The sequence below is a fragment of the Alteromonas sp. Cnat3-28 genome (assembly GCF_022348265.1).
In the GTDB taxonomy this organism is placed as follows: Bacteria; Pseudomonadota; Gammaproteobacteria; order Enterobacterales; family Alteromonadaceae; genus Alteromonas; species Alteromonas macleodii.
Window position 1 is genome coordinate 1 of sequence record NZ_JAKREY010000021.1, and the last position, 57671, is coordinate 57671.

At 43.9% G+C, this 57671-nt stretch carries 52 protein-coding genes (1 of these 52 running past the window's edge); 24 read left to right on the top strand and 28 right to left on the bottom strand.

Features of this window, described 5'->3' with window-relative positions:
* The first annotated feature begins 512 nt into the window (after positions 1 to 512).
* Positions 513 to 977, top strand: a complete 465-nt coding sequence (locus MHM87_RS16930; protein WP_014950707.1) for an RNA-binding protein — start codon at positions 513 to 515, stop codon at positions 975 to 977.
* 79 nt (positions 978 to 1056) lie between these two features.
* Here MHM87_RS16930 and MHM87_RS16935 read toward each other — a convergent pair whose 3' ends face one another.
* Positions 1057 to 2370: a DUF5610 domain-containing protein gene (locus MHM87_RS16935; RefSeq protein WP_239260308.1), complete on the bottom strand. Its 1314-nt coding sequence runs from the start codon at positions 2368 to 2370 to the stop codon at positions 1057 to 1059.
* A gap of 176 nt (positions 2371 to 2546) precedes the next feature.
* Here MHM87_RS16935 and trmA point away from each other — a divergent pair, with 176 nt between their 5' ends.
* Positions 2547 to 3644, top strand: coding sequence for a tRNA (uridine(54)-C5)-methyltransferase TrmA (gene trmA, locus MHM87_RS16940; protein WP_239260310.1), 1098 nt, complete (start codon positions 2547 to 2549; stop codon positions 3642 to 3644).
* Positions 3645 to 3754: 110 nt separating this feature from the next.
* Here trmA and fabR read toward each other — a convergent pair whose 3' ends face one another.
* Positions 3755 to 4351 carry an HTH-type transcriptional repressor FabR gene (fabR, locus tag MHM87_RS16945; protein WP_014977408.1) on the bottom strand — a complete coding sequence of 199 codons (597 nt, stop codon included), beginning with the start codon at positions 4349 to 4351 and terminating at the stop codon, positions 3755 to 3757.
* Positions 4352 to 4692: 341 nt separating this feature from the next.
* On the opposite strand from fabR, the gene MHM87_RS16950 reads away from it, so the two are divergent.
* Together MHM87_RS16950 and sthA are read left to right on the top strand one after the other, a co-directional pair.
* Positions 4693 to 5820 carry a fatty acid desaturase gene (locus MHM87_RS16950; RefSeq protein ID WP_014950711.1) on the top strand — a complete coding sequence of 376 codons (1128 nt, stop codon included), beginning with the start codon at positions 4693 to 4695 and terminating at the stop codon, positions 5818 to 5820.
* Between the two features lie 179 nt (positions 5821 to 5999).
* Complete coding sequence (sthA, locus tag MHM87_RS16955; RefSeq protein ID WP_110289557.1) at positions 6000 to 7421, top strand: Si-specific NAD(P)(+) transhydrogenase; 1422 nt, start codon at positions 6000 to 6002, stop codon at positions 7419 to 7421.
* Between the two features lie 56 nt (positions 7422 to 7477).
* Here the strand turns inward: sthA and MHM87_RS16960 are convergent, their stop codons facing one another.
* Positions 7478 to 7783, bottom strand: coding sequence for a hypothetical protein (locus MHM87_RS16960; protein ID WP_014950713.1), 306 nt, complete (start codon positions 7781 to 7783; stop codon positions 7478 to 7480).
* A 114-nt stretch (positions 7784 to 7897) separates the two neighbouring features.
* Here MHM87_RS16960 and MHM87_RS16965 point away from each other — a divergent pair, with 114 nt between their 5' ends.
* Positions 7898 to 8476: a uracil-DNA glycosylase family protein gene (locus MHM87_RS16965; RefSeq protein ID WP_239260312.1), complete on the top strand. Its 579-nt coding sequence runs from the start codon at positions 7898 to 7900 to the stop codon at positions 8474 to 8476.
* On the opposite strand, the gene MHM87_RS16970 is transcribed toward MHM87_RS16965, so the two are convergent.
* Entirely contained in the window at positions 8473 to 10698 is a 2226-nt protein-coding gene (locus MHM87_RS16970) for an EAL domain-containing protein (RefSeq protein ID WP_239260314.1), read from the bottom strand. The two genes, MHM87_RS16965 and MHM87_RS16970, sit on opposite strands and share 4 nt — an antisense overlap.
* Before the next feature lie 214 nt (positions 10699 to 10912).
* On the opposite strand from MHM87_RS16970, the gene MHM87_RS16975 reads away from it, so the two are divergent.
* Complete coding sequence (locus MHM87_RS16975; RefSeq protein ID WP_239260316.1) at positions 10913 to 11749, top strand: TIGR03899 family protein; 837 nt, start codon at positions 10913 to 10915, stop codon at positions 11747 to 11749.
* On the opposite strand, the gene MHM87_RS16980 is transcribed toward MHM87_RS16975, so the two are convergent.
* From MHM87_RS16980 to dusA, 10 genes are all read right to left on the bottom strand, one after another.
* Positions 11746 to 12492: a phosphoadenylyl-sulfate reductase gene (locus MHM87_RS16980; RefSeq protein WP_014950717.1), complete on the bottom strand. Its 747-nt coding sequence runs from the start codon at positions 12490 to 12492 to the stop codon at positions 11746 to 11748. The genes MHM87_RS16975 and MHM87_RS16980 overlap by 4 nt on opposite strands.
* Positions 12482 to 14203: an assimilatory sulfite reductase (NADPH) hemoprotein subunit gene (cysI, locus tag MHM87_RS16985; protein ID WP_239260318.1), complete on the bottom strand. Its 1722-nt coding sequence runs from the start codon at positions 14201 to 14203 to the stop codon at positions 12482 to 12484. Before cysI ends, MHM87_RS16980 begins: the two co-directional genes overlap by 11 nt.
* Entirely contained in the window at positions 14203 to 16026 is a 1824-nt protein-coding gene (locus MHM87_RS16990; protein WP_014950719.1) for an assimilatory sulfite reductase (NADPH) flavoprotein subunit, read from the bottom strand. The genes cysI and MHM87_RS16990 overlap by 1 nt, the downstream gene beginning before the upstream one ends.
* Before the next feature lie 199 nt (positions 16027 to 16225).
* Positions 16226 to 16981, bottom strand: coding sequence for a TIGR04219 family outer membrane beta-barrel protein (locus MHM87_RS16995; protein WP_014950720.1), 756 nt, complete (start codon positions 16979 to 16981; stop codon positions 16226 to 16228).
* A 3-nt stretch (positions 16982 to 16984) separates the two neighbouring features.
* The gene (locus tag MHM87_RS17000) at positions 16985 to 17977 is read right to left on the bottom strand and encodes a DUF2333 family protein (RefSeq protein ID WP_014950721.1); all 993 of its coding nucleotides are present in this window, start codon (positions 17975 to 17977) and stop codon (positions 16985 to 16987) included.
* A 154-nt stretch (positions 17978 to 18131) separates the two neighbouring features.
* Positions 18132 to 18494: a hypothetical protein gene (locus MHM87_RS17005; RefSeq protein ID WP_014977415.1), complete on the bottom strand. Its 363-nt coding sequence runs from the start codon at positions 18492 to 18494 to the stop codon at positions 18132 to 18134.
* A complete protein-coding gene (locus MHM87_RS17010) occupies positions 18494 to 18694 on the bottom strand; it encodes a PspC domain-containing protein (RefSeq protein ID WP_014950723.1) in 201 nt (66 codons plus the stop codon). Before MHM87_RS17010 ends, MHM87_RS17005 begins: the two co-directional genes overlap by 1 nt.
* A gap of 61 nt (positions 18695 to 18755) precedes the next feature.
* Positions 18756 to 19424, bottom strand: a complete 669-nt coding sequence (pspA, locus tag MHM87_RS17015) for a phage shock protein PspA (RefSeq protein ID WP_239260320.1) — start codon at positions 19422 to 19424, stop codon at positions 18756 to 18758.
* A 321-nt stretch (positions 19425 to 19745) separates the two neighbouring features.
* Positions 19746 to 20033 (bottom strand): hypothetical protein, encoded by a 288-nt coding sequence (locus MHM87_RS17020; RefSeq protein ID WP_014999569.1) that lies wholly within the window; start codon positions 20031 to 20033, stop codon positions 19746 to 19748.
* Positions 20034 to 20225: 192 nt separating this feature from the next.
* On the bottom strand, positions 20226 to 21242 hold the full coding sequence (gene dusA, locus MHM87_RS17025; protein WP_239260322.1) for a tRNA dihydrouridine(20/20a) synthase DusA: 1017 nt from the start codon (positions 21240 to 21242) through the stop codon (positions 20226 to 20228).
* A 399-nt stretch (positions 21243 to 21641) separates the two neighbouring features.
* Between dusA and MHM87_RS17030 the strand changes: the two genes are divergently transcribed.
* From MHM87_RS17030 to MHM87_RS17055, 6 genes are all read left to right on the top strand, one after another.
* The gene (locus MHM87_RS17030; RefSeq protein WP_061095875.1) at positions 21642 to 22673 is read left to right on the top strand and encodes a type IV toxin-antitoxin system AbiEi family antitoxin; all 1032 of its coding nucleotides are present in this window, start codon (positions 21642 to 21644) and stop codon (positions 22671 to 22673) included.
* A complete protein-coding gene (locus MHM87_RS17035) occupies positions 22657 to 23511 on the top strand; it encodes a nucleotidyl transferase AbiEii/AbiGii toxin family protein (protein ID WP_239260324.1) in 855 nt (284 codons plus the stop codon). The genes MHM87_RS17030 and MHM87_RS17035 overlap by 17 nt, the downstream gene beginning before the upstream one ends.
* A gap of 240 nt (positions 23512 to 23751) precedes the next feature.
* Positions 23752 to 24303 (top strand): hypothetical protein, encoded by a 552-nt coding sequence (locus tag MHM87_RS17040; RefSeq protein WP_239260326.1) that lies wholly within the window; start codon positions 23752 to 23754, stop codon positions 24301 to 24303.
* A 3-nt stretch (positions 24304 to 24306) separates the two neighbouring features.
* Positions 24307 to 26073 (top strand): OmpA family protein, encoded by a 1767-nt coding sequence (locus MHM87_RS17045; RefSeq protein ID WP_239260328.1) that lies wholly within the window; start codon positions 24307 to 24309, stop codon positions 26071 to 26073.
* A gap of 12 nt (positions 26074 to 26085) precedes the next feature.
* Positions 26086 to 26571 carry a Rab family GTPase gene (locus MHM87_RS17050; RefSeq protein WP_076011044.1) on the top strand — a complete coding sequence of 162 codons (486 nt, stop codon included), beginning with the start codon at positions 26086 to 26088 and terminating at the stop codon, positions 26569 to 26571.
* Between the two features lie 9 nt (positions 26572 to 26580).
* Entirely contained in the window at positions 26581 to 28701 is a 2121-nt protein-coding gene (locus tag MHM87_RS17055; RefSeq protein WP_239260330.1) for an EAL domain-containing protein, read from the top strand.
* Between the two features lie 72 nt (positions 28702 to 28773).
* Here MHM87_RS17055 and fghA read toward each other — a convergent pair whose 3' ends face one another.
* Entirely contained in the window at positions 28774 to 29616 is an 843-nt protein-coding gene (fghA, locus tag MHM87_RS17060) for an S-formylglutathione hydrolase (RefSeq protein WP_014950731.1), read from the bottom strand.
* A 113-nt stretch (positions 29617 to 29729) separates the two neighbouring features.
* On the opposite strand from fghA, the gene MHM87_RS17065 reads away from it, so the two are divergent.
* Genes MHM87_RS17065 through MHM87_RS17075 form a run of 3 tightly spaced genes read left to right on the top strand, consistent with a single transcriptional unit; the run spans position 29730 to position 32875 of the window.
* On the top strand, positions 29730 to 30644 hold the full coding sequence (locus MHM87_RS17065; protein ID WP_014977421.1) for an acyltransferase: 915 nt from the start codon (positions 29730 to 29732) through the stop codon (positions 30642 to 30644).
* A complete protein-coding gene (locus MHM87_RS17070) occupies positions 30641 to 31534 on the top strand; it encodes an acyltransferase (RefSeq protein ID WP_014950733.1) in 894 nt (297 codons plus the stop codon). Before MHM87_RS17065 ends, MHM87_RS17070 begins: the two co-directional genes overlap by 4 nt.
* A 3-nt stretch (positions 31535 to 31537) precedes the next feature.
* The gene (locus MHM87_RS17075) at positions 31538 to 32875 is read left to right on the top strand and encodes a mechanosensitive ion channel domain-containing protein (protein WP_239260332.1); all 1338 of its coding nucleotides are present in this window, start codon (positions 31538 to 31540) and stop codon (positions 32873 to 32875) included.
* A 75-nt stretch (positions 32876 to 32950) separates the two neighbouring features.
* On the opposite strand, the gene MHM87_RS17080 is transcribed toward MHM87_RS17075, so the two are convergent.
* The gene (locus tag MHM87_RS17080) at positions 32951 to 33142 is read right to left on the bottom strand and encodes a hypothetical protein (protein WP_014950735.1); all 192 of its coding nucleotides are present in this window, start codon (positions 33140 to 33142) and stop codon (positions 32951 to 32953) included.
* Positions 33143 to 33488: 346 nt separating this feature from the next.
* Between MHM87_RS17080 and MHM87_RS17085 the strand changes: the two genes are divergently transcribed.
* Together MHM87_RS17085 and MHM87_RS17090 are read left to right on the top strand one after the other, a co-directional pair.
* Positions 33489 to 34319 carry a DUF2884 family protein gene (locus tag MHM87_RS17085; RefSeq protein WP_239260334.1) on the top strand — a complete coding sequence of 277 codons (831 nt, stop codon included), beginning with the start codon at positions 33489 to 33491 and terminating at the stop codon, positions 34317 to 34319.
* A gap of 166 nt (positions 34320 to 34485) precedes the next feature.
* On the top strand, positions 34486 to 35298 hold the full coding sequence (locus tag MHM87_RS17090) for an NAD-dependent epimerase/dehydratase family protein (protein WP_239260336.1): 813 nt from the start codon (positions 34486 to 34488) through the stop codon (positions 35296 to 35298).
* Positions 35299 to 35413: 115 nt separating this feature from the next.
* Here MHM87_RS17090 and MHM87_RS17095 read toward each other — a convergent pair whose 3' ends face one another.
* The 3 genes from MHM87_RS17095 to MHM87_RS17105 all read right to left on the bottom strand — a co-directional run bounded on the left by MHM87_RS17095 (position 35414) and on the right by MHM87_RS17105 (position 38257).
* On the bottom strand, positions 35414 to 36835 hold the full coding sequence (locus tag MHM87_RS17095) for a sodium-dependent transporter (protein ID WP_014950738.1): 1422 nt from the start codon (positions 36833 to 36835) through the stop codon (positions 35414 to 35416).
* Positions 36836 to 37146: 311 nt separating this feature from the next.
* Positions 37147 to 37872, bottom strand: coding sequence for an SDR family NAD(P)-dependent oxidoreductase (locus tag MHM87_RS17100; RefSeq protein WP_239260338.1), 726 nt, complete (start codon positions 37870 to 37872; stop codon positions 37147 to 37149).
* Positions 37862 to 38257 carry a DUF393 domain-containing protein gene (locus tag MHM87_RS17105; RefSeq protein WP_239260340.1) on the bottom strand — a complete coding sequence of 132 codons (396 nt, stop codon included), beginning with the start codon at positions 38255 to 38257 and terminating at the stop codon, positions 37862 to 37864. The genes MHM87_RS17100 and MHM87_RS17105 overlap by 11 nt, the downstream gene beginning before the upstream one ends.
* A 224-nt stretch (positions 38258 to 38481) precedes the next feature.
* Here MHM87_RS17105 and msrA point away from each other — a divergent pair, with 224 nt between their 5' ends.
* Complete coding sequence (msrA, locus tag MHM87_RS17110) at positions 38482 to 39027, top strand: peptide-methionine (S)-S-oxide reductase MsrA (RefSeq protein ID WP_239260342.1); 546 nt, start codon at positions 38482 to 38484, stop codon at positions 39025 to 39027.
* 89 nt (positions 39028 to 39116) lie between these two features.
* On the opposite strand, the gene MHM87_RS17115 is transcribed toward msrA, so the two are convergent.
* Positions 39117 to 40238 (bottom strand): hypothetical protein, encoded by a 1122-nt coding sequence (locus MHM87_RS17115; RefSeq protein WP_239260344.1) that lies wholly within the window; start codon positions 40236 to 40238, stop codon positions 39117 to 39119.
* A gap of 271 nt (positions 40239 to 40509) precedes the next feature.
* Here MHM87_RS17115 and MHM87_RS17120 point away from each other — a divergent pair, with 271 nt between their 5' ends.
* The 5 genes from MHM87_RS17120 (at position 40510) to MHM87_RS17140 (ending at position 45890) form a co-directional block, all read left to right on the top strand.
* Positions 40510 to 42375 (top strand): alkaline phosphatase family protein, encoded by a 1866-nt coding sequence (locus MHM87_RS17120; protein WP_239260346.1) that lies wholly within the window; start codon positions 40510 to 40512, stop codon positions 42373 to 42375.
* Between the two features lie 17 nt (positions 42376 to 42392).
* Complete coding sequence (gene fldB / locus MHM87_RS17125; protein WP_239260348.1) at positions 42393 to 42929, top strand: flavodoxin FldB; 537 nt, start codon at positions 42393 to 42395, stop codon at positions 42927 to 42929.
* A gap of 25 nt (positions 42930 to 42954) precedes the next feature.
* A complete protein-coding gene (locus MHM87_RS17130) occupies positions 42955 to 43743 on the top strand; it encodes a CLCA_X family protein (protein WP_239260379.1) in 789 nt (262 codons plus the stop codon).
* Between the two features lie 142 nt (positions 43744 to 43885).
* A complete protein-coding gene (locus tag MHM87_RS17135) occupies positions 43886 to 44296 on the top strand; it encodes a biopolymer transporter ExbD (RefSeq protein WP_014950746.1) in 411 nt (136 codons plus the stop codon).
* 181 nt (positions 44297 to 44477) lie between these two features.
* The gene (locus MHM87_RS17140; RefSeq protein WP_239260349.1) at positions 44478 to 45890 is read left to right on the top strand and encodes a collagen-binding domain-containing protein; all 1413 of its coding nucleotides are present in this window, start codon (positions 44478 to 44480) and stop codon (positions 45888 to 45890) included.
* 39 nt (positions 45891 to 45929) lie between these two features.
* Here MHM87_RS17140 and MHM87_RS17145 read toward each other — a convergent pair whose 3' ends face one another.
* From MHM87_RS17145 to MHM87_RS17180, 8 genes are all read right to left on the bottom strand, one after another.
* The gene (locus MHM87_RS17145) at positions 45930 to 48353 is read right to left on the bottom strand and encodes a cellulose synthase subunit BcsC-related outer membrane protein (RefSeq protein ID WP_239260351.1); all 2424 of its coding nucleotides are present in this window, start codon (positions 48351 to 48353) and stop codon (positions 45930 to 45932) included.
* Positions 48350 to 49456, bottom strand: a complete 1107-nt coding sequence (locus tag MHM87_RS17150) for a glycosyl hydrolase family 8 (RefSeq protein ID WP_239260353.1) — start codon at positions 49454 to 49456, stop codon at positions 48350 to 48352. Before MHM87_RS17150 ends, MHM87_RS17145 begins: the two co-directional genes overlap by 4 nt.
* The gene (locus MHM87_RS17155) at positions 49450 to 51726 is read right to left on the bottom strand and encodes a cellulose biosynthesis cyclic di-GMP-binding regulatory protein BcsB (RefSeq protein WP_239260355.1); all 2277 of its coding nucleotides are present in this window, start codon (positions 51724 to 51726) and stop codon (positions 49450 to 49452) included. The genes MHM87_RS17150 and MHM87_RS17155 overlap by 7 nt, the downstream gene beginning before the upstream one ends.
* On the bottom strand, positions 51723 to 53948 hold the full coding sequence (gene bcsA / locus MHM87_RS17160) for a UDP-forming cellulose synthase catalytic subunit (protein ID WP_239260357.1): 2226 nt from the start codon (positions 53946 to 53948) through the stop codon (positions 51723 to 51725). Before bcsA ends, MHM87_RS17155 begins: the two co-directional genes overlap by 4 nt.
* Complete coding sequence (locus MHM87_RS17165) at positions 53926 to 54498, bottom strand: hypothetical protein (RefSeq protein WP_049588722.1); 573 nt, start codon at positions 54496 to 54498, stop codon at positions 53926 to 53928. The genes bcsA and MHM87_RS17165 overlap by 23 nt, the downstream gene beginning before the upstream one ends.
* A 294-nt stretch (positions 54499 to 54792) precedes the next feature.
* Positions 54793 to 55281 carry a YgjV family protein gene (locus tag MHM87_RS17170; RefSeq protein ID WP_049588721.1) on the bottom strand — a complete coding sequence of 163 codons (489 nt, stop codon included), beginning with the start codon at positions 55279 to 55281 and terminating at the stop codon, positions 54793 to 54795.
* 13 nt (positions 55282 to 55294) lie between these two features.
* Positions 55295 to 56113, bottom strand: coding sequence for a methyltransferase (locus tag MHM87_RS17175; protein ID WP_049588720.1), 819 nt, complete (start codon positions 56111 to 56113; stop codon positions 55295 to 55297).
* 140 nt (positions 56114 to 56253) lie between these two features.
* The gene (locus MHM87_RS17180; RefSeq protein WP_014950755.1) at positions 56254 to 56877 is read right to left on the bottom strand and encodes an NAD(P)H-binding protein; all 624 of its coding nucleotides are present in this window, start codon (positions 56875 to 56877) and stop codon (positions 56254 to 56256) included.
* 70 nt (positions 56878 to 56947) lie between these two features.
* Between MHM87_RS17180 and MHM87_RS17185 the strand changes: the two genes are divergently transcribed.
* Positions 56948 to 57671, top strand: the 5' end (the start) of a protein-coding gene (locus MHM87_RS17185; protein WP_239260359.1) for a S9 family peptidase. Its footprint extends 1490 nt past the window's final position; 724 of the gene's 2214 nt are visible here — the first part of the coding sequence; its start codon is at positions 56948 to 56950; its stop codon lies beyond the right edge, outside the window.

Consider the following 57671-nt stretch of genomic DNA (forward strand, 5'->3'; position numbering starts at 1 on the left):
CCAGCGTTCAATCTGAGCCATGATCAAACTCTTCAATTAAATATATCGAAATATGAATCGTCGTTGTGACACTCTTAACGAGTGCCCACACAGATTGTCTTGTCTAAATTTTTAAAGAACATTCACTAAAAGCCGTTGCTTCTTAGTGACTCACCCTGCTCGAGTGAGGTGCGCATTTTACATCGTTTATTTTCGATGTCAACCATGTTTTTAAACTTTTCATTTGTTTGAAAACTTGGTTTCGCACTTGTTGCTGAGTTGGCTTTGTTTTTCTCGAAGCCCCCTCAGAACGTGGAGCGCATTATAGATACCTCTTGTGAAAGATCAACACTTAAATTGGATTTTTTTGCTTTTTAAGCCACTTTTGGTGTTAACCGCTCATTTCTGCATCATTTCTAGCGACTCAATCCATCTTTAGACTAGTTTTTTCACATTTTATTGTTCAATTTGTTACAAATGAGTAAACTATATACAGCCTCCAACACCATAATAAACAATAGAAAGGTAGGTATATGAAAGTAGGCTTTATTCAATGCGCTGTTATTAGCGCTATTTTTGCAATTGCAGGTTACTTGTTATTTTCTTCTGCTAGTTTAAACGTCCATGTTCCACTGACCGTCTCAGCAGCTCTGCTGATCAGCGGTATCGTTACTCCTTGGCTAGCGTCTCTTATTCAAAGTCCATCTTCCTCAGATGCCAGAGCACATTCTAATGACGGATCAGTAGAAACTTTATATGTGGGTAATTTGCCTTATAGAGCAAACGAGAACGCAGTAAAGGAATACTTCAGTAGCTTTATTGAAGTACAGTCGGTTCGCTTAATGAAGGATCGTAAAACTGGAAAAAGAAAAGGATACGGTTTTATCGAAGTTGTAACTGACGACTTAAACAGCGTTATCGATAAAACTAACGACTCAATCTTTCAGGAGCGAACCCTAAAAGTTCGTCCTGCAAAGGACAAAGTCGAACACGCATAATTTTGTGAGTACGGTTTATAGGCTATAAAAAAGCCCGGTTAGCTTTCGCTACCGGGCTTTTATATTAGCAAATAGTTAGTTATTCACTTGTCTCAGCAGATTGAGGAAGCCCATTAAGTAACGTTTGATTGAAAGCATGAAACCTATTTATAGCAGATACAAGATCTGGCACCTGCACGTCTTTCATCTCATTAATCAACCCACCTATTAAGGTATTATAGTCTTCGTTACTTCCTAACGTACTTTCGGCATTAGCAAAAGTATCCATCATCTTTTCTAGATATTGCGCTATAGGGCTAACCACATTTCCAAACTTCGAATTATCGCTTTTGTCTTCATTGTAATGTTGGATGTTCTCATACGTCTTTAGCACTTCGGTCTGTGTTGTTCTATTTAACTGTAACGCGTAGCCAACTAACTCTTTATCGTCAAAGCCTAAACTTAACGCTTCTTCAAATGCTTTGTCGATGTCACCACTGTAAAAGGTGTCGGCGAGATCCTGAACTTGACCAACCAAATCAGCTATCGACTCTAACTCATCTTCATCAAGCTCGCCTTTTAATGAAAAGCTAATACCGCTTCGCTCATAGTATTGGTACGAAGTTTGTTGTTGGTATGACGCTGAAAAATTGTTTTCACCTTGCTCGCCACTACCGCCTGATTGCTCCTGAGATGCCTGTGCTTGGAAATTAAGTTGTTGAGATGCTTGGAACGAGCGAAGACTCTCAAAACTAAAACTCACTTCGTCGCCATCTTTAGTTCGAATCAGCAAGCTTCCGCTTTTCTCATCCGATGCAGCTACCGCGTTTAAGGACGAAAGCGTTAAAGCGTTCGGCTGCTGGCGACCAAATATGTCAGTTTCCAGATCGTTTATTCCTGTATCGATGAGATCGCGGCTTTTTGTCATTCCTTGCTCAATCTCTTCATTCATAAAACCAGCGAGGTCTTTTTCAGCCATAGCGAATCCACGGCTTACGCCTTCTCTCGCTTGGCTAAATAAGCCATTAAGCTTTTCTTCGCTGGCACCACCGTTTGCCGCACCTCTAATGACGCCACCTACGAACTTAAGTACGTTTCTGGCAACTTTTTCAAAGTCGAACAAACTGTTCGACTTATCTTCAATGCTTTTCTCTTTGGCTTCTTGTGGCTTTTGGCCATCTATAACTAACGCTTGGTTAAGGCTGCTACTCACCACACGTAAGCCGATGCTAGTTTGGCTACTGGAAACAGATACTGATGCCGCTTGTTGTTTAGAAAACTCAGCCGCTTGCTGCAATCCGTCTTGCTGTAACTGCTTTTTCAACATTTCGTTCGGGTGAACTGATGCCTTTTGATCTGCTTTTTGATCGACCTTCTGGTCGCCCATAAAAGCCTTAATTTGACCCACGTTCATAATTTGATCCTCACTATCCTCAATCTTATTATCGGCAAAGAATCAGTATTGTTTAATTTTAATACAGCTTTTTTTACTGGGTCGTTCCTAATAATAATGTAGAAGTAGATAGCGCTTGTTGCAGTTATTTTATAAGGGACTACAATTCGCGACCTCAACATTGAATGGAGAATTTTATGACCGCGACCGAACAACAACGCTATCAAGCTCAGTTGGACGAAAAAGTAGAACGTCTTACTGCGTTACTTTCTCCGTTCAATGCGCCTAACTTAACCGTATTTCCATCGCAACCAACGCACTACCGTATGCGCGCCGAATTTAGAGTATGGCATGAGGGCGATGATTTGTTTCACATCATGTTCAACCAGGAAACAAAAGAAAAGTATCGCGTAGATAGCTTTCCTCCTGCTTGTAAAGCAATAAACGATGCTATGGCGCTGTTGTTAAAAGAAGTAAGACCAAATGAAGCGCTAAGAAAGAAGCTTTTTCAAATCGATTATCTTTCTGCACTATCTGGCGAGCTTGTTATCAGTCTTTTATACCATCGTCAACTAGATGAGAAGTGGCAAGAGGCTGCAAAAGAATTAAAGGCGAAACTCGAGGCTCACTTTCCGAAAGTAAACATCATCGGCCGTGCGAGAAAACAAAAGCTTATAATCGACAACGATTTTGTTATTGAGCGCTTACCCGTTAATGGCAAAGAGTTCATATTTAAGCATATCGAAAATAGCTTCACTCAGCCCAATGCCGAAGTGAACTGTAGCATGATTGAATGGGCACTAGATTGCGTAAAGCCGCTCTCTGGCGATTTACTGGAGATGTATTGCGGTGCAGGTAACTTCTCACTGCCGCTAGCGCTTCACTTCGATAATGTTGTGGGGACCGAAATAGCCAAGCCCTCTGTACAAGCTGCGCAGTTTAATATTGAACAAAATCAGCTTAATAATGTGAAGATCGTAAGACTCGCCGCTGAAGAATTCACTCAGGCTATGAAAGGTGAACGTACGTTTAGTCGCTTAGAAGGCATTGATCTAAGTACATATAATTTCACAACTGTATTGGTTGACCCACCAAGAGCTGGGTTAGATGAAGACTCGCTTAGAATGATTCAGGATTACGATAATATCGTGTATATCTCGTGTAACCCTGAAACGCTGGCGCAAAATCTTGAGCTTTTAAGTGAAACTCACGACGTTGCTCAATCGGCACTATTCGATCAATTCCCGTTTACTCATCACATTGAGGCGGGCGTTTTACTTACACGCAAAAGCTAGTTTTGGTACAAATTGACAAGGCCTTTGGAGTCACAAAGGCCTATGAAGACGTATTAAAATAAGGTGGCTTTGATTAGAGCAAACGATGTGGACTTAAACCACTAATTCAATTATACGCTTTTTTGCGTTGCACCTACTTGAACGAAGCGAAGCTGCGCTTTCACTCTCTCACCGATTTCTCGGCGAAGTTTATCGTCTGCTTCTAATGCCTCTGCCCCAGCACTGAATACGAGCCTTACCATAGCATCAGCTTGAAGCTGCGCGCATGCGTATTCTACGCCCTGCTGTTCAATAATGTAGTCGGTCAACTCGTCGATGAAGTGTTGAATCTCTCTAAATACTGCCAACCGATAAGCCGACGACGTACCAGTATGCTCGCGTAGTAATAAACGAAATACGTTTGTATTTGCCGCAATAAATTCCATGAAGGTTTCAACAGAAGTATGTATTACGCCGCCTCCAGAGGCTATCCGCCGCCTTGCCTGACGCATAAGCTGCCGCAATGCTAAACCGGCTTCATCCACCAGCGTTAAACCCAATTCGTCCATATCTTTAAAGTGTCGGTAAAAAGACGTAGGTGCTATACCTGCCTCTCGGGCAACTTCACGCAAGCTGATTGCCGATAAGCTGCGGTTTTCATCGAGCAAAGAAAACGCAGCATGAATGATATTTTGGCGGGTTTTTAATTTCTGTTCTTGTCGACTCACATTCGCACCATAGGTTGATTAGCTCTGAACGGCTTGATGATTTTTAGCACTTAGGGTTGAAGCCCTTACGTCATCTGTATAGCCATTAACGCAATCAAACTTCGTACATCAAAGACTAGCATGTGTAGTTTATCGCAACACACACCAGTGGGGAAAGAGAAACAGAATCATCTCTTTTATAAACAAGCATTAAGCAGAAAAAGCCACAATTAACGAGCGCTTCAGCGTAGCTTTACTATAATTAAACTTTACACATGTAAGCAGAACTAATCTGGGTTTTGCTTGCCTGAAGCCTCGTAAAACGATAAATTAGCGAACAGTTGTAAGCCAAGTTGTATAAAATGAAAAAACCTCCTCTTATCCTTACTAATGTGCTGGTATTTATTATATCTGGCGCAATTGCGTTTATTGGTGTGCCGCTATGGGTGGCGTATCAAGGCATCGATTGGGCAGAAATCGGTGCGGCTATATTCCTATTTTACTTTACCGGTATGTCTATAACTGCCGGCTACCACCGCTTATGGTCGCATAAAACTTACGACGCCAATGTGGTTGTTCGTGTGATCCTTGCGATTGGTGGCGCTATGGCGCTGCAAAATAGTATTTTGCACTGGTCGTCAGATCATCGCGTTCATCATCGTCATGTTGATGATAACGACAAAGACCCCTACTCTGCCAAGAAAGGGCTATGGTTTGCGCATATCGGCTGGATGTTGCGTGAGTATCAGGCCAAACGTTACGATGACTACAGTAACTGTAAAGATCTTCAAAAAGATAAAGTGGTGATGTGGCAGCATAACTACTATTTGCCCATCGTGCTGGCGGCCAACTTTGGTATCACAGGTCTTCTGGGCTATTTAAATGGTGACGTATTAGGCATGATCTTGGTAGCCGGTGTACTTCGCCTGGTGCTAGTGCATCACGTAACCTTCTTTATCAATTCTCTTGCTCATTTTTGGGGTAGCCAGCCTTACACCGATAAGAACACAGCACGAGATAACGGTATTCTTGCGTTTTTTACCTTTGGTGAAGGTTATCACAATTACCATCACATCTTTGAGTACGACTATCGTAATGGCATTCGCTGGTATCAGTTTGATCCTACAAAATGGCTTATTAAGGGATTATCACTGGTAGGACTGACATCCAACCTTCGCAAAGTGCCAGAAGAGCGCATCGAGAAAGCGTTAGCAGCAATGCAGCTGCAAAGAGCAAGTGAAAAAGTATCGCTACTGCCTAATGCTGAAGAAATGATGCATACCATTCAAGAAGAATACGACTTGTTAATGCAGCGCATGAGTGAATACTACGCCACGAAAAAACGTGTTATGCGCGTTAAACAACGCACCCTAAAGCGCAGTATCGAAGGGCTTGAGCTTGCATACAAGTACAAAGAGCTGAAACACGCATTTGCTGTACAGAAAGAGAAATGGACACAGTTACATAGTTTGTCATTGCAAATGGCGTAAATTAACGCCCTCTTTTATACGTTTGAACGCTAAGAACCACATAAGTGTCTGCTTATGTGGTTTTTTTTTATTCTATAGTTGGATAAGGTCGTTATACTAAAACCAGAATCATTCATTTTGTATTGCGGCTAATCTAGTGGTGACATCGCATTACAAAAGTAACAACATGGGAAAGTAAGATGGCAACGAAGCAAAAAACCAAAGCCCCGTCGTATCATTACGACGCTATCGTTATTGGCACAGGTCCTGGTGGTGAAGGCGTTGCAATGCAGCTTGCCAAAGCCGGAAAAAAAGTGGCGGTTGTTGAGCGCTACGAGGCAGTGGGAGGGGGTTGTACCCATTGGGGAACCATTCCATCGAAAGCGCTTCGTCACTCAGTAAGTCGTCTTATTGAATATAACTCTTCTCCCTTGTTTGCCGACAACCACTTAAGTAAGAGTCTTACGTTTTCTGACATCATGCGCCATGCTAGCGGTGTGGTAAAAAGCCAAACTCGACTTCGCTCTTCTTTCTACGACAGAAATCGTGTGACGCTATTTCACGGCGAAGCCAGTTTCGTAGATGCGCATACGTTAGAGATAACCCGTAAAGATGGCTCTAAAGATACTGTCACTGCAGGCCAAATTGCTATTGCCACAGGGTCGCGTCCTTATTGTCCTAAAGACATCGACTTTAATCACCCGCGTATTTATAACTCAGACACTATCCTATCTTTAGATCACGATCCCAAATCAATAATTATCTATGGCGCTGGGGTCATTGGCTCTGAATATGCCAGTATTTTCAGAGGACTAGGCGTAAAAGTTGACCTCGTTAACATGCGCGATCGCTTACTGTCATTTCTTGATGACGAGATATCAGACGCACTCAGTTATCACCTGTGGAACAATGGCGTACTCATCCGGCACAATGAAGCCTATTCTTCGGTTGAAGCTACCGATGACTCGGTTATTTTAAACTTAGAGTCGGGCAAGCGTATGCGCGCAGATTGTCTCTTGTTTGCTAACGGAAGAACGGGTAATACAGATACACTTAGACTCGAGAATATTGGTTTAAAAGCCGATGGCAGAGGCCAACTCAAGGTTAATGAAAATTATCAAACTGACGTAGACAATGTATTTGCAGTCGGCGATGTCATTGGCTATCCAAGTTTAGCATCTGCGGCTTATAACCAAGGTCGCTTTGCCGCTGAAGCTATGCTTGGCATAAAAACACATTCGGCATTGGTAGAAGATATTCCGTCAGGCATATACACAATCCCAGAAATAAGTTCTGTTGGTAAAACAGAGCAAGAGCTTACTGCAGCGAAAGTGCCTTATGAAGTGGGAAGAGCTCAGTTCAAACATTTGGCCAGAGCCCAAATCGCGTCAACGCAGACAGGAAGTCTGAAAATCTTGTTTCATCGCGAAACTAAAGAAATCTTGGGCATTCATTGTTTCGGTGAACGTGCCTCCGAGATTGTTCACATCGGCCAAGCGATCATGCAGCAAAAGGGCGAAGGCAATACCATAGATTACTTCGTTAACACTACGTTTAACTATCCAACCATGGCAGAAGCTTATCGAGTTGCTGCTATTAATGGACTTAATAGAATTTTCTAACGGACACAAAAAAGCCGGCGAGATTGTCGCCGGCTTAATATGCGTTAACTAAGAATTTAGTTACGGTTCGCAGCAAGCGCGTTAAGCGAATCTTTATGTGCTACGATGTCGATGTGCATATTTTCTTGATCGAACGTCATTGTTGCAATGGCGTAGTCACCCTGACTATCGCTTGCAATGTCGATCAACTTTGCTTGTGCATCACGGAAACGAATGTTATTGCCGATTTTGTCAGACATACATTGGTTATTCATTTCGAATGTTTTCGCATCCATGCAATCGAAAAGCTGGTTATCACCAGATTCCGCATGCGCAATACCAAAGGCCGCTGATAGAGCTAGGGTTAGTACTACTTTACGCATGTTTCTTCTCCTGTGTTACAGTCTACTACTGTCACTATTAAACATACTGTATATACATAAGATAGTCAAACTGAGATCATAGTTTTGTGACAAAAGTATGACAAAGAGAAATATTTGGAGAAAAATGTGAAAGGCCACGATGCACTGGTGGTTAAAGCGAGAAATTGTAGACTGTGTGCCCCTCACCTACCGCATCAACCCAACCCCATATTTAGCACTGCACCTTCAACTAAAGTGCTTATTATTGGGCAAGCACCGGGGTTGAAAGCTCATGAACGCAACATTGCGTTTGATGATCCCAGCGGAGATCGGTTACGCGATTGGTTGTCTGTCTCGAGGGAGACCTTTTATAACCCACGCTTAATTTCGGTGCTGCCAATGGGCTTCTGCTTTCCAGGTTATAAAAATGGAGCCGATGCCCCGCCAAGAAAAGAATGTGCTCCCGCTTGGCATAATGACTTTCTTCTTTATTTAAAACCTGAAGTAACGCTTTACGTGGGACGTTACTCGCAACAGTATTATTTACCGCAACACAAAACGTTAACTGAAGCTGTACGCAGTCCGACTGAAACACATTTCGTACTGCCCCACCCGTCAGGAAGAAACAACAGGTGGCTCGCTAAAAACCCTTGGTTTGAATTAGATATCCTTCCCAAGTTGCGAGACACTGTCGAATCTGTATTAAAAGTTTAGTCGTGCTCTTCCAGAAACGCTAAAAGCGCATCGAACGGCATAGGCTTCGCGTACAAGTAGCCCTGTGCTTCGTCACATCCAAGCTTTATCATGTAACTCGCCTGCTCTCTTTTTTCTACGCCTTCGGCAATAGTCAATAAGCCTAGCTTGTTACCCAAAGTCACAATGGTCTCAGCAAGCACTGCGCTTGCACCCGGTTTAATGTCTTTGACAAAAGAACGATCGACCTTCAATCGATCTAACGGGAGCTGCTGTATATAACTCATGGAGGAAAAGCCTGTTCCAAAGTCATCAATGGCTATTTTCACCCCAAATTCTTTTAACGAACGCAATGCATCTATTACAATTTGCGGCTCATCCATCACCACGCTTTCTGTTATTTCTAGCTCTAAAAGGCTTGGGTCGCAGTTGGCGTTAGATAGTGCCTGCTTAACTTTTTCTACAAATAACCTGTCGCGGAACTGCGGAATAGAGATGTTAACGGCAACTCTTAGATGGCCGTAGCCTTTTTCTTTCAATTCCTGAAGACGACGGCATGATTCTTCTAATACCCATTCACCGATATCAACGATAAGACCTGAATACTCAGCAAGTGGCACAAATACGGCGGGAGAAATGTATCCCCCTTCCCCGTTGGGCCAGCGTAGTAAGCCTTCCATGCCAACCACTTTTTCATTCAGCAAGTCCACTTGCGGCTGAAACCACAATTCCAGCTTTCTTGCTGCAAAGTCGCTTCTGAGTTGGCGAATCATATCTAGACGCCAAGTCGTCTGATCTTCGATGTCTTTGGCGTAATATTCAAAGTTATCGGTGAGGTTTTTCTTTGCTCGGTTTAGCGCAATATTGGTACGCTTTAAAATCTCAATGCCGATGTGGCGCTTATTGTCTAATTTGCACAATCCCAGGGTGATGTTTACCGGAAGGGTGTGATCACCGACCTGAAACGAAGATTGGAAAATGTTGTTGATGGTTTTAGGGCATACCAGATCGTCGGGACCAATAAGTCCAAATACATCAGCACCTATGCGGCCTTTTTTCACTATGCTATCGAAAGAAGATTGAAAGCGATCGCTTATAGCTCGCAACAATTCATTGCCGACTTCTTGCCCTAAACCATCATTTATATCGGAAAAGTGATTTACATCGATAAGGGCTACGCTATAGTTTTCTCCGGCAAACAAATGAGGTTTATCGAGCATATTGATAAACTCATTGCGGTTTGGCAGACGGGTTAACCAGTCTCTGAACGCCGCATTTCTCAATTCATGGAAAAGATTAACGTTTTCGTATCCCACTGAAATACTGGATAGAAAAACCTCAAGCAAGTGCTTGTCTAGCTCACTAATCTCGTGGGTTTGTCGAACAAATACGGCAGCTTCAAAACCAGCGCGGCTGATATACAGCACAGAGCAACTAGGCTCAAAAATGTGCTTTTTAAGACGTAGGCACCGACTAATATTTTCTTCAATTTCAAGGTTTTTAAGCGTGAACACAGGCTGGTTTATAAATTTCGCATACTCACCCGCAGCGCCAAGCACGTAAACCTCTTCGTCCTCTCGGTCTAGCAAAGAACCCGCTCTTGCGCACAATAAACCTTCGGAGTCTAAACCAATAAGCGAACTAATCTGGGTAACTACACCTTCGCAGAACTCTTTCACCGAATGTTCTTCAAACAAGTTGGCTGAAGAGGTGATTATTTTCTCTAAACCAGCACGGCTTTGACTAATCGTTACAATTTGCTGATAAGAGCGTAGTGAGGAAATGATAGTAGTTAGTAATTTGGCGCGAGTAAGTTCTGTTTTGGTTTTGTAGTCATTGATATCGTAAACTTTAATGACTTGCTCTTCAGGAGCGTAGCCGGGCTGGCCCGTACGTAAGATAATTCGAGGTTCAACTAACTTCATGCCTTCGCGGATGTATTTAACAACATCAAAACCCGCGTCATCAGTCTCCATAACGACATCAAGTAAAATTATGGCAATGCTGTTGCCATATTCGTGCAGCATTTCTTTGGCTTGTTTTGCTGAATAAGCGTGGATGAAGTTTAATTTGCGATCGTTTACGATGAGATCAGATAGCGCGAGACGCGTTACGGTGTGAATCTCTTCATCGTCATCGACAATAAGAATGTTCCAGTCTTTGCCCAATAAGGTTTGCTCTTCAACTGAACCATCATCATCTAAAAAAATTAATTCGTCGTTATCGTAATCCATTGCCGACATTACCGCTCATTTCCTCGATACAAACAAAACAAGAATGCGCTACTCATTGTATTAAGGCAACGATTACATTGATAAATGGGTTACGCAATGCAATAGTGCTCTCATGTTACATGCCATTTTACATTCGATCATTTAAGCATTTATGAAGATTACATCCCAGCACTTTTCCCCTGAGGTAAAAAAACCACAGGAAACGGAAGAGAAGACTGTAAAGGTGACAGCCGAATCGCCCGCGGCTGAAAAAGCGGCCAGCAACGCAGTGAAAACCGATGCTAGTCGCCAACGCATGCTTTCCTGGTTTGCCAGAGTGGGTATAAGCCCCTCTATGATGTCCCCTGATCCTAAAAAGCAAAAGCATGCACTAGAAAGAAGAAAACAAATATTAGAAACCCAAAAAGCGAGCAATCTTCAAGCTGTATTAAATATAGCATTAAATGTGACGATCAACGAACAAACTAGCGATAATCTTGATCCCGACTGGTTTTTCGCATTTAGTACCATGGCTGAGGAAATTTACAGCCCGCCCATGCAGGAATTATGGGGAAAGATTTTTGCCGTTGAGGTGGCTCGCCCGGGCAGTTTTTCCCTTCGTACATTGCAGCTATTAAAGACGCTAACGCATAGGGATGCACAAGTATTCAATAAGGCTGTGAATGTTGCGAGTAGAAGAAATAACGATGCGGTCCCGCGTATTCTTGTGGGGTATCACAAACGCAAAGGCTTGCTTTCACTATTGAGACGCCCTGTTCCTGAGCAAATTAACTTAGCCAACGTAGGGTTGAGTTACCCTGATCTGTTGTCTTTGCAAGAGATGAAGTTGATTTATACCAGCGAAATTGAAAGCGCCGAATACGATGAAGGTCAGCAAGTAACCTGGCGATGCGTAAATGAAAATATTTCATTAACCAGTAAAACGTCGGGGGTTGCTTTGGTGTATTACAAGTTCACTTCGATTGGCAGTGAGCTGTATAAATTAGTGACTAAATCGCCTAATGAAGCGTATTTAACCAGCATTAAGTCGGTGTTAGGCGAGGTATTTAACGTGAGTTAAATACCATCACCAAATTCGTGTAATCCACACTCGCGTTTCAAACCGAAGAAGCGCGTGTCTTGCTCACTCATTCCTTCTTGGAGCGACTGCGTGGTATGCCAATCACCGATGGATACATACCCTTGCTCCCAAAGCGGATGATAAGACAAGTCGTTATCTTTCAGGTAGTAATGTAAGTCTTTGTTGCTCCAATCAATGATCGGGTAAAGTTTAAACTGCTGCCCTACTTTTTGTAGAACTGGAAGCTTTCCCCTGGTATCTGATTGGCTTCTACGCAAACCTGCAAACCACGTACCTGCTTTCAGGTCACGTAAGGCGCGCTGCATTGGCTCAACTTTGTTCATCTTATTGTATTTCTCAATACCTTCGATGCCTTGTTCCCAAAGTCTGCCAAAGCGCGCTTCCTGCCACGCAGAAGACATCTCTGCGCTGTACACATGCAAATTTAAATTGAGCTTTTCTACAAGTTCATCAATGAACTTATACGTCTCAGGAAAAAGATAACCTGTGTCGGTAAGCACAACAGGAATATCCGGTTGTGCTTGGGTAAGCATATGCAGCATAACCGCCGATTGTGCTCCAAAGCTTGAAGACACAATATGAGTATCAGGCAAGTTGTCCAGCGCCCAAGCTACTCGCTCCTGCGCTGTCATTTTCTCTAACGTTTCATTGATATCAGCAAGGGCTTCCTTACTGATATCAAGCGTTAGTGGTTGCTGCTTAATCGCTGTATTATTCGTCATAGAAATCCCGTGCGGAGTCTACTACTGGTTTTACAACACCAGCGCGAACAACGTAATCACCAAAGGCTTCACCCGCTTCACGATCTTTGGCCCACTGGCCAAACAGTGAATCTAGTTCTACCATGATTTCCTGTTCGCTTATGTTTTCTCGATACATACGTGGAATACGTGTACCTTCTCGGTTTCCACCCAAATGCAAATTGTATTTGCCTGGGCCCTTACCTACTAAGCCAACCTCAGACAACATCGCGCGACCACAGCCATTCGGGCAGCCTGTTACACGGAAGATTACGCTGTCTTCTTCCAATCCGTGTTTGGCAAGCAAACCTTCTAATTCCGTAACGGCATCTGGCAAGTAGCGCTCAGCTTCTGCCATGGCTAACGGACAGGTTGGCAATGCAACACAGGCCATTGAGTCAAGTCGCTGGTTAGAAATCGATGGCGCTATTAAGCCATGTTCGCGGGCTAATGCTTCAATTTTGTCTTTGTCTTGCGGCGCTACACCGGCAATAATCAAATTCTGGTTTGCCGTTAAGCGGAAATCACCTTTGTGGATCTTCGCAATTTCGGCACAGCCTGTTTTTAGCGTTTTACCTGGGTAATCTAAAATACGGCCGTTCTCAATAAATACGGTCAGGTGATATTTACCGTCAATACCTTCAACCCAGCCAAAGCGATCGCCACGGCCCGTAAATTCATACGAACGGCTGTCTTGGAAAGTCACGCCTGCGCGTTTTTCAACTTCAGCCTTAAAGTTGTCTACCCCAACACGCTCTAACGTATATTTGGTTTTCGCGTTCTTACGATTAACACGGTTCCCCCAATCACGCTGAGTTGTTACAACCGCTGCGGCAACGTCTAGCGTGTTTTCAAGCGGAATAAATCCGAAATCAGACGCTTTTCGTGGATACGTACTCTTGTCGCCGTGAGTCATCGCAAGACCACCACCGACAAGTACGTTAAAGCCAACTAGCTGTCCATTTTCAGCAATCGCAACAAAGTTAAGATCATTCGCGTGAACATCTACATCGTTTTGCGGAGGAATCACCACCGTCGTTTTAAACTTACGCGGTAAATAGTTATCACCCAAAATAGGCTCTACAGGCTTTTCAGTCGTTTCGACTTTTTCACCGTCTAACCAAATTTCAGCATACGCGCGGGTTTTAGGTAGTAAGTGTTCACTTATCTTCTTCGCCCATTCAAATGCCTGAAGGTGAAGCTCAGATTCAACCGGATTTGACGTACATAGTACGTTTCGGTTTACGTCGCCTGCCGTAGCAATAGAGTCGATGCCTACCTTGTTTAGCATTTGGTGCATGGACTTAATCTTAGGCTTTAACACACCGTGAAACTGGAAAGTTTGACGGGTTGTTAAACGAATGCTGCCGTACATGGTGTGATCGGCTGCAAACTTATCAATCGCTAACCATTGGTCAGGCGTAATAACACCACCAGGTAAACGGGCACGCAACATCACATTGTGAAGCGGCTCAAGTTTCTGCTTTGCACGCTCAGCGCGAATATCACGATCGTCTTGTTGGTACATACCGTGAAAGCGAATAAGCTGGAAGTTATCAGCGGTGAAACCACCAGTAAGATCATCTTTAAGATCGGTAGTGATGGTGCCACGCAAATTATTACTTTCACGCTTTAAACGCTCGTTGTCAGCCAGTTTGCCCTCAACGATAAATGGTGATTTTTCGTTACTCATTAATAGACATCCTTCTGATAACGTTTCGCTTTACGTAACTCTACAACATAGGCTTTTGCATCGGCTTCAGATTTACCGCCGTGCTCTTGCACAATACTAATTAGGGCGTTCTCTACATCTTTCGCCATGTGCATTGCATCGCCACACACATAGAAGTGTGCGCCCTGCTCTAGCCATTCATACACCTCTTTACCGTTTTCTAGTAAACGGTGCTGAACATATACTTTTTCCTCTTGGTCACGAGAAAATGCCAGCGTAATTTTGTCTAGCAGGCCTTCTTTAACGTAGCCTTGCCATTCCACTTGATATAGAAAATCTTGCGTGAAATGTGGGTTGCCAAAGAACAACCAGTTTTTGCCTTCTGCGCCTTGTACGTCACGCTCTTGCATGAACGATCTAAACGGTGCAATACCCGTACCCGGGCCGACCATGATCACTGGCGTATTTGGATCAGCGGGCAAACGGAAGTTATCGTTACTTTCTACGAACACTTCTACGTCGCCATTTTCTTCTAGATATTCACACAAAAAGCCAGATGCGCCGCCTTGATGACGATGTCCAAACGCTTCATAGTCAACGTGAGCTACGGTTAAATGTACTTCCTCTTCCACTTCGGCTTGGCTTGATGCTATCGAGTACAAGCGAGGCGTTAGCGGTCGCAAAGCATCTACAAGCTGTTGTTCAGACAACTTACCCGGATGGTCGCGCACAATATCAATAATTTGACGTTCGGCCATGTAGGTACGCAGCTGCGCTTTATCTTCCATCAATGTAGCCAATGATTCAGAGCCTGTCGCCTCTTGATATGACTTAATGAAATTAGGGTAACTTAAGGTTAATTCAAGCTTCGACGTTAATGCTTCGGTGAGTGACATGGTCGCGTCAGCCACAGACACTTCTGTATTGCCGTTTAGTGACAAGATACTAATAAGCTCCGACACTAGAGATGCTGCATTTTTAAACCATACACCAAGCGCATCACCTGGCTTGTAGGTGATTCCGCTATCTTCAAGGCTTATTTCAATATGGCGTATATCTTTAACAGAATCACGACCTGTGATTTTTTGTGCGTCAATTAAGGTCGCTTTAAACGGCGCTTTTTTGGTGTAAGTTTGCGCTGCTACACCCTGCACCGCCGCGCCAGTTTGCGCCGCTACCGCTGCTTGCGGAGCTGCACTAAAATCGTCTTTTAGCGAGTCGATGAGCTTGCTCAGCCATGCTTCGGCTTCCGCTTCATAATCAACGTCGCAGTCCAGACGCTCTACAATAGCTTTACCGCCAAGCTTACCTAAGCGTTCATCAAAGTCTTTACCCGTTTGGCAGAAAAACTCGTAACTACTGTCACCTAAACCCAAAACTGCATATTTGGTATCAGCAAGCTTCGGGGCTTTTTTGCCAGCCAAGAATTCATGTAGCTCAATAGCATCGTCTGGTGCATCACCTTCACCATGGGTACTAACAAATACCGCAACGTGAGTTTCTGCTTTCAAGTTACGTGGCTTGTAATCTGCCATGCTAACCAGCTTGCTATTAAAGCCCGCTTCTTCTGCTTTCGCTTGACACTGCGCTGCAACACCTTTCGCATTACCGGTTTGTGAACCGTACAAAATAGTAAGCGTTGGCGCGTCACCCGCTACTGCAGGAGTGCCTTGCATCATTGGTGCAACCGAACCACCTTGTGCAGCAGCCATGCCCGCAGCATAACCACTTACCCAAGTAAGTTGATCACGATTTAAGCCTGCAATGGCTTGCGTTATTGCATTCCACTGCTGTTCGTTTAATACCGCGCCTGGCGCTGAGTTCGAATTAGAATCTTGTGACATAGTCTTTTAGCCTTTTATCAATGGCGCTAAGGCTAACGGCTTTCTTCAAGAAGAGAAAAGAATAAATGAAACTTTTTTATTACTGAAAGTGCTAATGACTGTGCGAATAGGTAATAACACAATTGAATTTGGGCGAGAAGCAACAAAAAAGGGCGAGGCTGCAATCGCAGCCTCGCCCTTTAAAATCCGTAGTTGAGGCTTAGAAGTGAAGTTCTAGCCCTGCGAATACACCATCAAATTCCATGTCAGCGTACACATCATCAAGGTCTTCAATATCTACCGTTACATTTCTGTAACCCACCTGAAGCGTCATATCAACCGCTAAACTTTCAATAAACGAGTACTGAATTGCAGCTTGATAATCACTGAGCTCATGGTCGTCGAACGACAAATAGCTTCCTTCAAAGTATGCTGATAAACCTGTAAACGGTAAACCTAGCTGAACCTTTGAGTAAGCCATTGGAACAATACCAGAGAACTCTGCAGATCCGCTTGTGTCACTCGCTCTATCCACAACGAACAGTGCGCCGTCGATGTACTTTGCATTAACACCTAAGTCAAAGCTCACTAGATCGTTATCGAATAACTCGTAGTACAAAATGAAATCTGTAGCATCAAGCTCTACATCTGTATTAACCGTGGTGCTTTCAGTAAATAATTCACCGTCGAAAGTGAATTCAGACTGAAGCGTTGTGGTGCCCGAGTTATCTAATGTCGTGTGATTTACTTTTACATTAGGTAAAAACGGTACAGGATGCTCAAAGGCAATGTATAGCGCCGTATTGGTCTCATCATCAAAGTTAAAGTCAGCGGTGTTGTTGCTATCAGCAAAACCGCCCTGCGTGTCGGTTTGCCATACTTGGGCTCCAACATATACGCCTGCGATAGTGTCTGCATGAGATGAAACTGAAACTAATGCGCATCCCAATGCGGCAGCTATAAGACCCTTTTTCATTAATTATCCTTGATTAAGAAGTTCTGAAAGTTCAATTAAAGCAGCGTTTGCACGAGAAATATAGTTTGCCATTACCAAAGAATGGTTCGCTAACATGCCAAATCCACTACCATTTAAAATCATTGGACTGAATACCGACTGCTGTGTCGCTTCCAGTTCACGAATAATTTGCTGAAGACTAACCAATGCATTCTTATCTTCCAATACGTCGTAAAATTCAATTTCCACGGCTTTTAGAAAATGAAGTAAAGCCCACGTAGCACCGCGTGCCTCATAGAAATTATCGTCTAGTTTCCACCAACTCGTTTTAACTACACGCTGGCTGGCTACAGGAGAAGACTGCTTTGCATTCGAGTCACCCGCCAGGTCAGTGTTCAATCTAGCCGATCCTACGCTGGCACTAAGTCTTTGTGAATAACTACCCAACCGTTTTTCTACCTGTTTCAACCATTCGCGCAAGTTGTCTGCGCGAGTATAAAACTGGCTGTCAGTGTTTCGGGTATTCGCTAGCTCGTCACGGTATTTTTTTAGAAGCTCTATACCGTCAGAGTAACTCGATTCAGAAGAAGGCAACGCCCAGCTTTTGTGATCCATATTAAACTTAGGGTGAGCTTTTGTAAGGTATGGATTTTCAATAGATTGGGATTGAGAGCGGCTGAAGTCTTTACGCATAGAGAGTGCAAGGTCTCGCACCATTTCCAGCGCACCGAATTCCCATGCGGGCATGTTATCTAAAAAGATGCCAGGAGGCGTAATGTCGTTAGAAAGATATCCACCAGGCTTATCAAGTAAGGTTTCCGACACATCAATCATGGTTGTTGTTAATGTGTAACCCGCAATATTAGTTGGATTCTCAACAGGCGAGTTTTGCTTTAAACGTTGTCTAACATCAAACGTGTCTGGGGATAGGCTCCAATACCATCCTATTAGCCAGAAAAGTAAAACTATCACTACAGCGACAATCGCTATCCGTTTTGAGTTAATAGATTGTCTCATATAACACCAACCTTCCTTTTAAATAACAAATAGCCGACGGAGGTCAGCTATTTGTAGTCTTAATACTATGTGAAAAATGCGAAACCTTTGTGACGGTCGTCTTTATATCACCATCTTTTACTACGTTAACACAACTTAAATAAAATTATGATGATTATACATTATGGTGCATATTTCGGTCATTTTGCTGCTTATAAGCGGCAGAGTTTCGATTTTTCAAAGCATATAGCGCTATCGCGATAAGTATAATTGGCCAAAATGCACTTACTCCCACCACTAATAATGCTAAAAATCCTGCGCCTAGCGCTAAAAGAATTGTGCCCATAACGCTTACAGCAACAACGAAACCAACGATAGCGAGGACTACGCCGACTAACGATAACACTGCTACGTTTTCCCAAGGACTTAGCAATTCATCTGACATGATTAAGTGCATACCCAACCAGCTATCTACTAAGCTGCCTAAACAATTCACCAAAATAATGGCGATGACCAATGCAATCAGAAAGTTTTTCATTACACTAATCTCGGTAATAAGATAACGGCTGCAATATAAGCCACTAGCGTAATAGGCGTAGCGATGAACAAGCCTGCTACAGCTGCCGCTCTAACCCATACTGCATCTATATCAAAATAACGTGCAACTCCTGCACACACACCTGAAATGATTCCAGAATCAAGGTCTCTATAAATTCGCTTTTGTGATGGTACTTTCATCATCTTCTCCAAAAATGCTTACTTCGATATCTACAATGCGGGCTGCGGCTCTCAAGGTCGCCTACGCGACCTTCTTCTTCTTAAGTTCAGCCAATTCCTTTTCGATAGCTTCATCTGCTTCCATTGCATCGAACTCGGCCTGCAGTGACGTTGCTTCATTCGACTTTGTTAGGTCGTACGCATCAACTTGCGCTTCTAAGTGATCAATACGTTGTTCGTAACTCTCAAAACGCATCATGGCATCATCAATTTTGCCTTCATGGTCAGCCTGTTTCACTTTCAAGCGTGTTTGCGCTGAATGTTTACGCTGAACCAGCGTTTTTTGCTTAGCCTTGGCTTCCGCCAATTTACTGTTCAGGCGCGCGGTATCGCCTTGGATCTTTTCGATACTTTCTGCAAGATGCGCTTCTTGTTCTTCAAGAGAAGAAAGTTTTGCGACATATTTTTGCTTTTCAATTAACGCAGCTTTAGCCAATGACTCCTTATCATTATTCATTGCGATTTGCGCTTTGTGCTGCCACCCTTCTACTTCCTTTTTAGCAGACGCGATGTGACGCGTTAACGTTTTCTGCTGGGCGATAAATCGTGCTGCATCGGTGCGAACCTCAACTAATGTTTCTTCCATTTCTTGAATAATCAAACGAATGATTTTTTCAGGATCTTCAGCCTTATCTAACATCGCATTGATGTTTGCTTGAACAATATCGTTTATGCGTGAAAACATACCCATGATTATTTCTCCGTTAAAAGTAGTGTTGTGGCTTCCAGCACTTATTTCTTCGTGACGCTACCACTGGTTACCGCTGACTGAGTTCTTCTCAACAGTTAAACTATTACAATGAACATGCCAATTTATTAACACATTGATTAATATGGACTTTATAGACTTTAGGAAAACAAAAAGCTGTTCGCTTCGCAACCAAATACAATTTATTAGCGTATTTAACCAACGACATTGTTAAATTGACCAACCACAGTTTTTTATTTTCACGCTGTGCTTCACGCACAAAAAAAGCGCCTTTCGGCGCTTTTAGTGAATAAGTACATCGAATTAATCAGCATCTTCTTCTGCCGAGCTACCTTCAGGCGAAGTGGCTACAACTAAATCAGTTACACTGACTTTACCGTTACCACGCACTTCCTGTGGGCTTAACTCGAAGTGATAAGTGGCGTTCGCCACAGCCTGATATACGTCTGCTTTAATTTCCTGCGATGTGGTAGCCACTGCATTTGAAACCACATTAGTCAAAAACGTTTGAAGCACTGATTCTTCTGCATTTGCTACGCTGCTTGCCATGCTTGCCGTCAGTAAAGTTGCTGCGATTAGTGAAGTTTTCATAATTTCCCTCTGAATTTAGTCAGTGCAACAACACGCCGTTGTTGCGATACTTAGAGGATTGCGAGAGCTGTGCCAACTCCTTTAAAAACACTTAAAGCATTGATATATATAAATTTAAATAAAAAAGCTCGCGAGACAGCGAGCTTTTAAGAATTGAACAAATATTAAACTTTGGTCAAAATTACTAAATCGTTAGTCTTTTTGACTATTAAACGCAGCGACTTCCTTTTGTGCAATTTCTACAGCGTCTAGCGCATTTAGCAGCAGATTGGGATCTGGATTTTTTCCTGTTCCATTTTGGCTTAAGTATCTACGCCAAATACGTCCACCCGCTTGCCCTTGATAAAGACCCAAAATATGCCGAGCTGCATGCCAGGGTTTGAAATAGGGATCGTCTTGGCGTTCAATATACTGCTGCATTTTCAGCACAATTTCTCGGCGTGACATGCTCTGAGCTTCAGTATCTCCGAAAATCTCTTTATCTACGGTAGCCATAATGTAAGGATTGGCGTAAACCTCACGCCCTACCATAACGCCATCAACAAGTTCTAGCTGTTGCTGGGTTTCTTCTAGCGTTTTAACCCCACCATTTATGCTAATAGATAATTCAGGGCGAGCCTGTTTCAGTCTATGAACCCGCGGATAGTTTAACGGCGGAATTTCGCGATTTTCTTTTGGGCTCAATCCCTGTAGCCACGCTTTCCTTGCGTGAACAATAAAGGTATCGCATCCGGCATCTGCCACGGTATCGATGAAACGAGCGAAGTCTTCATCTTCGTCCATATCATCAATGCCAATACGGCACTTTACCGTAACGGGAATATCTACCGCAGCCTGCATGGCTTTGACACAACTTGCTACGACCTCTGGCTGGGCCATCAAGCATGCACCGAAGCTACCGTTCTTAACTCGATCACTTGGACAACCTACGTTTATGTTAACTTCATCATAACCGCGCGCTTGTGATAGCTCTGCACACTTGGCCATGTCAGACGGATCGCTTCCGCCCAGTTGAACAGCAACAGGGTGTTCCTCTTGGTTGTAACCCAGATAGTCACCCTTGCCGTAAATGATCGCGCCTGTGGTTACCATTTCTGTATAGAGAAGTGTGTGCTTAGACATTAATCGTAAAAAGTAGCGACAATGGCGGTCTGTCCAATCCAGCATTGGAGCGACAGAGAATTTACGATTGAAAAAGATGTCAGACATGGGCATTAAAACCTTGATTAATATGTAAAAAAGTAAATTTCATCGCATTTTTATCGATTTCAAAATTAGTGACATTTCCGAGGTACTCCGTCGATTTCCCCCTTTCAGGAAGACAATAGGAATACAAAAATGTGGCGTTTTACTCAATCAGCAAGCGGCTTCGCGGAGAATGAGCCGTATATTCTACTTCTGTGAAGCAGCAAAACAAAGGTAAGATAGTTTTCTCCAAGCCTAAAATAACCATTTTCACGCTTATCGGCCTTGAAATGGGCGCCTCACTGTTCATTAAAAGTCAACGTTCACAAAAAGTGAACACTCAAAAATAATGAACAAAAGTTGCAGCATTGTTCATTTTTTCGTATTGTTCATTAATAGTGAACATGAAATATAAATGAACAAATGGATAACTTACTCGCTGAAGCTGCGAAACTATTAGCCGCGAATACCAAGCTAAATGTCACTTATACGCATCACAATGCCCGAAATGCTGAGGAAACGGACGGACAGCTGACGATCACTCACGGAAACCAGAAACATACTTGGTGTGTGGAAGAAAAGGAGGGGCTTACTCGCCACAGACTACACAAGCTTCAACTAGAAAAAATAGTTTTTAACAACAAAAAAACACTTATAGTCACAACCTATATCAATGAGAACATTGCCGAGCTTTGCCAGGAATTGCAAATCGATTATCTCGATCTGTCAGGTAATGCGCACCTCAACATACCTCCTTTTTATATTGATATTAGAGGCAAGAAACCACTTCAAGAGCATCAAATACAACACGCGAGAAAGCTAACAGGAAAGGCGTTTCAACCTAAAGGTATGAAACTGGTCATGATGTTGTTATTGAAGCCCGAGCTTGTTAATCAGCCAATGCGGGTACTTGCGGAGCAAGCTGAAATTGCTTTAGGCACGGTAAAACAAGTTTTAGATGACCTTAAGCAACTCACATTTGTTCTCGAAAAAGGGAAAAAGGGACTCGTCCTCAACGAAAAAGATCTGCTTCTAACGCGATGGCTAGACGCTTATCCACACAACATGGAAGCAAAACTGGAGCAAAAGCTATATGTTCCTCAGAATATTGAGCAGCTTCGTAACGCACCGCTAGAAAAGTACGGAGCACTCTGGGGCGGAGAGGTCGCCGCTGATGCCTATACTCATTACCTTACTCCCAAAACATATCAAATATATGCTGATACTGAAGCACATAAAGCCCTATTAAAAACTTTCAGGCTACGCCGACTACGTGCTGAAGAGACAGACGTTAATATACTGAAAATTGTAGAGCCGCCAGTGGAAATCGATAAAGTTAGGGGTAAGTTACCTGGCTATATCGCGCCATTGCTAGTCTATGCTGAACTACTCAACAGCGATGACCCTCGCAACCTTGAAACTGCCAAAAGGATCTACCATGACCACCTCTCTTGATGTATCCGAAAAACTGCCCAAAGGGCTTATCGAGGTATATAGTCAAATCCACGGTATTGCCGCAGAGCTAAGTATTCCGTTGCTGATTGTAGGGGCTACTGCACGGGATATAATCTTGGTTCACGGCTATAACGCTGCTATCGAGCGCGGTACGAAAGATGTGGACTTTGGTATCGAAGTGCAGAATTGGGAGCATTACGAAGTGTTACGAACTGCATTGATAGAAGCGAGATTTACACCGCACTCGAAGAGGGCACATCAACTAGACACGACTGACAGTGACGGCTTGCCTTGGGAAATCGACTTGATTCCGTTTGGTGGGGTCTGCGATGAACACGGCCAGATCGCTTGGCCGCCCAAACAAGATTTTGTTATGAGCGTGCTAGGGTTTGATGAAGTTTATCAAAACGCTTGGGACGTTACCCTCATAAAAAGCCCCGAAATTAGCGTAAAAGTAGCATCTCCAGCTGGAATATTGTTACTGAAACTTATCGCCTGGACTGAACGAGCTCGCGAGTATCAGGGAAAAGACGCTATTGATATCTATTATGTAATAAAACACTACAGCAGAATTCCTACGGTTGTAGATGCGCTTTACGACCAAGATTATATGGATGCGCAGGATCATGACGATATGAAAGCCAGCGCAATGATGCTAGCGGACGAGATCGCGACCTTCGCAAAGAAGAAAACATTGACCTATATAAAGCAAGCTTTGCTAAACAACGATGGGGTCTTAGAGCGCCTGAAGGTTGATATAACAAAGCATACTGTCGCAGGTTATGAAGAAGCCAACAGACTCATAGAGATTGTAAAAGATAGGCTAAATGAGGGGTAAAACGGTGTTTTGAGGAGCCATCCCGCAACGTCATTTGGAATCAAACGCGAGATCAACTTACTGAATAAAATATGGTTTTTGTGTAGGTATTTACCACTATTATGCTTTTAGCGTATTTTAAAGTTCACGATTAGCGGCTATTGTATAGAGTATCAAACATAATTATTAGCACAGACAAAAATGTGATTGCAGCTCGTTTGCGTGTTCAATGCAAAGACCTGCGCCTTCCGGAGACATTTTATGGCGGACAAGAAGCCGAAGGATCAGCAAGCGCAAGACGTAACTCAAACTGAAGGCGCGCCTCAACCAGCAGACGAACTTGCTCAACTTAGAGACATTTTGTTTGGTCAAACAAACCGTGCGTTCCGTGCAGATCTCTCTGCTTTGGAATCACGGGTCAACGACAGTTTTACTAAATTGAATACGCATCTTGATAATCAGTTTAACGATATACGTAAGCTTATCGATCAACAGATCACTGAATTATCTAATCAGTTGGCCAGTGCAAATGACAATCATAGCAACGTCCAAGAGCAGCTTCAAAATACTACTGACAAGTTGCAAAGTGAGCTAGAAATAGCCGAGACCGCAGCTAAGAACGATAACGATGCGTTAGAAGCCCACGTAGTCAAAGAGCTTGAGTCGCTAGATAATTTATTTAGTAAGCGACACCAAGAGCTATTAGAAAAGCTCCAGCAGGTTACAAGTGAGCTATCAGAAAGTAAAACTGACAGAAAAACGCTGGCAAACTTACTTTCGACTATGGCCACCAACCTCGCCACAGATCATTAATTAATGACTGAAAAAGTGCCGCCGTCTGAGCTGTCGGACAACTCTCTAGACAAAGTCAGAGAGCTACTTATCGGACGGGACGACAAGTTCGTTCAAGAGAAACTGAATCGCGATGCAAAAGGCATTGTGACCAACGTGGTTTCCGAAGCGCTATTTGATCGCGAAACAAAGGACGGTTCGGTCAACAAAGTCTTAGTTCCTCTTGTTGAAAAATCGCTGCACCGCTCTATAGAAGCTAATAGCGATAAGATTGTCGGCACGCTTTACCCATTAGTTGGCACGCTGGTAAGAAAGGCAGTGTCTTCATTTCTTGTTGAGTTTGTTGAGCGAACCAACGCGCTTATAGAAAACAGCCTAAGCCCCAAAAGTGTGTCCTGGCGATTCAAAGCTTGGCAATCTGGGATCAGGTATTCTGAATACGTCGCTTCACAGATTTACCAATACCAAGTTCAACAATTGCTGGTTATTCATCGGGAGACCGGCACACTTCTTCACAGTATTTCTTCAGATCCTGATAAAGAAAAAGACGCCGATCTAATTTCCTCAATGCTAGTGGCCATTAATGACTTTGTGGCAGATGCTTTTGGCGTAACCAGTACCGAGTCAGAAAACGAGCTTGGTGAAATAAGAACGGAAGACTTCACGCTGCTAATAAAAATTGGACCGCAAGCACTCTTGGTCGCAGCGGTCACTGGCAGTATTCCTCCTGAGGTACGCGGAAAACTTCAGCAAGCGCTTGAAGACTTTCATCAATTCTATCAGCAGCCGCTACTTAATTATGAAGGCGACAATGCGCCCTTCGATGGATGCGAGACTATTCTTTCCGATTGCTTAATAAGTGAGAGAAAAGAAGGCGAAGGTAAGAAATCTAAGCGCTTAATAGGCGCTGTGGTACTTCTAGCTATTTTCTTGGGTCTAGCCGTGTTGTCATTTATGCGGTTGTCATTAAGCATTTTGAAAAGTGATTTGCACGAGCTTACTCCCCCACCGGGAATCATCGTAACCGACACTTATATTTCTAACGGAAACGTGCATGCTAAAGTGCTTCGTGACCCCATCGCCACCAGCATCGAGAGCTGGTTTAGTGAAAATGGCATCGATTCAGAAAGGGTCACCGTTATTGAAGAACCCTTCGTATCTCTTAAGCCAAGCGTAGTCGAGCGCAAACTTAGTATGTTGGTGAGCGACTATCCGCTTAGCGAGTCAGAAAACATATCACTGGAAAAAGGTGAAAACGGTAGCTTCGTAATTGCTGGCACCGTATTTACTCCAACCGCAATTAACCTTACTCAGCAGATTGGTGCGATTCCAGGGATCTCAATGCTAAGCGTTGATAACACCTCACTCAACGTGAAAGCCGCGCATCAGGTAGACAATACCGTGCTCCAAAAGGCCGCATTGAACCGGCTAGTTAACAAAGTTTCCTCACAGAATGTACTATTTGCTACTAACCAAGAAGCGCTTTCTGAAGTACAGTTAGCAAAACTAGAACCACTGGCGAACGACATAAAGCAATTGTTAGCGCTTGCAGACAAAACGGAAACCGTTGTGAGCATTGTTGTTATGGGTGCCAGCGATAATTCAGGCTCGAGCGCACGTAATCGCGCATTGAGTCAAAAACGAGCAGAGAATGTTGTGAATTCATTAATTTCACTTGGCGTAGATAGTGATATTCTTATACCTGTAAGCTTAGGAGAGCTGCCATTGCAGAAGGCGTCAATGGGGCGTTCGGTTATGTTAAACGTATTAATATCCAGTGAGAAGCAGTAAGGAAGCTTTGCAGTGATACAGAAGAAAGTTTGTATTTTAGGCCCTACTGGTGTTGGAAAAACAAGCCTGATAAAACAGTTCGTGGAAGGTATTTTCTCTGAAAAATACAAGACCACTATTGGCGTTAAAATAGATAAAAAACAAGTCAATAAGGATGGTCGCGGCATCCAGCTTTTACTTTGGGATTTGGAGGGTATCGACAGATACTGTGGCTTTAATCCCCGCTATCTTCGCGGCGCTAGTGCATACATTATTGTTGTGGACCAAACTCGATCTCAATCCTTGCTTGAAGGCATGGAAATTCTAGAGCTCGCGCGAGAGCACTATCCAGATATCCCGGCATTTTTCGTTGTAAACAAAACGGATCTCCCCACAAGTTGGCACTGGAGTGAAGAGGAGCTTAATACTTATGCTCAAAAATTCGCTTCGCTTACGAAGACCAGCGCAAAGACCGGTGAAAATGTAGAGAACTTATTCAGTACAATTGCGTTTTGGTAGGAGATTGCCATGGATATCCATTTATTAAATGCATTGGGCATTACTAATTGCGCGCTTTTTAAGTGTAATTCTGAATCTGATATTGAATGCTTAACGCCTGAACTTCCATGGTTAGCCAATGTTGTGACGCTTGACGAAAACAACAAACTCCAAAAAAAGCATATCCCCTCTATTTTTTTAGACGACTTTTTTCTTGATGCCGACGAAGTATGGAAAGGTGATACTTCATTTACGCTTTCTTCGGGTTTTTGGACTGAGCAGAGTGAGAGCCAGGTACTTCGCCTAGAAGCATTAGCGATTAATAGTGAATCGGGTTCTCGCTATCTGGTCGTTAAAAATGTTGAAGAGCAATTTGACGAAAAGCGTAAAACCCTTCAGGCCGCTCGAGAACTTTTGCTAAGTCATCACGAAATTGTCGGTCAGCATGAGTACATTAGGCACAAACTTAACAGCGTTCTACGCAAGAATACGCGGCTTCAAAAGCTAGTTCCTCCCATTCAGCAAGCAATTCACAATCTAGAAACTGGCGTGGTCATTTTAGACGACAAAGGTGGGTTGATATTAGATAACAAAGCGTCTCACAGGCTGCTGCTTTGTAACAGCACCACCCCAAGCTCTATTCGCGTGAACGAATTGCTCAGAGATATCGACGCTCCGGCGACATTTCTTCCGGCATTAGTGCAAAGAAAAGCACCGTGGCAAGGCGAGCTCTATTGGCAACCTGTTGATGATTACAACGTATGGTTACAGGTGACCATTCATCCTGTGTTGCAAGGTGACGAGTTAACCCATTGGGTTTATCTGCTTACCGATATCACTCATATCCACAATAAAGAAGATAGCGTGTTAACCGCCAGCGGAATGGACTCGTTGACAAAGGTAGCCAATCGCAACCTCTTTACCGATACCGTAAGACGACTGGTTCAGGAAGAAATCGCATTCAAATTGTTTATCATAGACATATGCGACTTTAAGAAAATCAATGAGTCACTCAGCTATCAATCGGGTGACGAGATATTGAAGTCATTTGCACTGCGACTGCAAACCTTTGTGGGCAACAGTGGTTTTATCGCAAGGATAGGCAGTAACGAATTTGCATTAGTAAAACGTGAAGATACCTTCAAAGAAACAACTAGTGCTCAGTACATCGAGCAGTTAATCAAAAAGCTTACTCAAACTTACACCGTACTGAACGGCAGCGAGCCAAATTTGGGTATTAATATTGGTGAAGCGAACTTCCCTTTGCACTGTCAGTCAACAGAATCGTTACTTCAATGTGCCGATATCGCACTGCAAGCTGCTAAATATCAAGGGCGTAATGTTGCGCTTACTTATAGTGAAGAATTGCACAGACAGCACCACGCAATAAATGAGCTTGAAAATCAGCTTCGTTGTGCCATCGAAAATAACGAGCTTAAGCTCTTCTTGCAGCCTATTGTCGATTTAGAGACAGGCAAAATTGTTAAATGCGAAGCTTTAGCAAGGTGGATAACGCCGGAAGGCAAGTTCATTTCACCAGAGATTTTTATTCCACTTGCTGAGAAAAGTGAGCTTATATTCCCGTTCGGAGAATGGCTTATCAATGAAGCTTGTGATGCTATAGAAGCGTTAAAGGCTTCTAATTTAGACATTAGGTTGGCCATTAATATCTCTGGCCGCCAAGTGTCAGATTTAGCACTACTAAACCAAATTAAAAACGCATTGGAAGATCACCAACTCCCCGGCTCAAACTTATCTATCGAGTTAACCGAAAGCGTGTTTGTGGAAAGCTTGGATACCGTTTCAGTATTACTCAACGAGCTTCGAGCAATGGGGATCACCGTGTCGATTGACGATTTCGGTACAGGTTTTAGTTCACTGGTGTATCTGAAGAAACTACCCATTGATGAACTTAAAATTGACCGCTCTTTTGTTAGTGAACTCGAGAAAAACACCGACGATCAAGCAATCGTGCAGGCGATTCTTGGGCTAGCGAGTAATTTGAATATTAAAATTATTGCCGAAGGTATTGAGACACAACAGCAGCAGCAATTTTTGCAAAGTCATCGCTGTGCTTATGGCCAGGGCTACTTGTATCAGCGTCCTGTAGCTATACCTGAATTCATATCGTTAGCGCAAAAACTGAAGTAACTGAGTATAGTTGCTCACCCAGACTACAAAAAAAGCCGGAAGGTTCCGGCTTTTTGCGTTTACTTTTTACAGTTAAATCAAGCCCATGTGCCCCGCATGGAACTCTAAATGCTCTTCAATAAATGACGCGATAAAGAAGTAACTGTGATCATAACCTTCATGCATATTCAGCGTAAGTTGCGTATCTGACTGTTGTGCAGCATGAACCAGAGACTGAGGTTTCAGCTGCTCGTGCAAGAACTCATCTTTTGTCCCTTGCTCTACTAGCAGAGGTACGCTGTGTGTTTTGCTTGCTAATAGCAACGAGGCGTCGTAATCCTGCCATGCCGCCTTGTCATCGCCTAAGTATCGACCCAAGGCTTTCTCGCCCCACGGACAATCTGAAGGATTTGAGATAGGGCTAAAGGCCGATACCGATACAAACTTATTAGGATTACGCATGCCAATAACTAAAGCACCGTGTCCGCCCATTGAGTGACCGCTAATAGCGCGCTCTTTGGTTACAGGGAACTCGCTTTCAATAAGCGCAGGTAGCTCGTTCACAATATAGCTATACATTTTGTAGTGCTTATCCCACGGCGCCTGCGTAGCGTCAACGTAGAAGCCTGCCCCAAGGCCAAAGTCATAAGATCCTTCTTCGTCGTCTGGAACGTTCTCGCCACGGGGGGATGTATCGGGCGCTACAATAGCCATACCTAATTCCGCCGCTAGCTTCATTGCACCGGCTTTTTGCATAAAGTTCTGGTCGGTACATGTCAGCCCTGACAGCCAGTAAAGCACGGGCACTGGCTTTTCTTTCGAGGCGAAAGGGGGAAGAAAAATTGCGAAGGTCATATCGCATTGTGTTGTTTCAGCTTTATGGGTATAGCGTAAATGCCGTCCCCCGAATGCTCTATTTTCGCCAATAAGCTCCATTTCAGCTCCTTAAATACGTAAATTTGCACCTTTATTGTGGAATCAGTAAAGGCTCTATCGGATTTTAGATCAAGTTCGTTTACACTAAGCGCCTAATTTTTGAGGTAAGTACAATGGTAAAAGCACTGTTGCATCATATTGTTGGCACTATTTCGGTCATCTGCTATTTCGTCAATACGGTAGTGTGGTCAACGCCTATTTTTATATTGGCTATTTTTAAACTTATACCTATTGCGCCGTGGCGACGATTCATTTCTTATTTACTCGACGCATGCGCGACTGCGTGGATCGGCGTTAATAACCTGAATCAGCGCATCAGCGGACGCACCAAATGGCAAGTAAACGGACTAGAAAAACTCACTCGAGATGATTGGTATCTCGTTGTTGCTAACCATCAATCTTGGGTCGATATCTTAGTTCTTCAACGTGTATTTAACCGAAGAATTCCGTTTTTAAAGTTTTTCCTTAAAAAAGAGCTTATTTATGTTCCTATTTTAGGGCTCGCTTGGTGGGCACTCGACTTTCCGTTTATGCGCCGATATTCCAAATCATTTCTTGCGAAAAACCCGCATTTAAAAGGAAAGGATATGGAAACCACGCGTCAAGCGTGTGAGAAATTTAGGAATAAGCCTGTAAGTATTATGAATTTTGTTGAAGGCACCCGCTTTACGCAAGCCAAGCACGACAAGCAGGCCTCGCCTTTCACTCATTTACTTAAGCCTAAAGCAGGCGGCATTGCATTCGTTTTATCTGCGATGGGCGATCATTTGCATAAGCTTATTGATGTCACAATTGATTATCCGAACGGCGTACCGTCTTTCTGGGACTTCGTTAGTGGTAAGGTTCGTGATATTCGTGTGAATATCAACGTAATGCCCATCAAAGACATTATGGAAAACGGCATTTTCAGCGACAATTATTTTGATGACCCGCAAGTTCGAGCCCGTTTTCAGACGTGGTTGAATGAACGCTGGCATGCCAAAGATCAACTTTTAGATTCACTAAACGCAACACAGAAACCATTATGATTCGCGCAGTACTCGCTCCTTTTATTTTCGTATTACATACTTCACTACAAATCCTCAATCTTGCGTTGTGGGGAGGCTTAATTATCTTACTGGGTTTGGTAAAACTTATTATGCCTAACGGAAAGATAAGAACGGCATGGAATAAAGTGATGCACGGGCTAATGTTTAGCTTCGGACGGGTCAGCGTTCTCATGATACGCTTGTTCAACCGCGTCGATATTGAGTGTTCGGTACACGGCGAGCTGTCCAAAGACCGTTGGTATCTGATTATTGCCAATCATTTAAGCTACCTCGACATTATTCTGCTCATTGAATTCGCAACAAACCGCATTCCTGCACCCAAATTTTTCCTTAAGAAAGAGCTGATTTGGCTGCCATTTGTCGGACTCGGTGCCTGGGCGCTTGATATGCCGTTTATGCACAGATACACCCGTGCGTATTTAGAAAAGCACCCAGAGAAAAAAGGAAAGGATCTCGAAACCACCAAAGCGTATTGTGAGAAGTTTAGAACGGTGCCCACAACGGTCATTAACTTCGTAGAGGGGACTCGATTTACTTCATTGAAGCATCTGTCAAAGCAAAGTCCCTATGAAAACCTCCTGCCCCCCAAAGCCGGCGGCGTTTCCTTTACGCTCTCAGCTATGGGCGAATTATTTACCAACGTGTTAGATATCTCGCTGCTTTATCCGGAAAATAAGCGTCATCCTATGATGGCAATGCTTAGCGGTCAGATGACAAAAATCGTGATCGATGTGAACGTTACGCCGGTACCTGAATTACAACAGCATTCAGAACGCACTGAGTCTGAGTTTCGTCTTTATTTCCAAAACTGGTTGAACGGTCTATGGGAAAATAAAGACAACCGTATAAAGAAAATGTTGGAGTCGTAATTAATGGAAGTCAGTGCTTCAGTACGCGATAACTTTATTCACATAGTTAATGATATTTTCCCGAATCTTACTACTGAAGATCCGCTGTATAACGTCATCGCACTAAGTAGTATTTTATTGGTGTCGGCGGTAATTTATATTATCGCAAGGCTATTGGTGCGCCCCCAGATAGCCAGTTGGGTATACAAATCCAATAACCTCTGGGACAACGCCTTACAGCAGCACGGTTTTTTCCGTCGCTTAATGCACCTCTTCCCTGCCCTGTTTATTTACTTAACCACACCGGTACTTATTAGCGATGAAGCCGTGATGCACGGTATGGTGATAAAGAGCGCTCAGCTATACATGCTATATAGCGGCCTTCTTGCCTTATATGCCATGTTGAGCACAGTGGAAGACGTTTATAACGCCTCAGCGCTTGCTAAACGCGCACCTATCACTGGCTTTATTCAAGTCACTAAGCTCGCTTTTGCAATCATCACCATACTATTAAGTATTTCTTTGATTGTAGACAGAAGCCCGCTACTTATTGTGTCTGGCTTAACCGCCATTGCCGCTGTTTTACTACTCATTTTCAGAGACACCATTCTGGGCTTTGTTGCCGGCATTCAAATAGCCGCTAACCGCATGTTTAATACGGGCGACTGGATTGCCATGCCTAAGTATGAAGTAGATGGTGAAATACTCGAGATAGGTCTTACCAATGTCAAAGTACAAAACTGGGATAAAACCATTTCTACGCTGCCGACTTACAGCCTTACTACAGAAGCAGTAAAGAACTGGCGCGGTATGCAAGAGTCTGGCGGACGCAGAATTAAGCGCGCCATTTATATTGATGTGCACTCTATTAAGCTCTGTGACAACGATATGCTAGAGCGCTTTTCGAAAATTCGCTATATCAACGAATATATCGATAAGAAGAAAAATGAGCTCCGCGCTTATCACCGAGATTACTCCATTGATGAGTCGGATCTGCTAAACAGCCGTCGCCTTACCAACATCGGCACTTTTAGAGCTTATTTAGAGGCATACTTGCGCAAGCACCCGGATATAAACCAAGAACTGACCCTAATGGTTAGGCAGCTACCGCCTAATGAGCTTGGTTTACCTTTAGAAATTTACTGCTTCTGTGCACAAAAGGAATGGGTGAGGTACGAAAAGGTACAGGCGGATATTTTCGACCACGTTATGGCTATGCTGGATTTGTTCGATTTACGTGCTTATCAACGTGATGGACATTTGTCGCTGCTTGCCCATCGCGAACAAAGCGCTTATAGAAACAGTCCTGAAAGCGACAATGCGCCTGAGGTTGCTCAGGAGAAGAGCGAACCTAATCGATAAGGCAGTGATGAATAAAGACTTGTTCAAGACGAAAAAAAACCGGCTGAGATAGCCGGTTTTTTTAATGCTTATCGCTTAAGCCAATGCGTAGGCCATCAGTAAGCAAAGTACTAAACCAGTAACGCCAAAAAAACCGTACTCGATTTTTTCCTGCATACCTTCAGCACCTGCTTTAGCAGTCATAAAGCCCATAACGATGCTGCTTAGCCCTAGCGTAAAGGCAATTAGCGCAACACCAAACATAATTGCATTAATCCAATCAGCCATTGTGATAACCCCTTAAAAATATTGGCGGTATTATGCACCAATAAATAAGATTTAACCATGCTTGGATTGGCTTAAATGTACCGCTATCGGTATTAATTGATCTTAGTCAAAACTACTAATTAGTTGGTAATCTCACTAAATAGTGTATTTAGCAGAGCATAAAGAAATCATCAAATATCACTAACCATTTGAAAGATATAGACTTTAAATATTGGCAAGGCCATTGCTCTACCTTAGGTATAACAGCGAGTATCGTTAGCGTCTATTTGACAGTGACACTACAACGCATTGCAGTTTGCTTCGAGCACTTTCGTTAACGCGTCACACGTAAATTAAGGAATGAACAATGTCTAAGAAACTATTACTTTCAGTTGCCCTTACCAGTGCTTTAATGAGCGGCCACGCATTTGCGCATGACAGCAGCTTTCAAAACAACAGTTGTGACATGGAGCTTGATGGTCATATTCAATATTACCAAGGTGACCTAACGGTACAGATGGACAATGGCTCAGTGATGACGATTGACTCCCATCACAATATGACCATTAACGGTGAATCAGTATCGCTTGACAGCGAACAACAGCGCTGGGTAAGTGAATATTACAACAACATTGATATCGCCATCCCTATGACCTTGAATATCGCCAGTGAAGGGCTGCAAATTGCCAACGTGGCAGTGACTGAAGTATTTACTGAACTGTTAGGCGGCGATCAAATGGGTGACGATTTTCGTGAACTGTTCGACTCACTTGAAACCAAACTAAACACTTCATTCTATGATGACGCAGGCAATATTCGCGTTGATTCAACTAAATTCGATGAGCCAGGTTGGTTTGACGAAAGCTGGGAGCAAGAGTTCGAAGCGCAAATTGAGTCTTTAATCAGTGAGTCTATGGGTAGAATACTTATTGCGGTAGGAACACAAATGTTGTGGGAAGGCGGTGATATGTCTGAGTTTGAGCAAAAGATGGAGCGCTGGGGTGAAGATTTAGAGCATCGTTTAGAAAGCCAAGCGGCTGCGCTAGAAGAGAAAGGCGATGCTTTGTGTAAGGTACTGAAGAAAGCGGATTATGCCGAAGGCAAAATGCAGGCATCCATATCTGGGCTAGATGACTTGAACCTGCTAGATATTGATCAAGACAACCACCATGACCATAACGACGAAATGAAAATGTAGTTGGAGCATTTAGCTAACTAAACGCGCAAAACGAAACGACTTGCAACGCTAACCACTCACCTTAGAAAACCGACTGTAACCCAGTCGGTTTTTCATTTTTACAGTTAACGACAACCGCCCTCCAATTAATGTACTCTTAAGCCCTAAACAAAGGGGTATTTAATCGATGACTCAAAATGTAGTAATTAGTGGCTACGGCTGGTTAGCCAGCTATGTGGGCAAAGCACTTTCAGGCAAGGTCAATATTGTTGGCACCACTCGAAGCCAACAGAAACGTCTCGCGTTAAAAGACCAAGGTATCACCGCAATTGAATATGCCCTGGGCGAAGATACATCAGCGCTTTGTAACCATTTGCCAAACGCTACCTTGTTGCTAAATATTCCCCCTGGCAGGAGAAACACAGATCTCGCGTCATACACCAACAATATGCTGCAGTTGATAGACGCAGCCATCAGCGTAAAGGTGGCGCATATCGTGTTTATCAGCACCACGTCGGTTTACGGCGATGCAACAAACGAGGTAGTGTCCGAAGTTAGCACTACACAGCCGCAAACAGCCTCGGCCAAAGCCCACGTGACTATTGAAGACTATTTATTGTCTAAGCGAGATCAGGTTGATATCAGTATTGTTCGCCTAGCCGGTTTAGTAGGCCCAGACCGTCACCCCGCCCGCTCGTTAAGTGGAAAACAGTTAGATGCAGGAAATAAGCGAATAAACCTTGTACATGTGTACGACATTGTATCTGCGCTGACGACCATCATTTGTGGCAAGCCGCTTAACGATGTTATTCACCTTTGCAGCTTGTCTCATCCTAAGCGCGGTATTTATTACGTGGATGCAGCGAAGGCGATGGATATTGATGCTCCTCGCTTTTCTGATACTGAAGCAGAACCTGCTGGCAAAGTGATTGACGCCGCACAAAGCTGGGCAAGGCTAAATATTACACCAGAGTATAGCGACCCCTATCGCATGTTTTAGGCTTTACACTTAGTGTAAAATACACACTCTGACACAAACAAAAACGGCAAGCTTTAGGCTTGCCGTTTTTAAGTTGAGCTCACTGCTAGCTCACGTCATTTCTTGTAAAACCTGACTATCCGAATAGGCTCAACCCGAAGTATTTTACCGCTACCGTGTTTACAAAAATCACGAGTAAAATAAGCGGAATAAAGGTTTTAAGCGAAATATCCACGTACTTTTCAAACCAGCTGCCTTTGTAACCACTGCTGCCCTCTTCCAAAGAAGCATTGAAGTTTGCACTCTTCCAACGATAAATAACAAACAAACAAATTAGCAAGCCGTTTAAAGGCAAAATCGTGTCGTAGAACACATCGTAAATGACATCAAACAGTGATTTATCTGCGCCAGCGTAGTGCATAAAGGACGTAAGCATATCAACTTTACCGAATGACAACGCACTTAGGATGGCTAGCAAAATCATAATACTTCCTAGCGACCCAAGCGCCCATTTACGGCTTACACCTTTTTCATCCATAAGCGCCGCAACAGGTACTTCAAAAATAGACACTAGCGACGTAATTGCCGCAAAGAACACTAATAAGAAGAACAAGCTAGCGACAATCGATGCGCCCATATATCCAATCGAATCTTGTAACGCTAGAAAGATACTAGGTAGATAAGTAAAAATCATACCCACTGACGATTCACTTAAATCATCAGGGTTAATGTCTGGGTTAAAAGAGAAGATGGCAGGAAGGATCATCAAACCCGCTGTGAACGCCACGGCCGTATCCGTTAACGCCACCAGCTTGGCAGCGCTCGGTACATCTGCACGCTTATCAATGTAGCTACCATAGGTTATAAGAATACCCATGCCCAACGATAGAGAGAAAAAGGCCTGCGATAGCGCACCATTCACCACTTCAGCAGTGATTTTTGAAAACTCAGGAACAATGTAGAACTCAACGCCAGCCATCGCATTTTCGCGGGTTAATACAAAGATAACGAGACCGATTAGCATCACGAAAAGCGCAGGCATGAGCAGCTTTGCCGCTTTTTCTATCCCTTCTTTTACACCGCCTTGAAGGATGAGGTAGACCACACCAACAACGGCCGCCATATATAAAAAGATGGCTTCTGAGTTAATAAACAGCCCAAAGGTTTCTGGGTTAGCTAACTTGTCTAGATTTCCGCTTACTGCTTCGAACAAATAGCCGAAAAGCCACACGGTAATAACCATGTAGAAAACGGCAATCATGAATGGCGTAGCAATAGCTAGCCACCCCGCGACTTTCCATTTCTTTTCATTACCGCTTATATCACTGTATGCACCAAGCGGGTCTTTTTTAGCATGGCGACCTACTGACATTTCCGCCAGCATTACCGGTAAACAAATGGCAAAAACGAAAATAGCGTACATTAAAAGAAATGCACCACCGCCATTTTTAGCTGCACCGACAGGAAACCCTACCAAATTACCTATGCCTACCGCAGAACCTGCAGCTGCCAAAATAAAACCTATGCGCGATCCGAACTGTTCTCTGGCCCCGCTCATATCCCTTCCTCTTGTTGAGTTATTGTTATAGCAGTTCGCCGTATCACGCCTTGTGATGCACAAACACGTCGCGTGCTCACAATTTATGCTGGTTGTCGGTACTTACTATTCGTAAGAATCAAGCCGAGCGAACTGGTATTATTTATTATCAGGATGGCGTTTGTTGTTATGACTCACGTGTGGCGTCAACGCGTTGTATTGCTACCTTTATGGGCTTATCAATACGCTGCACCATTCCCAAAAATAGCATGGTAACAGCAGTGAAATAAAAAGTCTTGATGTTGGACTTGCTGAAATGATGTTAGACCGTATCACCAAGTTACCACTTCGCCATTCCAGTCGATAAAATGACAAGCTTGGTCTCGATTAAGCGCCGAAAGGTGGTGAATGAGCTGTTTAGCGGTAAACTCTGGCGTGAACAGTTTCTTGGCGGCGACGTTCTTTTGAAAAGGCTTAGAAAGCCCCGTATCAACCGTCCCAGGGTGATAACAAACAAGCATCACGTCTTTCAATCTGCGCTTGTATTCTACCGACGCCGTTTTAACCAACATGTTGAGCGCCGCTTTCGACGCGCGGTAGCCGTACCACCCGCCAAGTCCATTATCTGAAAGACTCCCTACTCTCGCGCTTAAGCAAACAAGGGTTGAGCCTTCTTTACTCATAATATTCACCAAATGCTTGAGCCACATTGCGGGAATAATGCTGTTAGTCGAAAAATAAGCCGCTAAGGCCTGCTCGCTGACATCTTCCAAACGTTTCTCAGGATGAATGCCATCGCTTTCGCGGTGTAGAAAGCCTGTTGTGATAACTACTGTAGTTAACACAACCTGCTGTTCAGCCAGCTGTTCAACAAATTCGCTAATGTGCCTATCGTCCTGTTCGGCCAGTTGATGATAGGTAACATCCCCAGAATGATTGGTGTCAGATAAAGGCGCGCGACTAACCGCAAACACCCTAGCACCATCACTGCTATATTGCTCAATAAGCGCAGACGCAATACCGCCCGACGCGCCCACTATAAGGACGTTATTTTTCACTGGCTTCTCCTGGTATGCAGCGATCGCACTGGCGTTTTTTACCTGTTAACAGGTATGAAATGGTGTATCTATGTTTTGCGAATACATTGTAGAAAGCATCGGCTAAATGACGAATAACAGGCCAGCGAAGCGGTGCATATAGCCAACCCATGCCCACGGCTTTCCATGCTTCATGAGTGACATCAAGGCCAGTTATCAACGTCCCGTCTTCACGAAGTCCGTGAATTCTTGCATTAAGTGCATGCCAATCCATGGTTGGATAACGGTTCGAAAAATCGGGGGCCTGAATATCTACCAATGTTAATTTGTTGTGCTTGTCTCTTTTTCTTAAATGACGCATTTCAGCGATACACAACGGACAATACCCGTCATAGAAAATAATCACGACTGAATACCTCTGCCAAATTTTGAACACGTTTATACGCATTCTTACCAGTTGCAAACTGCTTGAAAGAAAGCAGCTAACTTCACATGTTAAAACCTTTCACTTAGCTCGCACATTATTCTTATTTAATATTCGTTTATACGATAAAAAAACACGCTTGGATGACTTGTGTTGTGACCTACCCGCACCCACACTACAGACAAAGATTAAGAGAGGTTTTTACTATGGCAAATTTACAAGTCGCCACGTTGGCAGGCGGATGCTTTTGGTGTATCGAATCAGCGTTTAATAGCGTTGAAGGCGTGGAAAAAGCAATTTCTGGCTATGCTGGAGGCGAAAAGGCCGATCCAACCTATGAAGAGGTATGCAAAGGAAATACTGGCCATGCTGAAGTGGTACAAGTGACGTTTGATGCCGACAGCATTAGCTACCGAGAGATACTAGAAATTTTCTTTGCGCTGCATAACCCTACACAGCTGAATAGACAGGGCAATGATGTAGGCACACAGTATCGCAGCGCAGTTTTCTATCACGACGATACACAAAAAGCTGAAGCAGAAAAAATTATCGCAGAAATTACAGAAGAAGAGATTTGGCCCGATCCCGTAGTGACTGAAATTGTAGCAGTAAATAACTACTGCGACGCCGAAGACTACCACCAAGATTACTTCAAAAATAATCCACAAAACCAGTATTGCTCTATGGTGGTGGCACCTAAACTTGCGAAGTTCAAAAAAACCTTCGCTTCTCGACTTCGCAGCGACGCATAAATAAAACAGCGATATTAATAGCGTTAGCCAACAATAAAAAGGGTTGCTTAAAAGCAACCCTTTTGTTTTTCAATCTATTCGTTTTCTTATTATTCAAACCAAACGCTGTTAATTTCTAGTGGAAATAATAAAGGCGCTAAGTCTTCATAACGCTTCTTATGCGCTTCACACGTCGCGTTTTTAAGGTAGTTTTTCTCCCAAGGATCGTTAATGATCCACAAGGTATTTTCAATGGTCACTAATCCTTCCATCGACGAATTATCCATTGTGTACTGTTCGCAACTCTGATCGCCGGCAACGTCGAAGGTAATAGGGATACGCTTTGTTGGCTTATTGCCATTCACATCAATTACCCACAGTTCATTGTCGTTTCTTGCTGCGCCAAACAAATAGGATGCGCCCGTTGAATGAGTATATAACGCCAGTCCGTTGATAGGGTGATTACCTGAAGTAAACGAAGGAAGTTGAAGGTTAGGCTCGCTCACTGTGGCAAAATCATTCGACGAGAAAAAGTCTTCATCAACAGCCAATGTAAAAATTCTTGGCTGTCCTGCTTTATCTTTCTCTAGCGCCAGATATAACGTGCCGTCTTCAGCCATCGTCAAGCCTTCAATGCCGTCGTTAGGAAAATTACCTACTTCAAAATCGTTGGGAAACTGAAGAGGTCGCACATCCGACATTTCAACCGAGCCATTATCTTTTCGTGTCAATTTTACCAACAAGGTAGGGTAATCTGTTGACCCTGTTTCCTCGTATTTGGTTTCACAGCGAGGGCTTAATGCGCCGGTACGGGTAGCATCTTCGGTAACCGTATAAATTACGTTAGTATCTCTGGGGTCTACGGCTAGCGCTTCTAAATCAGGTTGCTCACTCAAATAGCTATAAAAGCAGCTTCGGCGCACGGTATTGGAAAATGAAAAGCGTTCGCTCGATGCGCTCAGCGTTGCGGTATCTGGTGAAATGCTATGAAGTTTCAACTGTTGAGTGGTATCAGCGCTAGCATCTGCGATAGTGACAAGTTGACCGTCTAGCACCACTAACCCTGAGGTTTGAGGATCAAACATAACGTTGCCTTTTTCATCAAGGATCCATTTACCCACAGTGACTTCTGTTAAGTCTTGAGGTTCAGGAGTAATAACAACGTCTTTCGGCTCGCTACAGGCGCTTATCAGTAAAGTGGTTAGCACAGCACTGGTTAAATATTTTAGCATAGTGTGAAGTCCTCTCTCCGTTTATTAAGACGAGAGCAAAAGGTAAAACTGAAAAAATTGTAAGGGAGTATATCGAGCATACCGTTTATTCACAAAAAAGAGTAAGGTTATGCGATAGACATCAGGTTTGCTGAGTACATATATGATTTGGCAACGTTAAATAGTCTTGCTGTCATCATGTTTTCAATTAATGTGCAGCATATTTAGTTAACACACTTACGTGTATTAATATTGACGAAAATTAAAGGAGAGCGTCATTTCTACGCAGCACTTGCCCCAAGTTATTGCAGGTCCAATAGTAAGAAGGGTGACATCTACAGAATGTCATATTTGGGTAGTAACCAGTAACGCCGATTCACCTGCGCTAAATCTATCTGCAAATGAAGTCGTCGTCAGCGGCAATTGTCAACGCGAAACCATACGCGTAGGTAAGTACGCATTTATACACTTGCTCTCTTTCACTTCGTCAGAGCCCTACGAAGATACTGCGCGGATAGGTTACTCGCTATCTTTTAGCGACGATGCTCAGCAGGCTTCATGGGAAAATGAACAACGCGGGCTTCTTTACGATGGGCAGTCTTCCTTATGTTTCCACTACACCGAGACTCCCGAGACCATATTGCACGGCTCATGCCGTAAGCCTCACTTTCACAGTGATGATGCCCTAGCACAAGTAGATTTACTCCATAAAAATGCGTTCAAAAAGGAAAATGATTTTCCCGATCTCCTGTTGATGACGGGCGATCAGATTTACGCTGATGATGTCGCAGGTCCTATGCTTAAAGCCATACACAGCGTGATTGACCGTTTAGGTCTTTATCATGAAGCACTGGAAGGGGCAGTAGTAACCAACACTAATGAACTTGCCACACATGAACATGGGTATTACGAACGAGAGCAGCTTCTGCCACAAATTGCGACCAATACGGTACTGTCTTCAATATTCTTTGGTGCTAAGAAAAAACCGGTATTCACATCAGTAAACGCGCAAAACCATTTGATTGGCAGTGCGGAGATCATCGCTATGTATTTACTGGTGTGGTCCGACACGCTTTGGGCTGATATCAATATAGATAAAGATGGGATCCCCCCAAAATACCACGCTATTTTCGACAAAGAACACGAGGCGCTTAACGGCTTTGTAAAACAGCTACCGCAGGTACGTAGGGCCCTGGCACACATTCCTACCTATATGATTTTTGACGATCACGATGTTACCGACGACTGGAACTTAACCCGGGGGTGGGAACAAGAAGTCTATGGAAACCCTCTATCAAAACGCATGATCGGCAATGCGCTTATCGGCTACTTGCTTTGCCAAGGCTGGGGAAATGCTCCAAAAAAAGTAGCGCCATTAATTGCTAAAGTACAAGAATCAATGGGAGAAAGCGGTTTAAACTCGCACGATGAAATCATTGATGATCTGTTGGATTTTGATCAGTGGCATTACCGTTTAGATACCACACCACCTATTGAGGTTTTAGACACCCGCACGCAGCGTTGGCGCAGTGAATCTAATATGAATAAGCCCTCGGGGCTAATGGACTGGGAAGCACTGTGTGATTTTCAGCATTCGATAATTGGCAAAGAATCTGTCATCGTTGTCTCTGCCGCTCCCATTTATGGTGTAAAGGTTATCGAAGCCATTCAAAAGGTGTTTACGTTTTTTGGCAAGGCGCTTACTGTTGATGCTGAGAACTGGATGGCCCACAAAGGCACCGCGAACGTTATATTAAACATATTCAGGCATTACAAAACGCCCCCCGATTTCATCATTCTATCTGGCGATGTGCACTATTCCTTTGTATACGATGTACGCCTGCGCTTTAGGCGCAACAGCCCCCACATCACCCAGTTCACCTGCAGCGGATTAAAAAACGCCTTTCCGGATGGATTGATCAAATGGCTAGATAGATTAAACCGCGTGCTTTATCGCTCCAAATCGCCCCTCAACCTTTTCACAAGACGCCGAAATATGTCGGTAAAAGCGAGAGAACCAAGTTTGGGCTATGGCGAATTATTCAACGGTTGCGCCATTGGTGTATTAAAAATTTCACAGAAAAACACCGATGTTCAGTGCAAAGCTTTGTTGAGCAACGGTAAAGAGGTAGAATTCCCAGCTTCTAAAGACGATTAGTTCAAAAGAGGTATCTAATGAGTGATAGCGCACTGTCCATCGGATTATTTTACGGCTCAACAACCTGCTATACCGAAATGGCAGCAGAAAAAATCCAAGCGCAGCTCAATAGCCTTTTCGACGAAGATATTGTTGACCTTCACAACATTAAAGACGCTAACCTAACGCGCACGGCCGAATACGACATTATCATTTTTGGTATTTCAACGTGGGACTTTGGCGAGCTCCAGGAAGATTGGGAGTCTCATTGGGAAGAAGTGCACGGTTTGGATTTATCAGGGAAAACCATCGCCTTATTCGGACTTGGCGATCAACTTGGTTACGGTGAATGGTTTCAAGATGCACTAGGCATGCTTCACGATGCAATATTGCCATCAGGCTGTAAGATCGTGGGTTATTGGCCAAACGAAGGCTACGAGTTTACCGCCTCAAAAGCGTTAACCGAAGACAAAACTCAGTTTGTTGGCCTGTCTCTTGACGATGAAAACCAATACGACAAAACAGACGCGCGCATCGAAGCATGGTGCGAACAGTTATTGGTCTCGATGGCTTAACGCCTATAAATTTCGGATGTCAGTGTTGGAAAGTAAAGGCCGTATTCATCAGCAGTTTTATCGCAACGGCCCAAGTCACAGGGACGGCGCTGATGTTTCATTTCAAGATATTCGCAAACTGTTTAATTTCGCTACGATCACTGTGGGTAGATGGGTAACAGCAGAAGAACAACAGATCGCTGCCAACCTCTTTTTCGATGCGCTTTACGATCTGGTCGCGATCTTAAATATCAATGAACAGGTGTTATCGTTAAACGGATCCCTGTCACTGGCTTTTGGCAGTGGCGGTCAAAAACGCAGCAGTGCCCACTACAACAGTGCGAAAAGACAGCTTGCGCTAGCAAAAAATGCAGGAGCCGGAGCGCTAGCCCACGAATGGTTTCACGCTTTCGATCATTATATTGCGCCGCGCATGTTCGACGGTATTGCTGCCGGTAGCTTTGCCACACAGGCCTGGCTCGACAATGCCCCGATGAATCCTCATCCGTTGAATCAAAAATTGAGCGATTGTTTCTCGCTATTGTTCCTAAGTGATCAAAAAAGACCAAATGAGTACTTTGTGCGATCCGTAGAAGCTGATCGCGCGTTAAAAATGTATTATTATGCTATGCCTCAGGAGATGGCTGCCCGCGCATTTGAAGCCTGTATTCAAGATCACGAGATCAAGAATGCATTTTTGGTGCAGGGGACAAAAAAATCAACGGAAGCTAGACTTGGCATTTATCCTCATGGTAACTTGCGTACATCACTCAATCAGGCATTGATGTTGTATTTTTACCAATTAGGTGTCGCTATTTCACATAAACAAACCTAGTTTGTTGTTTTATTACTGTGAAACTGAGTATTTTTTCAACAACAAGTGTTAATGAGCACACTGTTTTTGTACAAAACCCTGTATATTTTTGTAACAAGCAGTATACTAAAGCGCTCGAACGTAACAGAAGAAAGAAGACGAGATGAAAAGAAAGAAGCATACCTCGGCTGAAGACGAGGCTCAGATTGATATGACCCCCATGTTGGACATCGTGTTCATCATGTTGATTTTCTTCATCGTAACGACCTCGTTCGTGAAAGAGAAAGGTTTGGACGTAAACCGTCCTGAAGATAATCAAGCGAAAAACGATAAGCCTTCAAAAGCGCTTTCTATCCGTATTGATGCTGATGGCACAATTATGATGGGCGGCCGCGAAGTTGATATTCGTCGTGTGGTTGCAAACACGCAAACATACCTAGCGGAAAACAACACGGATTCAGCTGCTATCCAGGCTCACGAAGACAGTGAGCACGGTACTGTGGTAGAAGTTATGAACCAAGTTAAAATTGCAGGTATTGATAAAGTATCTGTTTTGGTTAAAAAGAGCAGCTAAAACGCCTTTCTGACCACGCAAAATAAAGAAAGCCACCTTCGGGTGGCTTTTTTCGTATAAGACCTTATACCAAAGTATCTCTTGTGCTATCGCATGAATTTTGTTCAGATCGTACCATTCGGTGTGTCTGGAAAATCCATGTTGAAACTCGGTTCCAGACTCTGATGTCACTGGAGCCATTATGCACAAAAAAATACTCTACACTGGTGTACTTGCAGCAGTTATGTCAGCACCACAAGTATCTGCCGCCAAAATTGAATTAAGTGAAGCGTTTGACTATAACGCATTCATCTTCGATAGCTTTACCGGCCAATCTTCCGATGTTGAAGGAAGACTAGCAGTCGGTGGCGAAATGAACGTATCCGATTTCAATGTCGGCTTACTGCTATCGCCAGATATGTCTGAGTCTGCTCTTGCCGTAGGCGGTAACCTTCATTTCACGCGCGGTGATGTTCACGGTGGTTCAACTACCGTGTCAGGTATGGTGTTTGGCTCTGAACTCACATTCGATAAAGCGGTTAACGCTCAGCAGACTGTAAATCTCATTAATTCTACGGTGAAGTCTGGCGGTATTTCATCCAAAGGTGATGTCAAACTAGGTAACTCAAATGTTGTATCAGGTGATGTGCACGCCAATACTGTGAAACTAGGTGGGCCTAATAGTGTTTACGACAGTGTGAGTAACCCTGCTTTATATGGCTCCCAAGTTGAAAACGGAAACGTATTTGCTGAGTCTAGCGTTGAACTTGATAGCAGCGAAGTTAACGGTACCGTAACGCTTAACGACGTTAACAATTACACCGCTATCAACGGTTCGACAGCAACATCTGTTGAACAGGGCAGCGTGAGTAAGGCTGACGTTAACAATATCGACTTTAATGCTATTGCTGCCGAAGTAACAGCGCAGTCTCAGGAGTTTGCGTCAATGTCGGTGAATGGCACAACAACATTGTCGTGCACTGACGCTAACGATTCAGACCAAGCGGTTGCTTGTACCGACGCTAGCAAGGATGTATTAAACACCATCACCTTCTCTGGCTCTGATGATATCAATATCTACAATATTGACGCTAGTTGGTTCAGCGCTGCTGATAAAGGCATTGTCTACGATTTCTCAACCACCAGCTACAACATCATCAATGTGTACGGTGAATCAGTTGAGTTATTTAACACTGGCTTCTTCAATACGGCCTTTACGCAGGAAAATGAATATTTCAGAGAAAATGGCCAGTACAGAGACAATGACAACAATGTAGGTCAGCGTCATGATGGCCTTTATACCAACAACATCTTGTTTAACTTTGTTGATGCTGATTTTCTTACACTACATAGTGTGGGTGTTAAAGGTAGTGTACTGGCGCCATATGCAGAGCTAAGTTTCTACAATGGTCATGTAGACGGTAATGTCATTGCTAATAGTTTGGTCACTCCGTTGGTGCAACTGATTGATGACCAAGGTCAAAACTACAATGCGCCGACAGGCCAAGTAAATAACTATCAGTTCGGCGCTATCAACGTAAGTGAACCTGCATCAATCGCCCTTTTATTTGGCGCTGGATGTTTCATGCTAGCTAGACGTAGAAAAGCGAATTAACGCTTTAAAAAGAGAGTGAATCTTCAGGCAAAAGCGGCTTTATAGTGCAAAGCCGCTTAATCTTGGCGAAGACAGCAAAAGCTCATCGCTTGTTACACCAGCACCTCGCCCTTCTCGCCACCTTATCTGAATACCCGCTTCAAATGCTTTGTACTCAACCGCAAATGCTTTTCCTATATACCCAGCCACAATCCAGTTGTGATTGATTCGATACTGACCTTCAGCCATAAAATTTCCGCTTAAACCCGTATCTGAGCTTTCACCAAGGGTCGCGTTCTCGTCTGCCGTAGGAAATGCACCTCCAATCGGAAAGCGCAGATCATCGTCTTGTTCAACACGTGAAAGCGCAAGTGAACTTCGAAGTTTAACTTGCCAGTTTAGCGCCTCAAGCGTTAACAGCTCTGAATAACCCCCGATGCTGACAAACTGACTGGGGCTAAAGTAGCCACCATTACCGACCGTAAAACCGCTTAGATTTTTATCATAGCTTGTATAGCTCAAGAATGGCCCTACACGCCAATAATCAAGCATGGGAGATATCATGGTAGCAATATCGTAACTCACATCACCCCGTAGAGAGAACGCGCTATTATCGGCAACCTGCTCGCCTTCTAAGCGACTAACCTGAGCAGTACCTGCAACAGACCAGTCGTCGGCCACTGCATGCGCTACTAACCCTCTTATGCCACTTTCTATCACGTATCCCCAAGGTTTCGCATGATCAGCATTGAAGGTTCCGGTTTGGCTTAATAAGCTGTCTTCTTTTGACTTTCTAAATAAGGTTGCAGCTACCGTTGTACTGGTAAGAAATTTGGTTGCAGATATCTGCCCCGTTACTTTAGCGCCAACGGGTTGATCGAACATGGCATATTCAAGGTTTGCATAAAAATTGAAATCAGCTGCCTGATATTGTGCTTCGGCGCGAATCCCCTTATCTTCAAAGCCACTTATTCCCGAAAATGCTCCACTCAATTGGTTGTTACCAAACCAGTCGCCAACTTGAGGGCGACCGCTGTAGAATTGCTTGTAGTCGAGTGATACTTGCCAAAGCCAGTTTTCATAACCGCTGCCAATACCAATATATTGCGACAGAACATCGAAATTACCGAGCCCCTCACTTCCGCTTCGACTGCGAGTATTAATACCGTAGACTGCACTTAGGCCATCTTTAGATTGTGCTGTAACTCCCCGCGCATCCCGATTTTGATAGGCTAGCCAAAACTGTTTTCTGGGCCAGGCGTTACGTGTGGTGCGTTCTTGCAATATGCTTTTTACCGCACTGTATCTCAGCGCCAATCGGTTCAGTGTGGCTTCGTCGTCTTGATTAATTGTAACCAATTCATTGGCAATTACCGCATCGGTTGGCGTCTTCGCGAGCACTCGCTCGAACGCTGTGGTGGCGGTTGTGGTGTCTTGTATCTCTTTAGCAGCCCACCCAATTAGTGCTTGCTCATCTACACTTAACGGTCTCAAGCGGGCGAGTGCTTCGCCTGACTCAATACTTTGCTTGTAGCGCCGTGTATCGTAAAACTGAGCCTGTCGGCTAGCCAGATCATCAGCACAGCGTCGAATGAAAACCTCAGTATTGATACTACATGCTAGGTCGAACGCGCTTTGCTTTGCCGTGTCGCTGCTTTGCGCGCTAAGTGACAAATACCTGCCTTCATTATCGTTCACCAAACTAAATAGCGCTTCGGCAAAGTCGTAATTTTTCAAGTCGTATTGTTGCCATGCCGCGCCCTGCAGCACTTCTTTCACGTAGCCGCTGTTATCAGATTTGAGAAATTGCTCCAGCGTTGTCGTATCGCGCAAAGACAATGCCTGCTGTAGCTTAATACCAGTGACACTGTTAAGGCCTTGTTGAGCGGATTGTTTATCGATATCCCGAACTGCCGATTGTTGGGCCTGAGAGAACTGCTGCGTTGCCATTTCTAACATGCCTTTATCAATGGCGGTCCAACCCATAAGCAAGTAAAAATCAGTACGCTTAATTTGATTGCTCAATGCAATAAGCGTTTCTACTTTTTGCTTCGGCGTATTTGCTCTGGCTTTCGGCGTTAACTGAGCAAATTGTTCGAGCGGGAGGGCTTTAGAAGCGGGCTTATTAGGCTGCTTTTTTAAAGCCTGAAGCGATTCTCTTGGCGCTGACACTACAGGCTTGATAGTACCTTTTAAGCGGCCGTTTATTCTATTTAGTTCGGTTTCGACTTCTTGTGGCACCTGCCACGTAGGGTAACGAGCTTTTAAGCGCGTAAACTCTTCATTGGCTTGCTGAATCTGTCGCTCATTAATATGGTACCAAAGCCCTGTTAAATCCGGCTGATCTTGTTGTGCAGGTAATATACCCAGATCTTTTTCTTTGTACGTTGTTTTAGCTTGTCCGTATGCCTGCACCGACACAAGTGACGTGGCCAAAGCGCCTAGTGCCAGATACAAAGACGTGCGAGTAAACCGAGTTTTCACGATGCGTTATCCAAAACTGCTAGCATAGAAAGCAGCGTTAAACTTGACGAGTAATAATCCATGTTTCGATTGATCTCAGGCCACTCTGGCCTTTGCTTTTCTTCTGATTTCATCAAGCGGTTTACCGCCATCTGCACTGAACGCATTCCCTTAGACATTTCGTACTCAGCTGTTTCCTCGTTTAACAGGTTGATGGTAGCTGGCGTAGGCGTTATCGCCCACCATGCATAGTAGGGAGAAAGTAGCTTCTCAGTTAATCTAGCGTTTTGGCGAAAACGTGGGGACCATGCTAGCTGAAGCGGTATACGGATCGCATTAAAACCAAACTCAGGCGATATCACATTATCTAAACTTAACGCACCAATCTTACTGTTATCGGACTCAGCACTATTAGGGGTGAAACGCACCCAATCACTGGGCAATTGGTAGGTAGAAAACTGCATATTCGACAGCAAGATCAAGCCCGACTCGAACAGGCTTTCCCAACGTGACGGAGTATCCGACAGCGAAGACAGGTCAGTTATGGCGGGAAAAACCCAATAGGACAGATTTAGCTGAAGGCTGCTATTTCCTGTTTGGTCAGATGCAAATCCGTATTCCCCTGGCAAGAGCACTACACTGTTATTATTCACCACCAGAAGTTTCTGCTCTACAGCACGTACAATATTCCTGGCGGCCTCCTCATACTTACTAACGCCCCACTTTTCACTTGCACGCAATAATGCCCAGGCAATAAGAATCTCACCATCAGAGGCATTATTAGGGTCATCGATACAAGAAGATGAATTATCCACACAAGGTCGGTAGCGCCAGCTAAAGAGCCCGTCTTCGCGCATGAGCGTACGTTGGGTCCAGTTCCATAATGCATCAAAGGTGTCTTTGTCGTTGGCGGCGACGGCAAAGAGCATACCGTAGCCTTGCCCTTCGCTGTGAGACACATCATCATTTCCTGTGTCTACCACGCGCCCGCCGTCAACAAACAATGCCTTATATGCTATGTACTGAGACTTGAATTCGCTATCTTCCTTGGTAGAGCACGACGCCAACAGGAACAAAAAGCCTATCACTAGCGTCGCTTTTGTTGCGTAATGCAGCTTTACCATGAGTCTTGCACTTGTTTATTTCTGCGTTTAAGCAACAGGTAAATAAGTAGGCTTACAACAAATACAACCAATATAAAGCCTATTAACCAATACCACGGGTTGTTAGACAGCCATAGTCGTAAATGCAGCCAGCTGTCGTCGGCTTCACCCACTTCATATTTATCGCTTACCTGCATGATGAGTGATGGCGAAAGACCATCTTTCCATGCGAAGAAATCCCCTGCCATCTGCCCCCACATCGACAAACTAACCAGATCCTCGACTCTAGCTTGAAGAAGTTCCGGCGTCTGCGCTGCAACAATGAACAAGGTATCGGTTTGTGATGAAACAGGGTGTGCCTGTGCAGTAAGTACTGCTTGCTCACCTAAGTCACTTTCTTGAACGGTATGACCGTCTATGCGCATTTCTTTGAAAGACTGATCGTCAGTCAGGTTTCTTACGCGATTGTACAGATTGTTCTGTAACCGATAAGACCAGCGTTTCGTTGCCTCAATGGTCGTACTGAATTCAGACTGCTCAATATTCGTTAAGCTTTCAGGGGTACCTAGAACAATCACAGAACCTTCGGTTGTAATGTCGTTTCCAGTTGCTATTTTCACGTTCAATAAAGGCACTTGGGCTACTTGCGCTAATTTCGCTGAAAGAGTTAACGCTGTATCTAAATAGTCATCTGACGGAATAGCAATGGTTGACGATGGTGCTGACTTAAAGCGCGCAAACGGGTAAGCCGTTTCTGAAAGCAAGACGAGATTAGGTTGAACTGCCACGTTTCCTGCATCAGGTAGTTTTATAGCCGAAGAATCATCAAGCTGGAACACGAGGTGGGAACCAGGAATATCATCACAAGGCACACCTGCTAACGGCGCTCTCATGGTTACCGCAAAGTCTAAATTATTCGTCCCGCCTTTGAAGAACCGTGCAGGTATTCTTAGCTGATAGTCTCGGTAGGATTGTCCGTTAATATTATTAAGAGACAAACCGTGTACAAGTTCGTCATTCACGCTTACATTCATAACCGAACCTGGCCCAAAACCTGCGCCATACCCGAAGTCTAAGAGCAAGCTCACGCTCGCGTTTTCAGGTACATAAAAATCTGCAGGCAATCTGAATGACACCCGTTTGGTGAAGTTCCCCTCATCCCTAAACTGCGTGGTCGCCACACCAAAGTCTTGGAATGTGTAGTGATTGTCTGGGTTCAGAATGCGATGACGCTGCAGCGTTTCCGCCTGCATTTGTGACTGTGAAAGTACGGTGACTTGTGAAATAGGGTTAATCGCATCGTCCATTACCGCCAAAGCTTTCGCTGCCTCAAGTACTTCACCTTGCGTAGTACCGCTGACAATAAGGCGGTAGCTAGCCGGTACAATCACGTTGCTGTCCTTAACGAACGCTGGTGTGCGCTGTGCTTTTAGAAACGCGCCATCAATATCGTTAATCACTTCGTCAGATAACACCGGTGATAACGCGTCGACTGTACCAACTAGAATATGAACAGGCTGTTTTTGCTTGGCTTTGAGATACCATGCAGAACGCTCGTAGCGAGCAACATTTTGGTCGTTCCAAAAACTATTTTCTGTGTCTTCTAGCTGGGGCAAAACGTAACCATCATCAAAGCTGTCATGCTCGATAATAAGCGGCTGATATTGATTCCTAAGAGACAGTGCTTGAGCAACAATGGGAAGTGTCTGATATTTAATTTGATCATCAGCTTCTCGCGCCGTGTAAAGCTGAACGTTTCGCTGTCCGCCAATTCCTGGATTAAAGAATCCGCTCAGCTCATCTAACGTGAAGCGCTTTTCATTCACCGACGTCGCAATTTTTAGCGTTGAGTTGTATGCATTAATTTCGCTCCACAATTCAGGCGCACTGCCGTCAACACATTGCTCGGCATAGTGCTGACTTACCGCTAGTGTCAGAGAGTTAAACCCGGTTCGCCACAATGAAGTAGGGATCGCAATTTCAGATACAAGAGAAGGTCTGTCTGGGTCGAACGCAATCTGTCCAATGGTCGCATTATTAAATCTCACATACAGCTGAGAACGTTTTTTGATTAACGCCTGCGAGCTGACCACTTCTAATGTAAGTAGCGCGCTGTCCACATCAGTTACTGAACTAAGGGGAATTGGAATATCAATGGAGGCAGATTTTCCCTGCAAGCGCACGGTACTTTCACCGCCAAAAAAGTCGGTTAATCGATACGTGTCAGTTTGCGCCGCTAGGGTAAAAGGCATGCACAAACATATGATGAACATAAGAAATTTTTTTATCATTGATTTTCCTTTGCCGGTTTAGCAAGCAAACCTAATTTCCCGGCGAATTTCCCCATTAATACAAGCATATGCAATAAAACAGGCTTTAACCCAACTTTCAACACATGTTTTGCGCCGAACCAATATGAGATAGCTCTTGTTCTTCTTCGTTGAAACGACATCCAGCGCAAACTATCACACAGTGAATAGGCGACGACTTCGTTTTCTTGTTCTTCGGTTTGAGGCATAAAGCGTACTCGAAGAATTTTTGACCTATTGTCGTAATGCAGAACGCTAATTGGCAAATGAACGTTCTTATTCAGTGCGTGACTCCACGATGTGAGCGTGGCATTTTCAGGTACTAACGCTCCCTCACCTTTCAAGCGTAACCGAGCTCCACCTAGCGAAAGATCGACCAAATCTCCAACCCAAGCTTCATTGCTTGTAGTCTTAATAACGACACTGTTGGTAGCTGGTAGACGTGCCTGGCTACGCACCTGTTTCCGCTCTAATAACACACTAAGAACAGACAACAATAGAATCAAATTAAATACATTCCACAACATGACCACCACAGTAAGTTCGCGTGTAAGAGGCTCTGTTATGAACTTATAGACGCCGCTCCCTAATGCGAATGTGATTACCAATATTAGCCAGTAAAACACGCTCGATAGTGGCGATACAAAGGTTCTGTCAAGACTCTCTCCTTTTGGTGTTACAACAAATGAAGGTGCCCGCGGCTTTAAGAAAACCTTGATTAATGCGTTTAGCGTAAATGCGCACTGTAGTATTTCATATAACTCTGACACTAAGGGCCATCGGGTTCGCCCAAAGAGCATGGTGGATATCATGTATGTGGCAATAACGTGAGGCAGGGTGAAGGCAAAAATTTCCAGCATCGATGCATGGTAAACCTGAAGCCCAAAGACCAAATACGCCAGTGGCATAAGCAAAAAGATGATGCGAGCAAACGGGAACAGCCAAAACATGATTGAACTCATGTAGCCCACTCGCTGATACCATTTTAGTCCTTGCGCTTTAAAAGGCTTTTTGAGTAGTAAAATTTGCGTCATGCCTTGTGCCCAGCGCATACGCTGCTTAATAAACGCATCAAACGTTTCTGGCGCAAGGCCGCTTACCATAGGTCTGTCCACATATACAGACTCGTAGCCCATTTTGTGAAGATCTAACGCGGTTTCTGCATCTTCAGTGATAGAGTCGCCGGAAATGCCCCCCACCAAATCGAGGTGCTTTCTTCTCATCAATGCGGCTGATCCACAGAAGAAGGAACTCCCCCAGTAGTCTAAGCCTTTCTGTATAGTGCCGTAAAACATGTCGTTTTCTGAAGGCATGCGAGTAAACGCAGAGAAGTAGTTACGCTCAACAGGATCTGGGTTAGCCATAAAATGAGGGGTTTGAACGAGAAAGACCTTCTCGTTTTTAAGCATCCACGGCACGGTTCTATCAAGAAAATCCGAAGTAGGAACATGGTCAGCATCCAAGATAACAATCAAATCACCCGTGGTATTTTGTATTGCACTGTTCACATTACCCGCCTTGGCAAACTCATTTTTTGCTCGAGTGTGATAGGTAATATCCAAACGTTTGCACAGTGCTTGCAAATCTTGTCGCCGCTGTTTTGCAGTGGCCGCTGACACAGGGTTTTCAGCGTTAATTTTCTGGTCGGTTCCGCCATCGTCAAGCAAATGAATACGAAGCTTTTCTTTAGGGTAATCGAGCATTTTTGCAGCGCGGATAGTGACTTCTAATATCCCTTCATCTTCGTTATAACTCGGGATCATGACGTCTACGCTGGGCAGAGTTGATTTATCTACCCCTTCTAGGGACAAAAGCGGTCGACTGAGCGGAAACGCGTTAACGATCGCCCCTAACACTGAAGTGATCCCCGCATAAATTTCAGCGCCAAATAATAGCCAGACGGCAATCATTGAAAGAAAATCTGAGTAGGTTAGCGTGTAAATACCACGCCACAGCAAATACCTGACGCTAAGCGCAATGGCTAGCACCAGAGCTAAAATGCGGAATAAATGCTGGTATTTTTGCGTGTGCCGCGCTTCTTTGCTGCACAAGGATATTGCGATGAGGATAACGATTGAAGAGAGAAGCTGCCCCAATGCATCCATGGGTGCCAGCAGTAGCCCCCCAAGAATAAAGGATGCTACTAACAGGACAATAATGAACTGAGAGGTGTAGTGTTGCCTACGAGTCTGCGAATAGTCCAAGTTTGCGATCCAATACGTGTATTTGCGTTACACTTGCATAGTTCGCCCTGTTAATTAACGTAATTTTACCGTCCGACATTTCAATCTCGTGATTACTTTTATAAAACAAACGAGAAATGTCATCTCTCTGCTTTTTATTGCTTTTAGACGCTAACAACCACGCCGGATACGTTGCCATTCCAAATGCAGCTACAACAATAAGGCCATAGAACAATACTGGCGACATTGTTGGCGCTATGTACAGGGAAAATAAAAACATAGCCATACTTGCAACGGTAAATATACCAGTAATTTTGCGAAAACGTATAACTTTCATAAGTTTATTTTCTGCATCAAGCAGCATCGAAAGACGCTTCTTCCACAGCTGCTCTGTCTCTAAACTCGTGCGTTCTTCAACCAGTTGAGGTTTTTTAAAAGCAGGATTGGTATTTTTAAACTGTTGAGCAAGCGCAAACACGTTTACCGCAGCGCCTTCATTAATAGCGCTCTGAAACGATTGTTCAAGCGTAGGTGATTGGTCAAATTGTTGTGAGTTATCTACTAATTTCACTGCGCACACTCCCCTCATTACTACACACTGAGTCTACTTCCGTACATTCAGAGGAAAAATTGCTGAAACCATACTTACTGATTAATAACGATACGCTTACATACGCAAATTGATATTGAACTTTAGCTCATTGAACTTTGGTATAAGTCATGTAGGGCAAGGCCTACAAGGGTGTGAAGACTATATGAAAAGCCATATAGCAGGTAACGTAAGTCGCAGAAAAGCAGCCCGACTAAACGGGATTAACGTGGGCAAATTAGACTAATTGATAAGGTGAGTTTTATTGCTAAAGCGTTAGGGCTTGCGCAGCTTACTTAAAATACTGATCAAGTTACTTACATTAAATACCGTTCCAAAAATACTGCCCACGGAAATGGCATATAACAGCCCCAAAGTTTCAGCAACAAGAAAAACCTTTCTAATAGTGTGCGTATTGCGGATAACCAAAGATCCCACTGTAAAAATAAGTGAAGACGCATAGGCAATGAAGATTATCCAGCTGTGCTCTAGCACAAACCACTCATAAGCGAGGAAGCCTAGATTCACCGCAACAAAGAAAAATAAAATGGCATTGCTTCTATGTTTAATGGCAATAAAGTTACGAACGCTGGCAAGCAGTGTTCCAATGCCTGCGGCCATGGCATCTAGCATAAAAAAATGCATGCTAAGTGCACTTAAGGCAAACGCAGAAATAAGCAAATACTTGTCTACGTTAGTTTGGCGATACCCAATAAAATTTAAAACAACGGCTATTGCGCCAAAGCCTTCTGCAACTATGTTCATTAATATAAGCTCATTAAAATTTAAGGTAGAAAGGCTGACAAAGGGCTTTGTATTCACTGGTATATTCGCCCTTTTGATCCCTAATTATCAGCTCATTTTTGATTGCATTTTTCGCTATTAAGCTCGGCCATTCCCGATGTGCAGTAACGTTTTTAAGATTATCACTTGCGCCCTCCATTACTTTTTTAAAGTGGAACGCGCAAAGATAAGGCGATTTGTTAGATGTATGCTTTACATAAAGAATATCTGCCAGCGATAGGCCATAACCTTCAGCCGTTTCGATAACTGAGGCTTCCATCGACGCTGGGTACACACAGTACATTTGCCCTTGTTCTATTAACAACTTGCTGCTTGCACTAAAAAGTTCATCTGGGCCCAATGCAGACGTTTGCCTTGCCACCGAGCGAGATTGGCTTTGCTTGCTGTACGCATTTGAAAGTGTAGCTGGCGTGTTAAAGTAAGGTGGATTAGAAATCACTAGGTCATACAAGTGGGGGGAGGTGTAGCCAGTTACATCACAGCAGTAAATAAACAGCTGTTTGGCCCATTTTGCATTTTTAAAGTTGGTAGCGGCCTGCGCTGCGGCTTGCTCATCTATTTCTATCGCGTCAATTCTGGCTGCGCCATTATCGAACGAGCTGATGTCAATTGAACTGCTTTGAACATTCTGCTCTTCACCGTTCGGATTGCAAAAGTGCGCTGCTTTTTGGGCCATCATCAACGCTAAAATGCCACTGCCGGTGCCGATATCCAAGATGCGTGGGGCATGGCTGAGGTTTGCGCGAAACTGTGCCCAACTTCCTAAAATCAGACTGTCGGTATTCACTTTCATCGCGCATTTGTCCTGTGCTACGGTGAATTGTTTACAGCGGAACATAAGGAAGTCGTATTACCTAGTGCGTTAAAAGGCGCGCATTCTATATCAAGTCGGGTTGTGCTTCACGTTAAGGTTGTGACATTTACTGTGAGCGCTTATTTCCAGCGCTGCAGCGACATCATATTTCTGGCAACGTCAACGGCATGAACGGGTCGGTATTTCTTTAACGGGCCTTTCATTATGCTTTGCCATATGGGCGCCGTTTTCTGCGCTATATCTTCTAGCGTCCGCGACTCGTCGCGATTGCCTAACAATAACGAAGGGCGTACGGCAGAGGCATGGGGTAACTGAGGCATTCGCATAATCGCGTTTTCTAGCTCGCCTTTTACTCGTAAATAAAAGTTACTGCTTTTAGCATCAGCGCCTACCGATGATATCCATACAAAACTGTCCGCGCGCTGAGCTCGGGTCAGCTGTGCGGCAACATGAACATATTCAAAATCAACGCGGCGAAACGCTTGTTTCGATCCCGCCTTTTTAAGCGTGGTGCCCAGACAACAGTACACATGATTTACGCTAAAGTAGCCTTGATAGTCCTGTAGATTGTCGAAGTCGATAACTACAGGTTTTAGGCGATTGTGAGGGTCGTTAAACATACTGGAGGAGAGCGGTTTTCTGACTAAGCAGGTTACCTCATTGTACCGTCTATCCTGTAACAGCATATTTACAAGCGTTCGTCCCACTAAACCTGTCGCTCCTAGCACCATTGCGGATTTCATATGTCGCACCTTGTATCATAAATTGATATAACTACAATCAAACCTTCGACAGTCAAATATGCAGATAAAAATGAAAAAAGCCCTTTTAATTGGAGCCGCTATGCTCTCTACTGCTTTAAACGCTGAAACGCTCACTATTGAGCGTATTTTCTCTTCTCCTTCACTCGATGGCAACGCACCCCGTTCGTTAAAAGTATCACCTGACGGTCAACGAGTAACATTTCTTAAAGGTAAGCAAACCGACTACGAGCGCCTAGATCTATGGGAATACCATATTGAAAGTGGCCAAACTCGCATGCTTTTCGACTCAAACGACCTACAAAGCGGCGAAGAAGTGCTTTCTGATGAAGAGAAAGCGCGACGCGAGCGTATGCGTTTATCTGGCAGCGGTATTGTAAGCTACCAGTGGTCGGACGATGGTAAAGCATTACTTTTCCCATTAGGTGGCGATGTGTTTTATCACAAGCTGGGCGAAAAAGGGGCGAAGCAACTTTTAGATACTGACGCTTTTGAAACTGATATTAAATTATCACCAAAAGGTAACTACATTTCCTTCATTCGCGACCAGAACCTTTATGTAAAACACATTGAATCGGGTAAAGAAACGGCAATTACCAAAGAAGGTGGCGACAACATTAAATTTGGTATGGCCGAATTTGTGGCGCAAGAAGAAATGGGCCGTATGACCGGATACTGGTGGTCGCCAGATGAGACTAAAATTGCCTTTACCAAGGTTGATGAAAGCCCGGTAGATGTGATCACGCGTTCTGAAATCTATGCTGACGACATCAAGC

What these genes read in the sequence shown, in the direction of transcription:
- MHM87_RS16930 (WP_014950707.1), top strand. Translation starts at nt 513, where the DNA reads ATGAAAGTAGGCTTTATTCAATGCGCTGTTATTAGCGCTATTTTTGCA.
- MHM87_RS16935 (WP_239260308.1), bottom strand. Translation starts at nt 2,370, where the DNA reads ATGAACGTGGGTCAAATTAAGGCTTTTATGGGCGACCAGAAGGTCGAT.
- trmA (WP_239260310.1), top strand. Translation starts at nt 2,547, where the DNA reads ATGACCGCGACCGAACAACAACGCTATCAAGCTCAGTTGGACGAAAAA.
- MHM87_RS16950 (WP_014950711.1), top strand. Translation starts at nt 4,693, where the DNA reads ATGAAAAAACCTCCTCTTATCCTTACTAATGTGCTGGTATTTATTATA.
- sthA (WP_110289557.1), top strand. Translation starts at nt 6,000, where the DNA reads ATGGCAACGAAGCAAAAAACCAAAGCCCCGTCGTATCATTACGACGCT.
- MHM87_RS16960 (WP_014950713.1), bottom strand. Translation starts at nt 7,783, where the DNA reads ATGCGTAAAGTAGTACTAACCCTAGCTCTATCAGCGGCCTTTGGTATT.
- MHM87_RS16970 (WP_239260314.1), bottom strand. Translation starts at nt 10,698, where the DNA reads ATGTCGGCAATGGATTACGATAACGACGAATTAATTTTTTTAGATGAT.
- MHM87_RS16980 (WP_014950717.1), bottom strand. Translation starts at nt 12,492, where the DNA reads ATGACGAATAATACAGCGATTAAGCAGCAACCACTAACGCTTGATATC.
- cysI (WP_239260318.1), bottom strand. Translation starts at nt 14,203, where the DNA reads ATGAGTAACGAAAAATCACCATTTATCGTTGAGGGCAAACTGGCTGAC.
- MHM87_RS16990 (WP_014950719.1), bottom strand. Translation starts at nt 16,026, where the DNA reads ATGTCACAAGATTCTAATTCGAACTCAGCGCCAGGCGCGGTATTAAAC.
- MHM87_RS16995 (WP_014950720.1), bottom strand. Translation starts at nt 16,981, where the DNA reads ATGAAAAAGGGTCTTATAGCTGCCGCATTGGGATGCGCATTAGTTTCA.
- MHM87_RS17000 (WP_014950721.1), bottom strand. Translation starts at nt 17,977, where the DNA reads ATGAGACAATCTATTAACTCAAAACGGATAGCGATTGTCGCTGTAGTG.
- MHM87_RS17005 (WP_014977415.1), bottom strand. Translation starts at nt 18,494, where the DNA reads ATGAAAAACTTTCTGATTGCATTGGTCATCGCCATTATTTTGGTGAAT.
- MHM87_RS17010 (WP_014950723.1), bottom strand. Translation starts at nt 18,694, where the DNA reads ATGAAAGTACCATCACAAAAGCGAATTTATAGAGACCTTGATTCTGGA.
- pspA (WP_239260320.1), bottom strand. Translation starts at nt 19,424, where the DNA reads ATGGGTATGTTTTCACGCATAAACGATATTGTTCAAGCAAACATCAAT.
- MHM87_RS17020 (WP_014999569.1), bottom strand. Translation starts at nt 20,033, where the DNA reads ATGAAAACTTCACTAATCGCAGCAACTTTACTGACGGCAAGCATGGCA.
- dusA (WP_239260322.1), bottom strand. Translation starts at nt 21,242, where the DNA reads ATGTCTGACATCTTTTTCAATCGTAAATTCTCTGTCGCTCCAATGCTG.
- MHM87_RS17030 (WP_061095875.1), top strand. Translation starts at nt 21,642, where the DNA reads ATGGATAACTTACTCGCTGAAGCTGCGAAACTATTAGCCGCGAATACC.
- MHM87_RS17035 (WP_239260324.1), top strand. Translation starts at nt 22,657, where the DNA reads ATGACCACCTCTCTTGATGTATCCGAAAAACTGCCCAAAGGGCTTATC.
- MHM87_RS17040 (WP_239260326.1), top strand. Translation starts at nt 23,752, where the DNA reads ATGGCGGACAAGAAGCCGAAGGATCAGCAAGCGCAAGACGTAACTCAA.
- MHM87_RS17045 (WP_239260328.1), top strand. Translation starts at nt 24,307, where the DNA reads ATGACTGAAAAAGTGCCGCCGTCTGAGCTGTCGGACAACTCTCTAGAC.
- MHM87_RS17055 (WP_239260330.1), top strand. Translation starts at nt 26,581, where the DNA reads ATGGATATCCATTTATTAAATGCATTGGGCATTACTAATTGCGCGCTT.
- fghA (WP_014950731.1), bottom strand. Translation starts at nt 29,616, where the DNA reads ATGGAGCTTATTGGCGAAAATAGAGCATTCGGGGGACGGCATTTACGC.
- MHM87_RS17065 (WP_014977421.1), top strand. Translation starts at nt 29,730, where the DNA reads ATGGTAAAAGCACTGTTGCATCATATTGTTGGCACTATTTCGGTCATC.
- MHM87_RS17070 (WP_014950733.1), top strand. Translation starts at nt 30,641, where the DNA reads ATGATTCGCGCAGTACTCGCTCCTTTTATTTTCGTATTACATACTTCA.
- MHM87_RS17075 (WP_239260332.1), top strand. Translation starts at nt 31,538, where the DNA reads ATGGAAGTCAGTGCTTCAGTACGCGATAACTTTATTCACATAGTTAAT.
- MHM87_RS17080 (WP_014950735.1), bottom strand. Translation starts at nt 33,142, where the DNA reads ATGGCTGATTGGATTAATGCAATTATGTTTGGTGTTGCGCTAATTGCC.
- MHM87_RS17085 (WP_239260334.1), top strand. Translation starts at nt 33,489, where the DNA reads ATGTCTAAGAAACTATTACTTTCAGTTGCCCTTACCAGTGCTTTAATG.
- MHM87_RS17090 (WP_239260336.1), top strand. Translation starts at nt 34,486, where the DNA reads ATGACTCAAAATGTAGTAATTAGTGGCTACGGCTGGTTAGCCAGCTAT.
- MHM87_RS17095 (WP_014950738.1), bottom strand. Translation starts at nt 36,835, where the DNA reads ATGAGCGGGGCCAGAGAACAGTTCGGATCGCGCATAGGTTTTATTTTG.
- msrA (WP_239260342.1), top strand. Translation starts at nt 38,482, where the DNA reads ATGGCAAATTTACAAGTCGCCACGTTGGCAGGCGGATGCTTTTGGTGT.
- MHM87_RS17115 (WP_239260344.1), bottom strand. Translation starts at nt 40,238, where the DNA reads ATGCTAAAATATTTAACCAGTGCTGTGCTAACCACTTTACTGATAAGC.
- fldB (WP_239260348.1), top strand. Translation starts at nt 42,393, where the DNA reads ATGAGTGATAGCGCACTGTCCATCGGATTATTTTACGGCTCAACAACC.
- MHM87_RS17135 (WP_014950746.1), top strand. Translation starts at nt 43,886, where the DNA reads ATGAAAAGAAAGAAGCATACCTCGGCTGAAGACGAGGCTCAGATTGAT.
- MHM87_RS17140 (WP_239260349.1), top strand. Translation starts at nt 44,478, where the DNA reads ATGCACAAAAAAATACTCTACACTGGTGTACTTGCAGCAGTTATGTCA.
- MHM87_RS17150 (WP_239260353.1), bottom strand. Translation starts at nt 49,456, where the DNA reads ATGGTAAAGCTGCATTACGCAACAAAAGCGACGCTAGTGATAGGCTTT.
- MHM87_RS17155 (WP_239260355.1), bottom strand. Translation starts at nt 51,726, where the DNA reads ATGATAAAAAAATTTCTTATGTTCATCATATGTTTGTGCATGCCTTTT.
- MHM87_RS17170 (WP_049588721.1), bottom strand. Translation starts at nt 55,281, where the DNA reads ATGAACATAGTTGCAGAAGGCTTTGGCGCAATAGCCGTTGTTTTAAAT.
- MHM87_RS17175 (WP_049588720.1), bottom strand. Translation starts at nt 56,113, where the DNA reads ATGAAAGTGAATACCGACAGTCTGATTTTAGGAAGTTGGGCACAGTTT.
- MHM87_RS17180 (WP_014950755.1), bottom strand. Translation starts at nt 56,877, where the DNA reads ATGAAATCCGCAATGGTGCTAGGAGCGACAGGTTTAGTGGGACGAACG.